Origin of the sequence: Pseudomonas sp. 7-41 (genome assembly GCF_021233075.1) — a bacterium.
Lineage (GTDB): Bacteria > Pseudomonadota > Gammaproteobacteria > Pseudomonadales > Pseudomonadaceae > Aquipseudomonas > Aquipseudomonas veronii.
The window spans coordinates 3450122-3507792 of the sequence record NZ_CP089551.1 but is presented as its reverse complement, the minus strand read 5'-3'; the positions used below and the strand labels follow the sequence as shown (position 1 = coordinate 3507792).

At 56.0% G+C, this 57671-nt stretch carries 41 protein-coding genes and 3 pseudogenes (1 of these 44 cut by a window edge); 17 read left to right on the top strand and 27 right to left on the bottom strand.

Annotated features, from left to right (window positions below):
- Nucleotides 1-364: 364 nt before the first annotated feature.
- The 4 genes from LQ249_RS15595 to LQ249_RS15580 all read right to left on the bottom strand — a co-directional run bounded on the left by LQ249_RS15595 (nt 365) and on the right by LQ249_RS15580 (nt 5251).
- Entirely contained in the window at nt 365-1267 is a 903-nt protein-coding gene (locus LQ249_RS15595; protein ID WP_232565602.1) for a tetratricopeptide repeat protein, read from the bottom strand.
- Nucleotides 1268-1901: 634 nt separating this feature from the next.
- Nucleotides 1902-4109 (bottom strand): AAA family ATPase, encoded by a 2208-nt coding sequence (locus LQ249_RS15590; RefSeq protein WP_232565601.1) that lies wholly within the window; start codon nt 4107-4109, stop codon nt 1902-1904.
- Nucleotides 4110-4277: 168 nt separating this feature from the next.
- Nucleotides 4278-4793: a hypothetical protein gene (locus LQ249_RS15585; protein WP_232565600.1), complete on the bottom strand. Its 516-nt coding sequence runs from the start codon at nt 4791-4793 to the stop codon at nt 4278-4280.
- 62 nt (nt 4794-4855) lie between these two features.
- Complete coding sequence (locus LQ249_RS15580) at nt 4856-5251, bottom strand: hypothetical protein (protein ID WP_232565599.1); 396 nt, start codon at nt 5249-5251, stop codon at nt 4856-4858.
- A gap of 357 nt (nt 5252-5608) precedes the next feature.
- Here LQ249_RS15580 and LQ249_RS15575 point away from each other — a divergent pair, with 357 nt between their 5' ends.
- A complete protein-coding gene (locus LQ249_RS15575; protein ID WP_232565598.1) occupies nt 5609-6562 on the top strand; it encodes a hypothetical protein in 954 nt (317 codons plus the stop codon).
- A 182-nt stretch (nt 6563-6744) separates the two neighbouring features.
- Here LQ249_RS15575 and LQ249_RS15570 read toward each other — a convergent pair.
- Nucleotides 6745-7895, bottom strand: a protein-coding gene (locus LQ249_RS15570; protein ID WP_169864916.1) for an IS3 family transposase whose coding sequence is annotated in 2 segments (ribosomal slippage) — nt 6745-7661 and nt 7661-7895 — 1152 coding nt in all. Because the reading frame shifts where the segments join, the coding sequence is not laid out codon by codon here.
- A gap of 323 nt (nt 7896-8218) precedes the next feature.
- Between LQ249_RS15570 and LQ249_RS31795 the strand changes: the two genes are divergently transcribed.
- On the top strand, nt 8219-8380 hold the full coding sequence (locus LQ249_RS31795; protein ID WP_442962244.1) for a DUF7693 family protein: 162 nt from the start codon (nt 8219-8221) through the stop codon (nt 8378-8380).
- Nucleotides 8381-8538: 158 nt separating this feature from the next.
- On the opposite strand, the pseudogene LQ249_RS15565 reads toward LQ249_RS31795, so the two are convergent.
- From LQ249_RS15565 to LQ249_RS15555, 3 genes and pseudogenes are all read right to left on the bottom strand, one after another.
- A pseudogene (locus LQ249_RS15565) lies at nt 8539-8868 on the bottom strand (inositol monophosphatase family protein); the annotation flags it as partial.
- Between the two features lie 44 nt (nt 8869-8912).
- A protein-coding gene (locus LQ249_RS15560) for an IS3 family transposase (RefSeq protein ID WP_442962255.1) occupies nt 8913-10132 on the bottom strand; the annotation gives its coding sequence in 2 pieces (ribosomal slippage) (nt 8913-9787 and nt 9787-10132; 1221 coding nt in all).
- Nucleotides 10133-10378: 246 nt separating this feature from the next.
- Complete coding sequence (locus LQ249_RS15555; RefSeq protein WP_232565597.1) at nt 10379-14317, bottom strand: hypothetical protein; 3939 nt, start codon at nt 14315-14317, stop codon at nt 10379-10381.
- A 415-nt stretch (nt 14318-14732) separates the two neighbouring features.
- On the opposite strand from LQ249_RS15555, the gene LQ249_RS15550 reads away from it, so the two are divergent.
- Both LQ249_RS15550 and istA read left to right on the top strand, forming a co-directional pair.
- Nucleotides 14733-15602, top strand: coding sequence for a hypothetical protein (locus LQ249_RS15550; protein ID WP_232565596.1), 870 nt, complete (start codon nt 14733-14735; stop codon nt 15600-15602).
- Nucleotides 15603-15768: 166 nt separating this feature from the next.
- A pseudogene (gene istA, locus LQ249_RS15545) lies at nt 15769-16380 on the top strand (IS21 family transposase); the annotation flags it as partial.
- Nucleotides 16381-16666: 286 nt separating this feature from the next.
- On the opposite strand, the gene LQ249_RS15540 reads toward istA, so the two are convergent.
- The 4 genes from LQ249_RS15540 to LQ249_RS15525 form a co-directional block, all read right to left on the bottom strand.
- Nucleotides 16667-17641: a hypothetical protein gene (locus LQ249_RS15540; RefSeq protein WP_232565595.1), complete on the bottom strand. Its 975-nt coding sequence runs from the start codon at nt 17639-17641 to the stop codon at nt 16667-16669.
- A 260-nt stretch (nt 17642-17901) separates the two neighbouring features.
- A complete protein-coding gene (locus LQ249_RS15535; protein ID WP_232565594.1) occupies nt 17902-18582 on the bottom strand; it encodes a hypothetical protein in 681 nt (226 codons plus the stop codon).
- Entirely contained in the window at nt 18575-19528 is a 954-nt protein-coding gene (locus LQ249_RS15530) for a hypothetical protein (protein ID WP_232565593.1), read from the bottom strand. The genes LQ249_RS15535 and LQ249_RS15530 overlap by 8 nt, the downstream gene beginning before the upstream one ends.
- Before the next feature lie 14 nt (nt 19529-19542).
- A complete protein-coding gene (locus LQ249_RS15525) occupies nt 19543-19938 on the bottom strand; it encodes a hypothetical protein (RefSeq protein ID WP_232565592.1) in 396 nt (131 codons plus the stop codon).
- Between the two features lie 288 nt (nt 19939-20226).
- On the opposite strand from LQ249_RS15525, the gene LQ249_RS15520 reads away from it, so the two are divergent.
- The 3 genes from LQ249_RS15520 (at nt 20227) to LQ249_RS15510 (ending at nt 23347) form a co-directional block, all read left to right on the top strand.
- Entirely contained in the window at nt 20227-20919 is a 693-nt protein-coding gene (locus LQ249_RS15520; protein ID WP_232565591.1) for a DUF4145 domain-containing protein, read from the top strand.
- Nucleotides 20920-21301: 382 nt separating this feature from the next.
- Nucleotides 21302-22342: a YncE family protein gene (locus LQ249_RS15515; RefSeq protein ID WP_232565590.1), complete on the top strand. Its 1041-nt coding sequence runs from the start codon at nt 21302-21304 to the stop codon at nt 22340-22342.
- 24 nt (nt 22343-22366) lie between these two features.
- Entirely contained in the window at nt 22367-23347 is a 981-nt protein-coding gene (locus tag LQ249_RS15510) for a di-heme oxidoredictase family protein (protein ID WP_232565589.1), read from the top strand.
- Between the two features lie 356 nt (nt 23348-23703).
- Here the strand turns inward: LQ249_RS15510 and LQ249_RS15505 are convergent.
- Nucleotides 23704-24422, bottom strand: a pseudogene (locus tag LQ249_RS15505) (IS3 family transposase); the annotation flags it as partial.
- Between the two features lie 119 nt (nt 24423-24541).
- On the opposite strand from LQ249_RS15505, the gene LQ249_RS15500 reads away from it, so the two are divergent.
- The 3 genes from LQ249_RS15500 (at nt 24542) to LQ249_RS15490 (ending at nt 28428) form a co-directional block, all read left to right on the top strand.
- On the top strand, nt 24542-25498 hold the full coding sequence (locus LQ249_RS15500) for an IS110 family transposase (protein WP_232565588.1): 957 nt from the start codon (nt 24542-24544) through the stop codon (nt 25496-25498).
- 480 nt (nt 25499-25978) lie between these two features.
- Complete coding sequence (locus LQ249_RS15495; protein ID WP_232565587.1) at nt 25979-27562, top strand: AAA family ATPase; 1584 nt, start codon at nt 25979-25981, stop codon at nt 27560-27562.
- A 32-nt stretch (nt 27563-27594) separates the two neighbouring features.
- Nucleotides 27595-28428: an HNH endonuclease gene (locus LQ249_RS15490; protein WP_232565586.1), complete on the top strand. Its 834-nt coding sequence runs from the start codon at nt 27595-27597 to the stop codon at nt 28426-28428.
- Nucleotides 28429-29131: 703 nt separating this feature from the next.
- Here LQ249_RS15490 and LQ249_RS15485 read toward each other — a convergent pair.
- Nucleotides 29132-29671: a hypothetical protein gene (locus LQ249_RS15485; RefSeq protein ID WP_046489498.1), complete on the bottom strand. Its 540-nt coding sequence runs from the start codon at nt 29669-29671 to the stop codon at nt 29132-29134.
- A gap of 374 nt (nt 29672-30045) precedes the next feature.
- Between LQ249_RS15485 and LQ249_RS15480 the strand changes: the two genes are divergently transcribed.
- The 7 genes from LQ249_RS15480 to copD all read left to right on the top strand — a co-directional run bounded on the left by LQ249_RS15480 (nt 30046) and on the right by copD (nt 35949).
- Complete coding sequence (locus LQ249_RS15480) at nt 30046-30441, top strand: hypothetical protein (RefSeq protein WP_232565585.1); 396 nt, start codon at nt 30046-30048, stop codon at nt 30439-30441.
- Nucleotides 30442-30542: 101 nt separating this feature from the next.
- Nucleotides 30543-30980: a hypothetical protein gene (locus LQ249_RS15475; RefSeq protein WP_046383461.1), complete on the top strand. Its 438-nt coding sequence runs from the start codon at nt 30543-30545 to the stop codon at nt 30978-30980.
- Nucleotides 30981-31244: 264 nt separating this feature from the next.
- A complete protein-coding gene (locus tag LQ249_RS15470; protein ID WP_079443823.1) occupies nt 31245-31517 on the top strand; it encodes a heavy-metal-associated domain-containing protein in 273 nt (90 codons plus the stop codon).
- A 267-nt stretch (nt 31518-31784) separates the two neighbouring features.
- A complete protein-coding gene (locus LQ249_RS15465) occupies nt 31785-33650 on the top strand; it encodes a copper resistance system multicopper oxidase (protein ID WP_057004129.1) in 1866 nt (621 codons plus the stop codon).
- A 9-nt stretch (nt 33651-33659) separates the two neighbouring features.
- Nucleotides 33660-34544: a copper resistance protein B gene (locus LQ249_RS15460; RefSeq protein ID WP_046489500.1), complete on the top strand. Its 885-nt coding sequence runs from the start codon at nt 33660-33662 to the stop codon at nt 34542-34544.
- A 70-nt stretch (nt 34545-34614) separates the two neighbouring features.
- A complete protein-coding gene (copC, locus tag LQ249_RS15455; protein WP_046489501.1) occupies nt 34615-35001 on the top strand; it encodes a copper homeostasis periplasmic binding protein CopC in 387 nt (128 codons plus the stop codon).
- Between the two features lie 3 nt (nt 35002-35004).
- Complete coding sequence (gene copD, locus LQ249_RS15450) at nt 35005-35949, top strand: copper homeostasis membrane protein CopD (protein WP_057004126.1); 945 nt, start codon at nt 35005-35007, stop codon at nt 35947-35949.
- Between the two features lie 153 nt (nt 35950-36102).
- Here copD and LQ249_RS15445 read toward each other — a convergent pair whose 3' ends face one another.
- From LQ249_RS15445 to tssH, 13 genes are all read right to left on the bottom strand, one after another.
- Entirely contained in the window at nt 36103-36975 is an 873-nt protein-coding gene (locus LQ249_RS15445) for an ADP-polyphosphate phosphotransferase (RefSeq protein ID WP_057004125.1), read from the bottom strand.
- A gap of 250 nt (nt 36976-37225) precedes the next feature.
- A complete protein-coding gene (locus tag LQ249_RS15440) occupies nt 37226-37873 on the bottom strand; it encodes a response regulator (RefSeq protein WP_057004124.1) in 648 nt (215 codons plus the stop codon).
- Nucleotides 37866-41045 carry a response regulator gene (locus LQ249_RS15435; RefSeq protein ID WP_232565584.1) on the bottom strand — a complete coding sequence of 1060 codons (3180 nt, stop codon included), beginning with the start codon at nt 41043-41045 and terminating at the stop codon, nt 37866-37868. Before LQ249_RS15435 ends, LQ249_RS15440 begins: the two co-directional genes overlap by 8 nt.
- The gene (locus tag LQ249_RS15430; RefSeq protein ID WP_232565583.1) at nt 41045-44986 is read right to left on the bottom strand and encodes a type VI secretion protein IcmF/TssM N-terminal domain-containing protein; all 3942 of its coding nucleotides are present in this window, start codon (nt 44984-44986) and stop codon (nt 41045-41047) included. The genes LQ249_RS15435 and LQ249_RS15430 overlap by 1 nt, the downstream gene beginning before the upstream one ends.
- Entirely contained in the window at nt 44986-45654 is a 669-nt protein-coding gene (locus LQ249_RS15425; protein ID WP_046383451.1) for a DotU family type IV/VI secretion system protein, read from the bottom strand. Before LQ249_RS15425 ends, LQ249_RS15430 begins: the two co-directional genes overlap by 1 nt.
- Nucleotides 45651-47033 carry a type VI secretion system baseplate subunit TssK gene (tssK, locus tag LQ249_RS15420; protein ID WP_046489506.1) on the bottom strand — a complete coding sequence of 461 codons (1383 nt, stop codon included), beginning with the start codon at nt 47031-47033 and terminating at the stop codon, nt 45651-45653. Before tssK ends, LQ249_RS15425 begins: the two co-directional genes overlap by 4 nt.
- Nucleotides 47034-47096: 63 nt before the next feature.
- Nucleotides 47097-47738, bottom strand: a complete 642-nt coding sequence (gene tssJ, locus LQ249_RS15415) for a type VI secretion system lipoprotein TssJ (RefSeq protein WP_017849109.1) — start codon at nt 47736-47738, stop codon at nt 47097-47099.
- Nucleotides 47735-48139: a DUF4150 domain-containing protein gene (locus tag LQ249_RS15410; protein ID WP_046383449.1), complete on the bottom strand. Its 405-nt coding sequence runs from the start codon at nt 48137-48139 to the stop codon at nt 47735-47737. The genes tssJ and LQ249_RS15410 overlap by 4 nt, the downstream gene beginning before the upstream one ends.
- 8 nt (nt 48140-48147) lie before the next feature.
- Nucleotides 48148-48795, bottom strand: a complete 648-nt coding sequence (locus tag LQ249_RS15405; protein ID WP_126588384.1) for a DUF3540 domain-containing protein — start codon at nt 48793-48795, stop codon at nt 48148-48150.
- The gene (locus tag LQ249_RS15400; protein WP_232565582.1) at nt 48792-49754 is read right to left on the bottom strand and encodes a pentapeptide repeat-containing protein; all 963 of its coding nucleotides are present in this window, start codon (nt 49752-49754) and stop codon (nt 48792-48794) included. Before LQ249_RS15400 ends, LQ249_RS15405 begins: the two co-directional genes overlap by 4 nt.
- Nucleotides 49747-52341 (bottom strand): DUF2169 family type VI secretion system accessory protein, encoded by a 2595-nt coding sequence (locus LQ249_RS15395; RefSeq protein WP_232565581.1) that lies wholly within the window; start codon nt 52339-52341, stop codon nt 49747-49749. The genes LQ249_RS15400 and LQ249_RS15395 overlap by 8 nt, the downstream gene beginning before the upstream one ends.
- 42 nt (nt 52342-52383) lie before the next feature.
- Nucleotides 52384-55011: a type VI secretion system Vgr family protein gene (locus tag LQ249_RS15390; protein ID WP_232565580.1), complete on the bottom strand. Its 2628-nt coding sequence runs from the start codon at nt 55009-55011 to the stop codon at nt 52384-52386.
- Nucleotides 55012-55047: 36 nt separating this feature from the next.
- On the bottom strand, nt 55048-57671 hold the 3' portion of the coding sequence (tssH, locus tag LQ249_RS15385; RefSeq protein ID WP_232565579.1) for a type VI secretion system ATPase TssH. It continues 109 nt past the right edge of the window; only the last 2624 of its 2733 coding nucleotides appear in the window; its start codon lies beyond the right edge, outside the window — the gene reads right to left on this strand; its stop codon occupies nt 55048-55050.

Here is a 57671-nt window from a genome sequence, read left to right as displayed (position 1 = left end):
TGACCATTGAGCTCAGGCAGGGTGCGAGTGAATCCTCCTTGGCTGTTAGTTTTTTGCTGGCGAGCTTTGTAAACACGTGCCGACCAGGTAGCACTTCAGACATTGAAAGTGTGGAGTGATACCGGTCAATTATTTTCCATTTCGGGCTAAGGTTCTCAGCGCTGCTGAGCAATGAGCAAGAATGTATCGAGCACTGAAAGACTTGAACTGGGTCTACCCGCTCAACTGCCCTTGAGGCCTACCAGGTGCTGAGCTCATTGCGCTTTGCACACGCACGCGACAAGTGTCAGTAGCCAGTTATGGAAAGCATTACCAGTGGGTGAACGAGCCCCATGAAAGACAAGACTAGATCAAGTCAGGGCGATTAACTGCTGAATGTGAAATTGCAGCGTGTGGCGAAATCACGATCACCACGGAGCTTTTCAACCACCTGAGGCACGATTGCAAGGCTCTTGTTGATGTACGACCGGGCGTCTTCAGTTCGTCCAAGGGAGCACAAAATTTTCGTCGCATTGATCACAATCGTCTGCACGTCGCCGCTTTCAACAGGTTGCAAGTTAATGGCCGTACTGATGCTTTTGAGCGCCGCATCATTACGTTCAGTCCGCATTTCCGCATAAGCCTTGTAGTTCCAGGCCATTGCATCTGAAGTGTTCAGCAGGGTTGCCATCTCGAAGTTGACTAAGGCCTGCGCGTAGTTACCTTTCTGGGTAAAGCGTTTACCGGTCGCAATGTACTCAGCTGCGGCTTTTAACGGTGAGGGCTTATCGGCCTCAACTTGGCGAGGTGGAGTATCGATCCTGAACGCGCTCACTTTTTCAAGAATGTCATCTAAGTCTTCTTTCGAAAACATAGCCTTCGCGAGCAATGTGACTTTCTGTACAGACTCTGGAGCGGGGTCGAAAATAAGGGCCCGATTGTTCTGTATGAATCTGGCCTTGCTTTCCATCCTATTGCGCTCGACATCGCTGCGCTTGATGAAGAGTTCTTCCTGCTTCTGGCTGAAATCTTTTTTCTGTTTATCGACTTCTAACACCATGCGTGCGTCGTTGTTACTGGAGTTCGTGCTGTAGGTCGCCGCTGCCAGAATGAGTACTGCGACTGGAATTGCGAGTTTGGCCGCCAAGTCAATCCGATAGCTTTTGATAGCTACAGCTGTCTTGGTTTCCTCAAGCTTCAGTTTTCTCTGTTCAAGCTCAAGCTTTGCCATTTCGATGGAGAGTTTTCTCTCATCTAAAGAAGTCGCAGGACTAGTTTCTTCGTGCATGTCTGTAATAATTTTTATGTTGCGAGTTAAGGCAAAGAGCTTCAGGAGCCCTGAAGCAGATATCGAGCGAACTATAATATTTTAAGTTTTAAGCTTCGGGCCTACAGCCCCAGCGAAGCGCAGTAATCAGTGATGTTCTGAAAAAGCTGAGGTATCTAAACCTTACTGAGATCGCTCGAACGTTAGATTGACTTTGCGGAAACTAGAGGTGCAGCTACCACCAAGGTTATCCATTACCGCTGAGGCAGGGAGCGATGGTGTTTGCACACCGACTCCCAACGACCAAAGCGGAAACGTTCGTATTGTCGTACAGGTACGACTTTGGCATGAATAGTCATGACGATATCTCCATTTTTTCTCAGCGTTGCCGCTGATAGCCTTTGCGCCCCATGCGCAAAGCTATGCGGGCTGGGAGGTCAGGCAGGATGGAAATGGAAATCCGTTGGTGGTAGCTGCGCGGCCATACTAACAGGACAGGTTGTAGCGGGGAAGCAGAAAATAGCTTTTAGCCATCAGTGCACGGAGCTTTTCTATGAACGAGGAAGTCATTACGTCCTCCCCCATCGCCGATGCTGAAGACCGAAGAATTTCACCTAAGGAGCACTGTCTCAGGGGCTCATACCCGGAGTCCGGTTCAAGCCTCTCCAGCATCGCCCTCCTCTGCCTCTCCCATCATCATGCTGTAGTGTTCGGGATATCCGGACTCAACGAAAACAGACTTGAATTTTTCAATGAGTTTGTTGGCCTCCCAGCCACCAAAGTCAGTGATGTTGATCGCGGTGCCGTGCGATTGACGGTTGATGTACCGATAGAGCGGCTTGAACTCTCCACTATCTTCCTTCTCCAGGGATTCCAGAGCCTTGAGTAAATCGTCCCTTTTGTGGATGAAGCCAAAATAGTGCTCCAGCACGTTACGCATCATGTTAGGGAGCACGGCGGCATGTACCTTTGCCTGGCTCGCGTCCTTGATCACCTGCCAGTACGTCTCATAATCGTTTTTGATTTCGCCATGGCCCAGCTCCGAAATATCACTGAATTCCCCTTTCACAACCCTGAAACACTTGTATTTGTTAACAATCCCAAGCGGTGCATTTTTGAGGAGCTCGTGGAAGAAAAACAGGTTATGAGTCAGAACCAGAACCTTTTTGAAGTTTGCTTCGGGCCGCAGAATGCGATGATAAATATGAGCGGCCACCTCATAGACGTAGTTGTGGGACAGACTGGAGATCGGGTCATCAATGACAACGACGCGATTTCCCAAGACCACAGGGGAGTCAGCCTTGACACTTCCTACACAGAGCTCCAGGAAGTAGAGGAACGTTACCAAGGTTTTCTCACCCTCACTCAGTGACTGAAAGACATCCTCTGTCCCGTGAGGGCGGACAAGCCGGTAGCTGGTTTGATCGCCAGGCTCTTTTTCGATCGAAAAACCGCTGAGACCTATACTGCTGAGTGCGTCGTTTATGTTTATAACCGACTCTTCAATATTCGTGATTTGCGATCGATGCGTTGATATGGACGCCTCAATAACCTTGGCTTCGTCATCGAGCTCATCTAGCTTTTCTTCGCACTCCCTAAGCTTCGCCTCAAAATCTTTATCAGCTTCCTTATGCGTCAAGATGATGGGATCAGCCTGCTTGCGCATGAGCTGCCATAGCTCCTCGTTGATCGCTTTGAGCAACTGATCTTTCTTGTTGATCCGTTCGTTGTACTCCTCAGCCTTGATCTGCTGCGCCTTGATAGCATCGTTGAGTTCTTCAATGATGTCGGTGGTCGATTGAAGCGTGACGACCTTCGAGATAGAAGCTTGCTTATCGCTGATTTTCGCGACGTTATCAGCAAAAGCTTTAATCAGGTCTGCCTTGGCCTTCACAAATGCAGGATCGCTCTGGATGGCTGAGTTCTTATAGGAATCCCCCTCCAAGGTGACCAGCAACGAATGGGTAGCCCCTTCATACGCGTTCTTGAGCAAGCGCAGTTTATCGATTTTATCGTCGTAGCTTTTATCGAAGAGCTGTTTTACATGGGCCTGGAAGTCATGGGGCATGGTTTGCTGACAAAGCGGACATTGCCCTTCGGCTTTGGCAACGAGGGGCATCGCGTTTTTAACCCAATCGGAGTTTCCGAGCTTTTCAATCAACCCGGCCAGATACGAATCCCCTGAAGGTGTAATGACCTCACCAAAAATCTCATGGGCTTCAGTTGTGGACGCACTGAAGGAAATAAGCACCAGCTCAGGCAGAAGCTCGCCGTCGGAAGACTGCAGAGTCTGTGCTGCTTCGGCCAGTTCTACCGCCGTGCGAGTCGCGCCCTTATTAAGCGCCACACTTTCGAGGTTGCCTCTGAACTTCGCCTTGTCCTTGTGAACTTTGTCAAAGCAGTAGTAAAGGCTGTCCTGATCGAGTCCTTTCTTGATATCCCATAGCAAATCCCTGTAACGGTCATCCTCCTTGACCCGCAGGTCGGCAAATTCTTGCCGGCTCTCGGCGATCCCCTTGCGTTGCAGCTGTGTATCTTCCAAGCGTTGTTCATCGTCGCGGATCGCCGCCTCCGCTTCGATGTTATCCTGGTTGAGTGTGAAGATCCCTGGTTGGGTTTCCTGATGGAAATTCTTCTCTACAAACGCCTGGTTGTAGACAAACAACTGATCCTGACCGATTGCTGGCGTAACCTGACACTGCTGATAGTCCTTATGTGCGAGGTCTTGAAGGTAGTTGGCGATTGTGGATTTTCCGCTGCCATTCAGTCCGTAGATGAGGTTGACGCGCTTGAGCGGCCCGAGTTTGACGGATGCATCTGAGGGATAGCTGGTGACACCTTTGAGAGAAACGTGTTCGATCATGAGAGCCGTCCGTGGGAAGGTGAATATTAAATTTCCGCTAACCTACCACCCTGTCGAATGTGTTGCCCATGATGCCCCCAAAAAAATAGATACACTGGATATTCGCTGCGTAAAGCAAACCCGAAGCCAGACTTTGCCCGAAGCAACGAGTGCCCTTCTCCTCCTCACTTAGTCGGAAGCATTATTGCTCTGCGATGTCATCATTTCTTCCATCACACGCCTTTGCATTTCTTCAGTCAAACCGTAAGAGCGAGCTACCGGCATAGTAATCGCATCAATCATTGCCATCGCAGTGCCGAACATCTCCTGAATAGATTCAAGTTCGGTAATCATCTCGCTACGCCCGGATTCAGTCATGAAGGCAATGGATTTTTCCGAAAAATATTTGTGCGCAAGCCGGTTCCGTTGAACCAGTACATTTGTCAAAACGACCTTGATTTCGTCGGTCGGCTGCCCCGCATCGTTGAAGGCCTGAATTAACCGCCCCATCGTCTTACCAAGCTCTTCGGATTCGTACCGGTCGAAATCTTGCTGCCAGCGCTCTTGTTCCTTGAAATTCTTGACGTTTCGAGGAAAAAAATCGAAGAACATCAAATGCACGAATATGGATTGCTCAAGGCATTGGGCCAAATACATAGCTAAGCCGAAATGGGCATATACGTCACGATGCTGCGAATCATCCATCGTAGTATCTCGTCGGTAGGACGGCCGGTTGCTTATGTAGCGGCGTCCGGCCAAAATATGCCTTAATCGGCTATGTGATAGACCCGACCTTGCATCGTATCTAGCGGCGTGAGCGTTACGTTGAACCGTTTGAAAAGAGCGAAGAAATCGACCAGCGCCATATCTATGGACACGCGACGCAATTCGAGTGGGTCATCGGTCGGAAGGGCGGCGATATGTGCCGCCACGTTGTCGAAACCGCGCGCCTCTATGATCAAAAAAGAAACGTTTACCGGATCGCGATGTACTCCGTGATTTTCACCGACGCTAAAGTCGATGCCGACCAAGAATTCGTCGTCGGTCATGTGCGCGTTTTGGCGAAGCCATTCCGAAGGGCCTCCTTTATCGGAACGGTCAGCGGCAGCGCCACCCTTCAAGTCGCTGTATTGAGTTGAAGCAAGTAGAGTCTCAACCGTCATTTACCTTTCCCTTTGCGTTGTGGTTGAACAGAGCACTGACTCTAACAGAGGGGGCCAAAAAGGAGGTCGGCCGGGTGTAAAAAAATAATCTCCGATTCACGGTATAGTCGCCATGGTCAATCATTGCCCCTTTCTGACCGAGCATCTGATTTTGATCTGACCACCCAGCAAAATAATAATGACCTGTGAAAACTGGCCCAAAGCATCGTTTGAATGTGTCTACGAAACGTGGGATGAATCAAATTTCGTCGACTTCCAAGTCAGACCGAGCCCTATAATGACGTTGGAAAGCGCTTCAGGTTATCGCTTCGTCATGTCACAGAAACGCCGAATAACATTTCCCTAAGGATCCGAATCATGCAAGGACATGAAAATACCCCTTTAATGCCCAAGTCTGCACTGGTGTATTTTCTAGATGAAAAAGCTTCTACCGTCCCCTACCACAAGGTGTCGAGTATTCGAAGCTGTCTAGAAAACATTGTCGAAACCATCTTTGTCCACATTATTGATCCAGACAAAAAATCCGACTGGCGCCGTAGCAGTTTAAGTGGACAACTGGAGCTGCTTGCGTGCTTCTTTCCAGCAGATATCAACGAACGAATCCGGGCTATAAGACTTTTAGGCAACAAGGGTGCACATCAAGACAAACACAAGCAGCTCTCAGACGATGCTATTTCCGTAAGCCTGAGCGACTTGAGCCGAATCTGCGAGTGGACGATTCTGTCCTACTTTAAGAAAAACGGATTCACTTCTCACCCTTGGATCCCCACGGTTTTCAGCACACTTCCACCCGTTTATAGGGTTCGGATCCTTGAAGAACTCATGGACTTTGACTCTGTGGACAACGTCGAAGTCAGAGCCTACTTGGACGATGTCCAAGACCATCAATATAGAGTCTTGACCGGCCAAATCTCGCCAGAAAATCACGAACCTACTGAGCAAGAAAATAAATTTGTAGGTTTCCTGCTGACCATCGACAAACTAGCGATGGCATACTTGAAAAACAAGGAACTGAATAAAGCTCTGGATTTTCTAGAGGACGTCTTCCAAAAAGGCTTCATTAACGAAACCTTCAGAAGTCAGATGCTGGAAAAACTACAGATGCTTGAGCAAAACTTCGATGAGCTCCCTATCGCGGCCTCTCTCGATCAGACTCGAAGGGCTCTGGAAAAAATACTTCCTGTAGTTAGAGAGGATGAACAATCGTTGTTCATCACGTTGTTTTCAGCCATTGTTTTGGAAAAGCCTGACGACACATTGGACTCAAAGGGTGCAGATGAAGCGCTTCTGAAACCTTCACCCCTTATATAGGACGAGGCCTAGGCTTTAATCTAAGAAATGGCCTATCCCACTTTTGTTTTTTGTGCACAGCCGATGAGCCATTTTTTGAATGTTTCTTGAGCTAAAGGTAAAAGAATCCAATACACTATGTGCCCGATCTTCACGAAAAGGATGATTGGGCACTGCAAACAACTTGAATCGCCCCGGATTCTCTAGACACCTTGCAAGCTCATTGTGTAACGTTTTTCAAACTCTACCGGTGACAGCTGATTGTTGAAACCATGGCGGCGTTTTGCGTTGTAGAACATCTCGATGTAATCAAATACATCACTACGAGCATCTTGCCGCGAGGTGTAGATTTTCCGCTTGATCCGTTCCCGTTTCAGAAGCTGGAAAAAGCTCTCGGCCACAGCGTTGTCATGACAGTTGCCTCGGCGACTCATACTGGCAACCAAATTGTTCGCTTTCAAAAAACTGCGCCAATCGGAGCTGCTGTACTGGCTGCCTTGGTCGGAGTGAACCATCACCTCCTGTTTCGGTTTTCGCCTCCAAACCGCCATCAATAACGCATCAATGGCCAAATCACTGGTCATCTGCGACTTCATTGACCAGCCAACGACCTGACGAGAAAACAGATCCAGCACCACTGCCAAATACAGCCAGCCTTCATACGTACGAATGTAAGTGATGTCGGTGACCCAAACTTTGTTGGGTTCTACGACATCAAACTGGCGCTTCAGTAAATTGGGTGAGGCGACGGCTGGCTTACCGCCGTATTTGCCAGGGCGGCGTCGATACCCTGTCTGAGAGCGCAGACCTTCAAGACGCATCAGCCTCGCCACACGATGCCGACCACAATCCTCACCGACTTCGCGCAGATCGTCATGGACTTTGCGATAGCCATAAACGCCGCCGCTCTCCAGCCAGGAATGCTTGATCAAACCCAGCAGTCGCTGGTCGTCTTTGGCGCGTACAGATTGCGGCTCAGACAGCCAGGCGTAATAACCGCTGGGATGGACTTTCAGCGTCAGGCAAAGCCGTCGAATGGAATAGTCGCCCGCTCGCTGCTTGATAAAGGCGTACTTCAACCGCACTCCTTGGCAAAGTACGCGGCGGCCTTTTTTAAGATGTCTCGCTCTTCGGTGACCCGCTTGAGTTCGGCTCGCAGACGACGCAGTTCAGCGTGCTGATCATCATCCTGCTTCCGTTCTTCTTGAGGTTTGCTGTAGCGCTTTATCCAGGCATAGAGGCTATGCGACGACACGCCAAGACGCGCCGCCACATCAGCGACAGGCAGCTTCTTTTCGGTCACTTGATTGACCGCTTGGATTTTGAATTCTTCGGGATAACGTGGGTTGCTCATGGCACCTCCTGATTGGCCTCAGTTTAAGGCATGGAGGTGTCTACGAAACCCAGGGCGATTCAACTAGATTGAAATTCCTCAAACGGGGCGACACCCCATACGTCGAATAAGCCTGATCCCGGGATCTAAAACGACTCAATGGACATCTGTCACAATGGCACAGTCTTAAGTGGGTTTCTTGTCGATAGGCTTTTTCTGCTCCTACCGATGAGTAACCCTCGGCAGGCAACCCGTTCGTGTCCCATGACTCAAACGGAGACTGATTTGAACACATCCCCTCCTCTGATTTCCCGCGAGGTCTACCAACGCTTGGCAAACGCGTCATGGTGCGAAGCTCCGTCCAGTCATGGAATGATATCTATCACGGCCTCATGCCTGTGGAGACTGATGGCTGGCGACTCACACTCTTCAATGATTGCGACACCCTCGACTACTGCGAGTACTGCAGGTCGCCTGACGACCGAATCGGAACACTTGAATCATGACAACGCAACGGAGCGGATCCTGTTGACCTATTGAGCGCCTCGGAGCGTGAACAGCTCGAACGATTGCTCGCTGTGCTCTGAGCCTGTACGCAAAAGCACGTTACCATTGCCGAATCAGAAGCTATGGAGACCACAAGTGAGAAAGCCTCCTACTCGAATCAGACAGCGTGCCTCAGCAACTTCACCAATTGGGTATGCAGTGAAGGATATGCAACGACACTCCCGCCATTCTGAGCTGTGCTGCCATCCCAGGCGGTAATCACTCCGCCCGCACCTTCAATGATCGGTATCAACACCTGTACGTCGTATGGCTGCAGACTGGCCTCGATAATCACATCAACGAAGCCCGAAGCCAGAATGCAGTACGCATAGCAGTCCCCACCGAAACGAAGCAATTGTGCCTGGCTAGCCACAAGCTTAAAGGCATCTCGCCGCGCAGGTGTATCGAACATATCAGGTGTGGTGCACATCAGTGTTGCTGAGGAGATGCCTTGGTGGATTAGCCCCTGTAAAACCGGACACCTACTCCCCGTTAAATTGATGCTGCCGCCAAGCGCCTGAACTCCCTCGGCGAGCGATAGTTCAAAGCGCTGTGCGGATGCTGCTCGTTGTAATGTTCGAAGGCAATTGCCAGGTTACGCAACGCCGTTTCCCGATCCGGTTTGGGCATGTGCGCCACGTAGTCACGCTTGATCGTCTTCACGAAGCTCTCAGCCATGCCGTTGCTCTGCGGGCTGCGAACTGGCGTGGTCACCGGCTGCAAGCCGATCTGTCGAGCAAACAGGCGTGTCTGTTCGGCGGTGTACGCCGAGCCGTTGTCGCTTAGCCATTGCACCGGCGTGGTGGGCAATTGATCACCGAAGCGCTTCTCCACGCTTTCCAGCATCAAGTCGCGGATATCATCGCCGCTGTACCCGGTCGGGCTTGCCACCCAGCCGATGGCTTCGCGATCACAGCAATCGAGGGCGAAGGTCACGCTCAGTTTGGCGCCATCCTCGCAGCGGAACTCAAAGCCGTCAAAGCACCAACGCGTATCGCTGGTTTTCACGGCAATACGGCCTTCGTGCCGACGCGGCACGCCGGGCTGTTTGAGTCGACGCTCCAGCAGCAAGTTGTGATCACGCATGACCCGGTAAACCCGCTTCACATTGATCGCCGGTAGCGAATGGGTTTCACGTTCCCGACGCAGTAATCCCCAGACACGACGGTAGCCATAGCTGGGCAACTCGCTGACCTGCTGTTGGATTTCAACCACCAACTCAGCGTCGTCCACAGGTCTGCTTCGCCGTGTCTTGGGCGATACCGATTGCTTGATTCGAACCGTTAATTGCGAGCGCGCCACACCGAGACATTCGCTGACCAGCTTCACTGGTCGTCCCCCGGCAACAAGGGTGAGTGCGCAATCCATTTTCGCGACCGGGCGATCTCCACGGCCTCTTTGAGGATTTCGGCTTCCATCGTTTTCTTGCCCAGCATCCGTTGCAGTTCACGGATCTGCTTGAGCGCATCGCTCAGTTCCGAGGCAGGCACCACGGCTTCGCCAGCACTGACCGCCGACAGGCTGCCGTCCTGATACAGCTTGCGCCACAGGAATAACTGGTTGGCATTGATGCCGTTGCGCCGAGCGACGACCGACACACTTTGCCCTGGCTCAAGGCTCTCGCGAACCATGGCCAGTTTTTGCTCCGGGCTCCAGCGGCGTCGCCGCTCCTGACCCAAAAGCTCACCACTCTTATCGTTGCTGTTAGTCATAAACATAACCGTTTGCCTATCCCTTATCGTAAGGGGAAACGGTGTCCTGTCTTTCATGGGGCTCGTTCAGGGTGGATACGGCTATCGGCACCCTGCCCCCAAAATGCAACGGCCACATCGAGTGCTGGCTCATCAGCGACCATGCATTCTAGGGTCGTGGTGTACTGATCAGGTCCTACGAACATTGTTGCTCCTTAGGTCATAAGTGGGGTCAGCGAGATGGGCAACTCTTAGGTGTCGTTGCCTTCACTTCCTTGGAGGGAGTTCTTCTGCCACAGCTTTCAATTTTTTGAGTTTTTTTGGTGCCCGTGGCTTGGCTGCTTTCGCCTTATTGAACTCGCTGTCCTTTCGCACTTTCGCTGCCTGCGCGGCATTGGAGACATCCAGTACCACCACTGACGTTGTAGCAGCTAGTTCGGCTGGCAGCAGATCTTCCAGTGCCGCCTTCAACGCTTCAGGTTTTTCGGGTTTTATGCCTGCTGGAGGCGGCGTCACACCAAGCGCATTACCGAACCAGAAGATCACATAAATGCCTTGACCTTCGGTACTGTTCGCCCATGTGTAGGTCTGAAGCTGACCGATATGCCCATACCAGAGATGTGTATGACTCGTCCGTTTTGCTTCGACCGGCACGGTAAATGGGCCGTGAGTAACAAGCAGGTCCGCCCGCGTTCCGCCGGATGACGCCGCTTCAGGGGACACCTCGAAGCTACCAAAAAAGACAAGTTTGTCTCTGAGCTTGCCGGCCAGCACGTCTCGGCAATCGTTCTCGACCTTGGGCTTGTTGTTGTCCCAAAAAAGCCTCCACAGGTTATGTGGAGAAGGCTGCAACTCGGCGGCGACTTCCTCAAGGATCAACAGCACCAAAGCCTTCAGGTCCTGCGCATTGATAGGGCCTCTGCCGCTGAGCACCTTTGCCAGATCTGTCGGGGAGAGTAGCTTCTGTGTTTGCGATCGGACATCTCGCCTGTAGAGCTCAAGCTCGTGCCTGATGGTATCAATCCAACGTGTACCTTTAGCATCCATGAGCAGTTCCAAAAGGATCGTCTCGACGCCTGGCTCATCCGACGACGAAACGGCTTTCAATACTTTCACGGTGTCCGGCCACACGCGCTCAAAGTACCCCTGCATCAAAGGGGTGCGCTGGAACAGGAGGCGGCTGACGGCCAGCGTGGACGTCGGCGTCCGCCAATAACTGCAGTTGGGGTATCCGTCGAAGATCACCCGGTGAATGGCGGCGTCCTCCGTCTCGTCCAGGGCATGTATGAAGTCATTGCTGAACACATCCGACTGCAGGCAGACGGCAAAGTATGCCCAGCGCAGACGGTCAGCGCCGCGCCGATCGCTACCAGTGATCAAAGCATCAGTACCGTCGCCCTGGTTCGACCAATGGGACAGCACATCAGTCAACAGCGGCGTCAGTGCTGTTGCTTCAACATTCAGTTCCGCCAGCCGAAGCACGCTGTCTAGAAGACTTCCACTCAGCGTATCGGGCTGCTCCAATGCCACCTGCACGGCCCACGAATGTAACGGGGACTGCGCTGGATGCTCTCGCAGCTTGTACAAAAGCGTATTCCAACTGGCGTCTCGCTTATGGGCGAGCTGACAAAAATAAGCAGGATCGTCTATGAGCGATCGATTGAGTTGATCAATGCAGCAGGCCTCTAAGCGTTCCTTTAGATAGGCATCCCGCATCGACACTGTGGCGAAAAGGACCTGGAGAATTCGTCCCGCAGGTTCCTCGGAGAAATCCTGCCCGCCCGCCAGGTGTATGGAAGCGGATGCGGCTGTGAAGGCCCCGCTAGCCCCGCGGTCATCTTCATGCTCGCCCTTCGACCACACACGGGCGAGCCCCTCAAGTATGGACTGAGCTAGCGACTCACCGAACACCTCCCGGAGCGCTTCTATCCCGCTTCCATGACGACCCGTGATCGGGCGACTACCGCAATAGACTTCTGCTCCCCAGTACAAGGCCCCGTCGACCTCGCCTGCGACCACTGAGGGTAACTGCAACTGCCATTCGGCTATTTGACGGACTAACCACTGCTCGACGCTATCCGTTTGGTGCGCTTGCCGCTCCGATTCTTCTTCGACGTGTAGCCGCACGTATTGCAGGCCGGCGTCAGCAGCAGCACCCGGGCTCTCGTGGAGTACCGGGATCAGCCAGTCCGGTACAGGCTCCCCTCGTTCCAGCGCCCAGATACCCACCTGTCTGCCGACGTATGCTGAACCGACGCTGGATATCAGTGGATCGGAGTTCAGCATCAGGCGCACCAGCGTCTCGCTAGGCTTCAAGCCAAGCGCTCGCAGTCCGAGGGCAAGCGACCCGCTATCGGCTACGTCCTGGTCCGCAATCAAAAGCAACGCGTGCAATACCTCCTCGGAGGTGGATCGAGCGATCAACCATTCTCCGGCAGCCTTCTTGAAGGTTGACTCGGCCCCAGTGATCACACCGGTAGCGACCATCATGTGCGCGAATTCTTTCGCGGTTACGCCCTCGTGCGACAAGGCCGCGATGCACAGCACCGAGGCGAATTTGTGCTCCAAGGCACCCATGCCAGCCTGTAGCCGCCAGCGCTTCGGTGTATCCAAAATCAGGGGGCGCCACAAATCTGCTGCCACATGCCAGGCGATGTCCCTGATCGCGTAGGTGCTCTCCATACGTCCATCTTCCGGCGCAGCTCGCGGAAGAAGTGCATTATTGGCTCTTTGCAGGCTAGCCAGAACCCGCTCCACGTCGCCGACCAACAACTGTTGCGCAGGGATCGCGCAAAAAAGTTGTGCGATGCTGCGCAAGTGACCGCGCGACGTCTCCCCAGAGGAACAGAGCTCGTCGATCCGCCCCCAAATGTCATCCGCTGAGGTCACTGCATTATGTAGCCAGGCATCAATAGCCTGCTCTCGGCACCATTGCACGTCACTCTGGCGTAACGCGACGCTCCAGCAGGCGTTAGCGGTGGAGGCCAGCGCCGGCCCGGTCGACAACGCCTCCAGCAATATGCTGAGTCGGTGCGTGGACGCCTCTGTTTGCAGCAGCTCAATCACCAGCGGCGCAAGGTCCGGGGTAACAAGTCCCACGGAACAGATCCGCGCCGGGCCCCACTGCTCCGGAGTCCAGCGAAAAAACGGATCGCGTGCCCCAACTTCCTGCAGTACGGTGACGCGGGACGCAACGGGAAGTGTGGCCGCATCGCCATGCAGTAACAGCGTTTCCGGGTCGCGCTGGACCAGCCGTTGGGCGTGGTGTAGTGCACCCTCGTTGACCAGGTGACAGGTGAACCAGGCATACAGCGCCTTCAGACCTTCGGATGGCAATCCATCGACCGACACCAACAGTGCAACCGCGCGTTCGATATGTAGTCTTGCGACCCCGAGGGCGCCTGTCACCAAGCGAGCCAGGTAGCGCGCGGCCAGAAACTCCTGGATGCTGCGATGAAAGGGCAGGAAGTCTTCGCCCTTCTTCATGAACAGCGCGGTGTCCAGGACGGTCTCACGAGCGATCGGGTCAAGCCCCGCGTCATGCACCGACAGCATGGTGTCTGCGACAGGAGCAGATCGCTGCAAGCCATGCTTTCCGGCCAGGAGCAGAGTCAGAAAGACGCGCCCGGCATGGTCTAGGACGACATCGGGCGCAGGTTCGCCGTCTTGCCGGTCTTCTGCCTTGGAGGGGTTGTGCTCGGTAGCGAAATGGCGTGCACCGGACTCGTACAGTTCGAAACGGGTGAGCGACGGCAACCGTTCGGGCTTTACGCTCATGAGAAACTTCAGCCCCAGCGGGGATAGCACGAAGGGCGTCGATCGCAGCGTCTGCAGTGTGGAGAGGAGCGTGATGGGCTCTGAGCAGCCAAACGCTGTGAGCACTGCGACTGCTTCCTCCTCACTGAGAGGTTGCAACTGAGCCACGACGGGGGCCTCGTCAAGGGCTGCCAGCCCCTGACCGAACGCTTTGCTGAGCTTTCCACCCTCGTTCCAGTCCTCCGCTCGACAACTCACTCGCCATCGCATCGACGGTAGCTCTTCTAAGCACTTTGCAATCTCAATGGCGTTCTGTATGGGGACTTCATCGAGAGCATCGATAAACACCGTCGTGGCATCAGAAAGATCTTTGCGGCGAAACCAAAAGGCAGAAATGCACGATTCACCCGCTCGCTCCGCAAAATGCTCGAACGCCACAGTCTTGCCCATGCCAGGCGCGCCCAACAATACAACATAGGGGGCCTCGGCCAGATCACTTAGGCGCTGGGCGTCTTTGTACTCGTCAGGGCCTGATGATATAGATATGAGCCTATCAAGCGGAGCGATTGACATTGCGAAGCGGCACCGAGCGACAAAGGTGTCGCCATCATACGGTATGCCCAGATGACTCCACTACTCTTACCGCGCGGGGGCTGCATTCTCGATCTGCGGCAGGAGCCGGTACAGTAAGTGTTCCAGGCCGATCATCCGAATGTCCTTTAATTGCAGCTCCGACATTGCATTCACGGAAATACACCGCACTGGAGATTGCTGGCCGACTCCCAGCAGTTTAAAAATTCCGCGCAGATTGGATTGGCCAAGTACCCATGGCTACAATGCGGCCCCTTCCAAATACCGGTGTACCATGTCCCCCAAAGTAACGAGAGACCTGAAATTTTCTTTTGACAATCAACGTCTCGCTTATGATGTTGGGGAGTTTTGGGATTGGGCATTTTCGAACATCACGACTCCCGTCATTCGCGGTGTCATGATTGAATTCATTCTGGCTCGACACCTGATAGATCACGTCGACGAAATAGTGTTGGACCGGGTGCTGGACTTGACGCACCAAATTCCGCGCCCAGGACAGCTAGCTAAGAGCTTGGCACCTTTCTACAGTAACCAACCCCATGGTGATGTCTTTGACTTGCAGCTGACATGGGGAGTGACGATTGAAATTAAAAGTACGAGCAATCGCGAAAACTGGAGGCTCAATAAAACGTGTAGATGGAATATGGCTAAAGACAAGAACAAAGTCGAAAAAGTCTTTCCCGCCCAATACTACATCCTCGCGGTTGTTGAAAAAGATCCCGAAGTGAGCGTGACGCACCTGAATCTTTCCGAGGCTGAATTCTACTTGTGCAGCGGCAGGACATTGGACTTCAATGTGGCGGAACCCCAGAAATCGGTGGGTTTCAAGAAGTTCTCAGAGATCTCAGTACGATGTGGCTTCAGCGAGCTGGTCCCTGTGCTCCATGAGCTCCAACGCCAAGAGCACGAGCGGGTCAGAAATCTGTTGGTTCCTAGATGGAAACAATCACGCCCTCCTTCATTTCATTCCAATTTTATGCCCTTGGCCGTCGAAGCAAATGGGAAAGTAACCGGAGCCTGGTATCAGGGAGGGAGTGGAGCATTGAGCAACCCGACCGCCATAGACGTTCGATGGGTTGACGGCGCGAATCCTGACTGGCGGGATTGGGAAGCCGTAGGCTTCAAGTATGAACCTGAAATTTAGCTGGCCATCATGCTCTCCCCAAGTGCCTTTGCGGTGAGCAATGGGCTTCACGTGATCTCGCGAAATTGGGTGGTTGCGGTGACGATGTTGCCGCTGACCGAAAACTGACCCAGGTGTTCAACTGCTTCTGCTCACTTTCCGAGCAGGAGAACACAGGGTGATCAGCATGGGAATGTTGGGAAAAATCCGGCGGATGTACTTCCGCGACAAGCTCTCGCTGCACCAGATAGCCAAGCGTACCGGGCTGTCGAGAAACACCATCCGAAAATGGGTCAGAGCGCCCGAAGCTACTCAGCCGGCGTACCAGCGGTGCGCGACCTTCAACAAACTCAACCCTTTCCACGACACGCTGGAACAGGCGCTGAAAGCCGATTCGTTCCGGGCAAAGCACAATCGCAGAAGCGCCAAAGCACTTTTCGAGCAGATCAAGGCCGAGGGTTATGACGGCGGCTACAGCCAGCTCACGGCGTTTGTACGCTCGTGGCGAGGTGAACAAGGCAAGTCTTCACGCGCTTTTGTACCGCTGACGTTTGCGCTCGGTGAAGCTTTTCAATTTGACTGGAGCGAAGAAGGGCTGCTGATCGGAGGCCAGTTTCGACGCATCCAGGTCTCTCACATGAAGCTGTGCGCCAGTCGCGCATTCTGGTTGGTTGCATCCCCTAGCCAAGGTCACGAGACGCTATTCGATGCACATACGCGCTCGTTCGGAGCGTTAGGTGGCGTGCCGCGTCGCGGCATCTACGACAACATGAAAACGGTTGTCGACAAGGTAAGAGAGAGTTCTTGTGACACAGCTGAATGGTCGCCCCCCGCTTCCAGCGGTACCAATCCGGGGTCTAGGGCGACATGGTAAGACCGGATGTATTGTACTCCGCCGGCCTCACATAATCAGCTTACGAGGTTTGGCACCCCAAGCGCGCGCTGTTGGGATTGCCGCCATTTCCCTGATAAGAGCAGGCTTCTCCTCGCTAACCGCAATCAGTCCCAATCTACGCAATTCACTAATTTACCTTCATTCTAGGCGATCGTTAAATTGCACGAGGATGAGGTGTCACGCCTTACACTCACCCAAAAATCTCTTCCACTTCATCGGAGTGCCGAACCCCCAAAACAAGCACGGATTCCAAACTCGTAGACTTGCTGATTTCACCGGCCAAAATCTCAGAATAACGCTGAAACTTATTGCTCCCTAGCGCTTTAGGAATCGCCCCAAAAATATCCTTGCAAACGGCAATAAACTCACGAGATTTCGATATGAACTCTTCATCCAAGTGCGTAACTTCTATATGGTCAACTGGCGAGCCACCCTCGCCACCCTTGAAGATTTTGTAGTTATGAGCAGAAACATTGCGTGCAAGCCGTAGTTTATCTACAGCATCACATAAGCTTAACGTAAGTATTCCATTTTCTTTAAGGTGTTCGATGTGCGTAGAGAAATTCGGTGTAATCTTACCTCTTTTGCCATTCGCTTTTTTAGGTCTCACACGCTCTCGCCAAGACTCCCTGAACTCAGGTGTCGCTAGGCTTTTCTCGCTGACGATAGTCACCATGGCTTCAATATAGGTCGAGATCGCAATCACCTGCGCCCGTTTATCAAATGTCTTAAGATCCATACTATGAAGAGTCAGTTTTTCTTGAGTTTCGAGTTCCTGATCGCTCAAGTCGAACAAGTTTGCCTCAAGCCGCAGGAAGTGTGGAACGCTATCCCTACTACCGGCCAGTTTGAACATCAGGTGGAATAATTCCCAGCCGGTGCTCTCGTCGCGTGAAAAATTCACAGTAATAAGCGGGTGCCCAAAGGCCTTGAGTAGCCCTTCAGTTATCGGAATATCAATTTTGACCTTGTCAGATTCGTAGTAGCCTTCGAGTTCGGTGGTGCAGTTTAAAGTACATATAAAAGCAATAAATCCTCCAAGAGCTTTCGCATCCAGCTCTCTCGTCTCAATCAGATTTGTCGCACCAAGTCTTTTGATCTCAAAAGATGATAGACTCGCCCCGCGCTCGATGTCTATTTTATTCCTAAGTAGATCTATGCTCATTTACTTTCCTTGTCTAGTTGTGCGCTTGAAGAAAACAAACTCCTATCAAGCTCTTGGTGTCACTCGAGAGGCAAGCTTACTTGGCTGCCTTCAAGATTACTTGGCTGCTTTACCGGAGGTCGTCCATTCAAGCTTGCTGATCATGACTGACCATAATAACAACCTACTTCTTTCCGGCCAATAAAAATATGGAACTTAAAATCTTAGAAATACTGAGATGACGCAATACGTTCAGTGATCAACTTTCCGGATTCATGAGGTCACGAATAGCACATAATCAGGGGAGTCGGGGCTGGAATCCCCAACAGCTTGATACTTTCCTCGATGACCCAGGCCCCAACCGGCCACATCATTTGGAGCACCAGCAGAATAGTGAAAGTCAAAAAGGCTCGAAGCAGATATTCATGAGTCATTTTGATGCCGGTCACCTTTTCGTTGACCAGCGTGTAGTTATGTAGAACCGCGCGGGCAAGCTGTTTGGCTAAGCCCGCTTTGGGCGAGCTTTCTTTCCAAGTATTCGCTAGCTCACGTGGGCCGAGCTGAGTGAACCCGGCGACTTTCAGCGTTCTAAATGCCCAAGCCCCGGCGCGTAGCAAGAAGGCTACTGCCAATCCAAATAGGATGAGTCCAATGCAGCCTAGCCATTTGTTCGACTTGTCGCTCCAAAGGGTTGGCAGCAGGGAAGCCAAAACGGGGATCAGCGCCGTGATAGCGGCCAGGTAAATACCCGCTTTCGCGTCTGCTCCTCTGCGGCGGTCAACTTCCGCATCGAAAATACGCCGCGACTCGTCCAGCACCACGTCGCTGTCTTTCGACCAATCCCCCTCTCGAACAGATTCAACAACCCCCTGCCTCCACTCCGCTTCCTCTGCCTGCTCACTAGGTGACAATGGTATTAGAGTCGGCCATACCCATTGGAGCCAGCCTTTAAACTTAAGCAATGATGTTCACCGTCAGCTCGTCCACAATCGCCGCAGCAATAGGATAACCTGTTAGATTCTCGATCCAGGCCCACTGCCCGTTCGGGTTGATCTCCAAGAACCACAATTTGCCGGATCTGTCGCACACCAAATCGATAGCTCCGTAACGAAGGCCTAGGCGCTGAACGAGCTTCACGCACTGACGTTGAACGCGACGCTCGAGAACAATTTTCTCGTGCCGAAGATCAGGACGACTACCTTTGCGCCAGTCGGTTTCCGTTTCTTCGTTATCTTGCGACCAGATCGCCGTCGCAAAAACCCGCTCACCCACGACAGTCACTCGCACATCGTATTGCTTCAAGATCTCTGATTGCACAATGAATGGGGTCAGCCTGATCGCTTCCGCTTGATCATCCTCAATCTCAGCGAGTCGCGAGGTGAAGATGACGCGCTCCGTCTCGCCTTCAAGCACCGCTTGACGCAGAGGCTTGCCAATGGCGTGGCCGAGGGAAGAGATGGCCCTAGCACATGAGATGTCGTTCGTGATGAATGCTTGTGGTACATGGAAGCCAATCTCCTGCGCGAGGAGGAGCTGCATCGGCTTGTCTTCAGCCATGAAGATCTTCGTAGGTGAGTTAAGCCATCGCCCATCCAAGCGGGAGTAGAGGCTTTTGAGAAAGCTGCTCCACTCCGCCTCAATATAGGCCCTCTCGCCAGGATCCGTTACCGCGTCCGGTACAACAGGAGCTCCCGGCCTACGGAAATAGGCCCCAGCTATCTGCGAACCACGGACAACCACCCCTTCCAGTGAGATAGACCAAGCGTCCCGGGGAAATCCTGCCATCGAACACATCGCTTCGGGCAATTGTTCGGTATTGAGTCGGACAAAAGGCTGGCCGCGCCGGCGGAGCTCAGCAACCACGTAGTCCATCGTGATATCACGACGATTTGTCACCAACAACAGCATGAGACGCTTCCAGATCAGTCCGAGTAATAACAGGTGTCCAAGCCGAAGGTAGGATCTCCATTGTCATCACGCTCCAGCTCAACGTTGGTCTTTGTGATCAGCTCAAGGATGTGGTTGGCATTGCACCGATCGTCGCGCTCAGTGATCGCATCGGTTTTGGTCAAGAGTTGCAGCAGATGGTTGCTCGAGTCGAACCGATGCGGCTGGCCTGAATCATCCGGTTGACCTCGATAAGGACTGGGATCGTCGTCATCGCTTTCGACCTTCTGATAGGTCTTGGTCAAAAGTTCTATCTGCCATGACGCCTCGTCATCTTGCTCTGCGTTGACCTTGGTCTTGGTCATCAGCTCACACAGCGCGCCATCGGCGATGATTGGGACTTCGCCATCCGGGGCATCGACTGCCCACATCTGGAGCTCCGGAGAATAAAAGCCCGGGATACTGTCTTCTCCTGTCCTAGGCGTCGCAAACCTAGATAGAAAGGGCGACGATTTTTGAAGGGCTCCCAAGCTGACGTCTCCTGTGCCGGCGAGTCGCGAAAGCGACAATACCATTTCGCCAGCATAACGGTAAATGACGGCGGATAGCGTGGAGATCAAAGCGCAAAGCTCAGTAAGGTGGTCTCGATACGCTCACAACCCTACCCCTCCGGCGGAAGGCAGGATATGTTTTGCACAATCCCCTAGGAAATGGGCACGATGAAGACATCGACCAAATACACCCAGCACGCCAGTGAAGGCCATGAACTTGAACTGCCTTGCGGTAAATGTTGTGCAAAGACGTTTCACCGCGTGGTCTGCTCAGCTGGTGTCGAGTCCTCTCATGAAGACCTGCATAACATCCATGAGTGGTGGGCCGAAAACCAGATAATCCAATGCCAAGGCTGCAAGACGTTTTCGTTTCGCATGGTATCTGGCGACTCAGAAGACCGTGATTACGATGATGATGGCCAACTGCAGCCTTTCGTGACTGAAAACCTGTACCCACCGCGTATGGAGGGAGTTGGCAAGTTAGGGCTTGACCTCTGGTGGCTGCCACCGCCTCTCAAAGCCATCTATGAGGAATCACTTAAGGCACTCACTGGTGGCCTGCCCGTACTAGCCGCAATCGGGATGCGTGCCCTCCTGGAAGGCGTATGCAAGGAGAAGCAGGCGAAGGGGAATAACCTCTACTATCAAATTGAAGACTTGGCGTCCCGAGGGATTCTTAACCCTCAGAACGCGAAAATCCTGCACAAGGTAAGAGCGCTGGGAAACGAGGCTGCACACGAGTTGACGGCACAGAGGACTTCGCAGCTAGGCTTGGCCATGAACATTCTTGAGCATCTCCTCAGAGACGTTTACATCAATCCGAGACTATACGAGCAGGAGTTCCCCACCGCTCAGGAGTGATGATACGCCTACTGATCAAGTGCAGGGATGGCTCAGACCAGATTACCGAACAGGAAACCTAGGATCTAAGCACGCAACGCCAGTACTGATGCCTATTGCCATAGCGCGGTTGCGATGATCGGACTTTGCTCAAATTTAAGCTCTTAATTTCGTTTTGCGATAACACCTCCTCCTAAATTTCATATTAATATCTACTAGGCATCTATTGCAGCTTTAGTTATTTGTGCTTTGCTTCAACCAACAGGCAATACAAACCATACTCTACAAACAATATACTTCAATATCGCAATCTTCCTCGATAAGAATTCACAGCAAGGGCATTAACCTTTCCGTCGGATCAATACCATTGCAAAAACCGAATAATCCAATATGAGGCTAAAGAATGAAAACCCTTCTAAGCTCTATCATTTTTTTTCTGCTTGCCATTTCACAAGCCCAAGCAGGGGGCTCAGTGGGAAAGGGCAATCGATTGATTTTGACAACATATTGGGGAGACGACGCGGTTGCATTGATAGATATCGGCGGGGAAAGTGGCAAGGAAGAAATTTGGAGAATCGACACACTGAAAGCTGCTGGCTGTGCAAAACCATATGACATCAGAGCCAGCGCCAAAGGAGATGAGGCTTACGCCAGCTGCAGCGGAACGGATATGATTGCAGTTATTGATGTTGTGGCACAACAAGTTAAATACACCATAAAGACCGGCAGCTCACCTCGCGACCTTGTTCTTTTTGACTCAGGAAAAAAACTCTTAGTCGCAAATTCAGGAAACGACACCGTATCAGTAATAGATATTTCCAAAAAAGCCAAAATATATGACTTTCCAATTACCAATCAACCGTACGGAGTGGCAGTAGCCAAGGACAATATAACAGCTATGATAACTGGTTGGGCAAGCGGTGATTTACACATTGTAAAACTTGGTGAAACATCCGCTCAACATGTTGGAAAAATTGACGTAGGTCTTCTACCTTACACGGTAGTAGCACCTGGGGATGGAGAAATTGCATACGTTGCAACAAACGCTAGTCACTCCGTAGTGGCAGTCGACTCAAAAAAAATACAAATTGTTGAGTCGGTTAAGGTCGGTAGAAACCCGTGGAGTCTAGCCGCCAGCCCTGACGGAAAAAGTCTACTTGTCACTAATAACAGATCAAACAACCTTTCGCTGCTTAAGACTGGCGCATCGATGTCAAGTACTTCCCCTCCGCAGGTATTTATCCCGGCAGGAATTCAGCAGCAAGAAAATGGTGAGAGTATAAAGCGGGCACCTAAGAATGCTTCAATTTCTGCAGATTCTAAAATTGCTGCTTTTACAGACTTGGCCAACAACCAGATTGTCATCGTCGACCTCGACACAGAAAAACTTATTAAAATTATTAACGTAGGAAAAGCCCCGTACGGAATAGAATTTATAAGATAATCACGAGCCCATGTGAAACTATAAATGAAAAAGCTATTAATAGCGGGACTTTCTATAGCTTTATCAGGGAGTATAAGTGCTCAAAATACTCCCTATGCTCAAGGGTATTTTGGCGAGCCAATTGTTGGCTTGACGAAAAAGGAGGAGCGAGCATTTGAACGCGGGCTTCAACTTTTCGTTAAGCGCTGGGAGGAAGCAGATCAGAAACCTCACAATGCCAAAAGTTGCGTATCTTGTCATAGTGTTCCGATGCCAGGTGGCAGTGGCATGAGCCTTCAAGCACTGGTAAATATTAACTCAAACAACGCTGCAGTCTTACAGAGATTAAATAGTCACGCGAATGAAAATGATAAAATAGAAGTTCGTAGAACGCCTCCATTATTTGGGCTTGGGCTAATTGAATTTGCCAAAGAAAGGAAAGTTAATGGTGTAGCTCAACCTTATTTTGGAGCCTTAGCAAAAGAAAGTAGTCTCGAGATTTTCATACTAAAAGCGTTTGAATCAGAACTAGGCCTGCACACGGAAGCTAGTTGCAAAGTGCTGCTATCAAAAACGACTACCCCTACAGACAAATGCACCCCCACATTATCCGAAGATAACATTCAAGACATCCTTTCATTTATTAGATTTACAAGCGCCCCGCCAAGACGCCAATTAAGTTACGATATAAATCAAGAAAAAACATTCGTTAATATCGGCTGCGAGCAATGCCACACTTTAGATATAACAACATCAAATGATGCCCCTTCCCCTCTTAGAAACATAACTGTTAGATCATTTACAGACTTAAAAACCCATGACCTGGGAACAGGCTTAAGGATTAGGACCACTCCACTTTGGGGGATTAACTCGTTCGGCCCTCCATATTGGCATGATGCCAGTGTAAACTCTATCGAGAATGCTATATACATGCACAAAGGTGAAGCTATAGACAGCCTCGACAAGTATTTAAGATTAACCAACGAAAACAGGAAGCAGTTTTTGAAATTTATTAGTGACCTTTAGAACCAAAAACATCGAAGGCAGCAGTCAGAAAATAGTGGATGCCAATTGAGACACGAGAAAATGTCGCCGTTCGTTTTGCCGATGTACCCGCGAGAGATTTCGATCAGTTTGAGCTGGATTATCCTGTAGCCATTGCTTCTAGCGAGTGCGGCTCACGGCAAAGTCCACCTTCTGAAGGCGTCTGCCCTGTCTCGATAATCAAACCGGTCACTTAGTTAATTAACCAGCTCAGCAAGCTGTACACTCTCATTGTAGTGATCAACTAATCCCGGACACGACGTTAGTTTTTCCTCGTCCTGAGCTGGGGCCAGTCCGTTGTTGAATTGGTGCGGTCTAATCCAGTTGTACCGATGCATCAGGTAATGCCATTTCCCCTGGGCCCAGATGTAGGTGATGTCGCCGCACCACACCTGGTTGGGTGCCAGAACATCGAACTCCCGATTCAAGATGTTCGGGATATCCAACCGTTCAACCGTCGCTCGTTTATAGGCATGTGATCCGGGCTGTTTACTGACGAGGTCAAGCTCACGCATCAGGCTGCGCACTTTGAATCGACCGAGCTGCTCACCGTCGTCACGCATCAGCGACAGGATGCTGCGGCTCCCCGCAGCACTGCGACTTTGCGAGAGCAGCTCGCTCACCCGGCTGCGCAACCGAAGCCGTTCGACATCAGGCGTTCGGCGCCTAAGGTGCTGGGCGTAGTAGCACGAACGGGGGACTTCGAACACCTTGCACAGCCAATCAATCGGGACGCTCAGCTGATTGATCAGCGCGTACGCTCGTGATCTTCCGACATCAAGAGCGCGGTAGCCATTTTTAATATCGATTTTTCCCGTTCAAGGCGGGCGATCCGGGCTTCCAGCTCCTGGATTTTCTGCTGTTCCGGGGTCAGCGCTTTGCTCTGCGGAGTGACGCCTTGGCGCTCCTGCTGAACCTGATCAACCCAGCGGCGCAGGGCCGACTCGCCGACGCCGAGTGAACGGCTGGCTTCGATGTAGCTGTAGTTTTGCTTGAGTACGAGGTCGGCAGCCTTGCGCTTGAATTCAGCAGAAAAGGAACGGCGTTGTTTGGTCATCTGACACCTCGATCTGGCGAGTATTCTCACCTAAATGGGTGTCCGGTAATGAGATGGTCACCCCCACACTCTGCGAGGGCTACGCTTTCGCAGGGTGTTTTATTTTGGAGGCCATCATCATGAGCGAATTGGCACTGGTCGGTATCGATCTCGGCAAACACACTTTCCACTTGCACGGCCAGGACGTATCGGGTCGAGAGATGTTTCGCAAGAAGCTCTCGCGCGTGCAGATGATGCGTTTTTTCGGCAACTGCCCCACTTGTACTGTCGTGATGGAAGCCTGCGCTGGTTCCCATTTCGTTGCCCGCGAACTGGCGACCATGGGACATGTAACCAAACTGATATCCCCGCAATTTGTTCGGCCTTTTGTTAAAAGTAACAAAAATGATTTCGTTGACGCCGAGGCAATCTGTGAAGCCGCCTCACGCCCTTCGATGCGATTTGTCTCGCCTAAAACCGAGGCCCAGCAAACGCTCTCAGTACTGCATCGCATGCGTGAGTTGCTGGTGCGTGACCGCACCAAAACAATCAATCAACTCCAAGGCTTCCTGCTGGAGTTCGGCATCAGCCTGCCTCTTGGGCGGACGGTCATAAAACGTCTGCCTAGCATTCTGGCTGAGCACGAGTTGCCGATACGGCTCAGCACATTGTTGCAGCGGTTGCACGCACACTTCGGCTACCTGGATGAGCAAATCACACAGCTGGATAAACAGATGGCTGGCCAACTGGCTGTCGAAATGGGAGACGGCAAGCAATTCGGATGCAGTCGTGACTTCGCCGCTTCCATAGGGTTGGTTCCTAGACAGTACAGCACGGGTGGCAGGTCTAACTTGAAGGGGATCAGCAAGCGAGGAGACAAGAGCCTCAGATGTCTGTTGGTACAGTGCGCCAGGGTTTATATGCAAAGGCTCGATAGTCAAAAAGGGGCACTGGCTGATTGGGTGCGCTCATTGCTTCAGCGACGACACTCCAATGTCGTGGCGTGCGCTCTGGCCAATAAACTGGCGCGAATTGCCTGGGCAATATCTGCTCACCATACAATGTTTGAAGCAGGGTCAGACGCCACGGCGGCCTGACCCTGCTGTTGTTGCAGTACCACGAGGCACCTTCAGGTTTGCGATAGCTGAAAAATGGATGACGTGAACGGCACACCGGCCTGGCGAAGAACCTGACTTATGAAACGGCTTTAAGAAACCGCTCCGGTTTTCAGGATTGCCAGGCGCGACTCTCATCATGGCGCGGGGCATGCCTCATACAGACGCCGGATAGATTTAAGCAAGCCAACCACTTCACCCGTTAATCAGCATTGCAAAAATGGGGGTGACCATAGATTTCATTAGACCACTACACCATGCTGAATCGGCACAGGTAACAGATCAGCCGCCGAAAGCTGCCAATTCTAATAGTCCGCCCTTTCAGACGGCGTTTTTGCTTCCACCAGTCCACTAAATCCCATCAGGTTTCTCAGACGTTATCGATCCGGTAGAATGAGGTCAAATGGCCATCGCACACCAAAAGCACGCTGCGTGTGCCCTCAGAGCAAGGACGTCATGAGTATGAAATTCATCAAGGTTCAACACCGAGGGAAGCTCCAGCAGGATGCAAGAAACTCGGGGATTTTGTATGTAGATAACTGGGACGACTACGGCTACAAAACCAAATTTGCCCTGATCATCGTTGATGGGGGTGGGGTCGAACATAGAGTTGGTGACCTGAAGATCGCTTACCAGGGGCAATCTGAAGGCTGGACAGAACATGGGATGCCTGATGAATTCACGTCGCTAGAACCCAAATTCTTCAGCCTGGGGCAGGACGTCGAATACTATCGAAAACTACTTGAGCTGTTTTCGCTGGAGGACGCTCACGCAATCCTCAACGCGTTAGGGGATGTGGCTTTCTCCAAAGAGCGTCGGGAGGCTTCCTCTTCAGAGTTAGCGTTTAGCACCTCCCTGCTTCGGGCAGTGAACCCAACAACGATTGACCACCAATTCAAGCGGATCCTCACCGGGGACGCCCCAGTGACCCCGTACGACTTCCTTTATGAAAAGGCAAGATCAGACGGTATCGCACCGCTGACTCTCGAGTTCAGTGTCGATCCTGATGTCAAACCCTCCAGTAACGTTCACATCTTGATCGGCCGAAACGGGGTGGGTAAAACAACCCTATTGAATGGCATGGTTGACTCCTTGGTCACGCCGAGTGATGAGGTGTACGCCAAAGGCTGCTTTTTCAACAAGAACATGTGGAGCTTCAGGCGACCGCTCACCAATGATGACTTTGCAGGTGTGGTGTCGGTTTCATTCAGCGCGTTCGATCCATTTGATCCCCCGCCGAACCAGGATGATCCCAGCCAGGGAATGAGATATCGATATGTAGGCCTGAAGCACAGGGTGCTAGCCGCCGAGGGAGAGAATTTTTGGGGGTTGAAGACCAAGCCCCACCTCTGCACGGATTTGGCCGATAGCCTCAAAGTCTGCCTCAGCCTAAGCGCAAAAAGAGCACGGTGGATCAAGGCAATTCACAAGCTCGAGTCTGACTTCAATTTTGAGGAAATGAATCTCCTCCAGCTGATTGAGGTTTTTGACGCCGATAGATCAGAAACCAAGGCCGAGTTCGTCCGACGTAGTACGACCATGTTCGAAGGAATGAGCTCTGGCCACGCTATTGTTCTGCTGACCATTACCCAGCTCGTCGAAACCGTTGACGAGAAAACGCTGGTGTTGATTGATGAACCAGAAAGCCATCTGCACCCTCCTCTGCTGTCTGCTTTCACCCGGGCCTTGTCCGATTTGCTCACTGCGCGAAATGCTGTAGCCATCATTGCTACCCATTCACCTGTCGTCCTGCAGGAAGTGCCAAAGTCTTGTGTGTCCATTATTAACAGGAGTGGCGAGACAGCGACAGTCGACCGTCCGGATGCCGAGACGTTTGCAGAGAACGTTGGCGTCCTAACTCGACACGTCTTTGGTCTGGAGGTGAGCAAATCAGGCTTCCATGAGCTCCTGGCCGCCGACGTCCGGACAGGTGCTGCGTTTGAGCAAATCAAGGTTGACTATGCAGGTCAGATTGGCACCGAAGGCCAGGCACTTTTGAGATCCATGACTATCGCGCGTGACAAGCAATGGGAGTCTGATCAATGAGAGCAATAGGCGCTCCCGCTCAGGATCCGCAGATGGTCTACAGCCTCTGCGTGAACAGCATTGCTGACGAGGATCTAAGAGCGCGCTTGCAAGCCATTACAGCGGAGGTGGTTGCTGCCGCGGAAGAGTACCAGCAGAAAGGCCTTATCAATCAATTCTTCGCGATCCCAGCTATCGACTGTGATAACGATGACATCGTGGTCGGCCAGGTAACCAAGAAGGAGCTGAAAGCTACCTACTCTTCTCACATGGTGGCTGACACGAAGCCTGCCAGGAGGGTGTACACCGACCTGCTCGGTCTGGCTCCGCGTAAAAAATGCCCGTTCTGCGGGTTCGGACAAGCTAGCACCCTCGACCACTACCTGCCGAAAGCTAGATTCCCGATATTATCTGTTCTGCCCTGGAACCTCGTGCCAGCGTGCAAGGACTGCAATACCGGCAAAAATGCCGCCACCGCGACCACGCAAGACCAACAAACACTCCACCCGTATTTTGAGCATCCTCGGATGGTCGGTGACCAGTGGCTACACGCGCGGGTGCTTACGGGCGCCCCGCCAGTACTGGAGTTTTTCGTGAGTCCCCCAGAGGATTGGGATCCGATCGATAAGACTAGGGTGTTGGCGCATTTCAGAGACTACAAGCTGGCCTCACGGTTCTCTATCGAGGCCAGTAACGAACTCGCCAATCTCAAGGACACGCTTGACTTGGTATGGTCGGCCTCTGCTTTAGCCGGAGTACAAGACCACCTTCGGGTCATTGCGGCCGGAAAAAAGGCTGTCCATGTGAATGCTTGGGATACCGCCATGTACCAAGCGCTTCTCAAAAGTGAGTGGTACTGCAACGAGGGCTTCCGGGCATTCGAGTAAGTATTCCGTTTCGCCTAAACAAACAAAAAGCGCGACCTTTCGGTCGCGTTTTTCTTTGCTTTTCTGCCTCGAACGAGTTAGCGTCCGCCCAACTCACCTTGCGTAAGTCAGACCGGTACCCACTGATGCGGCAGCAGTTGCCCAGTCTCACTGGCGCGCTGTGTCGGCAGCTGCGTCAGCGTGAATCGCCCCGAGCTTCGTAGAAACTTCTTTGCCTTGAACTGAGGCCAATAAAGTCAGGTTTATGAACATCATTCGATGAACGGCCGCATTCGTTTCGAGGACTTTGAGTCAGTAATCTCCGGCCCGTGAGTGGCTTATGAACATCTGACATCGCCCACTTGTATAATCCTGTGCCAGGTTAGGAAGCCGCGGATTCGCGCTGTCCATTTCCACTTACCCCTAGTCGCTTTTCCACAAAACCCCGTTTGCTGAAAAATCAGCGCTGTTGGCGCTCCATCCTCACACCCGCCCTTAGGTCGCCCTGTCACGGAATCTCCGTTTCCGTATCTGAAGCTTTGGTGACTGGTTAGCACCCAGTACGTCTGCTAAACGTAAATGCACCACGCAAAGATTCTAGCGCGGGTTCACCAATGACGCGGCCATTCATCCCATTCCCAATCTTTCCTCCCTACAGTCATTGGCGGCCTAGATGCTCAAGGATACATCGCCGATACCGGCCTCTTTCGGCTTACGGCAGAAATTATTTACCTTGCACCACTCGAACATGTGCATGGCTGATGGCTTTGTAGACACGCATCAATCTTAAAAGCGGCCACCAGTCATATAGAAAAATCTGCAGCGGTCGCCACATTGCCACCCAGCCAACGATCATCAGGCTTTCGCGCGCTGTGCCGACTACAGCGCCAGTGCCCAGTTGACCAATGACATCGACTGCAATCAGGCAAAGGGTAACAAAGGCGATGCCGATCACCAGGCTGATGCGGCCATCTCGAAGGAGGTGTTTTAACTCACTGCGCGTGAGGCCTGCCTTATGATCAAAGTAATTGTGGATTGCCTCGATCATGATCGCACTTGGATCGCCCTCTGCTGGTAGGTGCTCAAGGTGGATTGTGATACGAAGCCGGCTGTCCGACGAAAATTCCGCCGCCCAAGTCTCAATGAACGCTTCAGCTTCGCGATCTAGATCCTTGTTAAGAAAAGGTGTCGGATCCATCGAGTTAAACAACTGCCCAAGCTCGCGTACTCGAAGTTGAAGGTGATGCTCTGGTTTTTTTCTCATGGCACTTACCGATTGTTATGCATTGGCAGTTTCGAGTTGCGCGACTCGCTTTCGCTGCGCCTCAGTCCTTACGCAGCGCTCTGATCGCCGCCGGCATCACCGTCAAACCCAAGCTCCCATTTAAACAGCCTGCCGATGAACCGCCGGCGAGGATGGCCAGCCTCCAAGAAAGCTGAGTTTAGTTTTGCCGAAATAAACCGACTCGGGGAGGTTGCACTCTCGGAATCATGACCACAGCAACACCTGCTTGCCGAGCAACAGCCTTGCTGCCCAAGCGCACCCAAAAACCCACTTACCTGATTGAAGTCAACTCTGCGACTGCCTGGGTGTCTACACTGAAACAAATAGGGTCTAACAGGCCCGTGGAGCACGTCATGTATTGGTTCCGTCATCACTACCGCGATCTTTTGCGACTCACCCTAGGGGTGTGGGTGTTGGCTGTGATCGTGACGGTATTTCACGGCTGCCTGGTGCAGCCGCAGCACAGCCTGAGTGCAACGCACGAGACTCCTTCCACGCTGCAACAGGTGGATGAACATGCGCTGCATGCCAGCGGCTGCCTTAAGCATTGTGCCGATGCAGCAAAGGCGATCAGTCCCACATCGCAGATCCCGACAGTGGATCTCGCCAGTTTAGCGCTTGCCTTGCTGTTACCTGCGATGCTGCTGCTTAACCTCGCTCAAACAATAACCTTCGCTGCACTCGCACTGAAGCGCCCCGCTCCATCGGGGCCGCCAGCCCGCCTTATATTCGTCCGCTTCAACGATTAATTCGCCTTTCAGGGCGGTCACACCGTGGCCGCTCTGCTTCATTGCGCCGATTCGGCGCGGCTTAGTAGTTCCTACTTATCTCTAAATACCCGGAGTTCACCATGCAAACACAATTGAAACTGGTTCTTGCCGCCATTTTGGCCAGCAGCGTCTTCATGGCCTCTGCCGAAGATGAGCATCACCCTGTCGACGCACCTGCCAGCGCAACGGCTGCCAGCGCACCGTCCGAGTCGGTGATGAATAAAGCGATGAGCGAGCAAATGCAGAAAATGCAGGCCGCTCATGACAAAGCCGCCGCCGCGAAGACACCAGCCGAACGGCAAGCAGCCATGCAAGAGGGTATGAAAACGATGAAGGACAGCTTGGCCATGATGAGTAAGCAGCAAGGTGCTGCTGGTTGTACGGGCGTGGAGATGGGCTCAGGCATGGGAATGTCTGGCTCCAAGGACGGTATGGGTATGGGTAAAGGAATGATGGAGATGATGATGAAAATGATGGATCAGCAGTCGTCGATGATGGATATGCCAATGAAGAAGTGACGACCGCTATCCACCGAGGATTGCGGCGCTGGCAATGCAACGGCGGTGTCGCCATGGCCTGCATGGCTAGAGCGACACCGCCGTACTACTCGATAGCACTCCCTTGGAGTACAAAATCATGATGGTCTGCGCCAGGCTTCCATTGATTGAGTGATAACGACCGCTTGACCTTGCCATCGCAGCAAGGTTGAAGATAAGCCAACGTCGCAGAAAAGCCGAATGCCTCAGCCTTTGCATGATGCATTTTGTTATGAGGAGTCACCGATGAAAACCGTTGAACTGCAAGTCCAGGGCATGAGCTGTGGCTCATGTGTCAAACACGTCACCGAAGCGCTGCGCCCACTTGAAGGCGTCAGTGACATAGCAGTGGATCTACAAGCTGGCCGGGTGAAGGTCAGCGGCGATTCGGACAGCCATGCGCTGCTTTCAGCCCTGCAGGAGGCTGGCTATCCAGCACAGTTGGCGACAATGGAAAGCGTACCGAGTAAGAACGCCTCGGGTTGTGGCGGGAACGGCGGCGGTTGCTGCTGTCGGTAAGCGATATGTTTAAACGGCAATTGATGACTACGTCAGGGCTAACCTGACACGGCCTATCACAACAAGACAACTCTATCGATGCTGCCCTATCGCAGCGCAGCCAAATTGCCGCCGCCAACCTGACGGAAATGTAATCACGCGCGGGCTGATGATGTGACATCTTGCTCGCAAAATGGCGGCTGGCACCGACTCTCTGAAGCGAGCCATGGCCCTACTGTGGCAGCGCTTTCGTATCTGCCTGGACTCCGACTGACTGGATACCCCTCGATGCATTCCAGAACATCAAGACGCACTTTCGTGAAAGCCTTGGCGGCAGGCGGGGTACTCGCAGGCTTTGGGCTGTGGCGCAGCCCGGTGTGGGCAATTACCAGTCAGGGGCAGCCGAATGTGCTCGCGGGCACTCATTTCGATCTGACTATCGGTGAAATGGGGGTGAACTTCACGGGCACGCCCCGCTCCGCCATGACCATCAACGGCAGCCTCCCCGGCCCGATACTGCGCTGGCGCGAGGGCGATACGGTGACGTTGCGGGTCAGGAATCGGCTCAAGGAAAACACCTCGATCCATTGGCACGGCATCATTCTACCGGTGAACATGGACGGTGTACCGGGTCTGAGTTTTCACGGCATCGAACCGGGCGGCCTGTACGTTTATTCGTTCAAGGTCAAACAGAACGGCACCTACTGGTATCACAGTCATTCCGGGTTCCAGGAGCAGGTCGGCGTCTACGGCCCTTTGGTCATCGATGCAAAGGATCCCGAACCCTTCAGCTATGACCGCGACTATGTGGTGATGCTGTCCGACTGGACGGATGAAGACCCAGCGCGGGTCATGAAGAAACTCAAGAAACAATCCAGTTACTACAACCTGCACAAGCGCACCGTCGGCGACTTCATTGATGACGTCAGCAAGAACGGTTGGTCTGCCACCGTCGCGGATCGGAAAATGTGGGCTGAAATGAACATGAACCCCACCGATCTTGCCGACGTTAGCGGCGCCACCTACACCTACTTGCTCAACGGACAGGCTCCCGACAGCAACTGGACAGGCATTTTCAAGCCCGGCGAACGGCTGCGCCTGAGGTTCATCAACGGCTCGGCGATGAGCTACTTTGACGTGCGTATTCCTGGGCTGAAAATGACTGTCGTCGCCGCAGACGGGCAGTACGTGAAACCGGTGAGCGTCGATGAGTTCCGCATCGCCGTGGCCGAAACCTTTGATGTGATCGTCGAACCCACTGAAAATGCATACACCTTGTTCGCCCAGTCGATGGATCGCACCGGTTTCGCGAGAGGCACATTGGCTGTACATGAAGGGCTCTCGGCCCCTGTGCCGCCCCTGGATCCACGTCCGTTGATCACGATGAGCGACATGGGCATGGGGGATATGGCCGGCATGGATCATGGCGATATGACGGGTATGACCCAGGACTCGATGCAAGGCATGGAGAGTATGGATCACAGCCAAATGGCGGCCGGCGAGGACAACGGCATGCAGGGTATGACGGGCATGGACGGTGGATCGATGCAGAGCATGGATCACAGTCAGACGCCAGGCTCGGCAGACACGTCGGGGCACTCGATGCCGGGCATGAGCAGCATGGACTCGATGGAGCCCCACCCGGCCTCGGAAGCGAACAACCCGCTGGTCGACATGCAGACGATGAGCCCCACACCGAAACTCAACGATCCTGGCATGGGACTGAGAAACAACGGTCGCCGGGTACTGACCTACTCAGACCTGAAGAGCACCTTCCAGGATCCCGATGGCCGGGAACCCAGCCGCACCATCACGCTGCACCTGACCGGACACATGGAAAAGTTCTCGTGGTCTTTTGACGGCGTCAAATTCGCGGACGCCGAACCACTTCATCTCAAATATGGAGAGCGCATCCGAGTGGTTCTAGTCAACGACACCATGATGATGCATCCCATTCATCTGCATGGCATGTGGAGTGACCTGGAGGATGAAAACGGTGATTTTATGGTTCGCAAACACACCATCGACATGCCGCCCGGCACCAAACGCAGCTACCGCGTGACCGCCGACGCCCTGGGGCGATGGGCGTACCACTGCCACCTGATGTACCACATGGAAATGGGCATGTTCCGCGAAGTCCGTGTACAAGAGTAGGAGCCAGACATGAACTTCGATAGAACCGCTAAACCGCTACTCGCCGGCCTGGCCATCCTCGGGATGGGTGTCATGACGCTTGCTTATGGGCAGACCGAGCCCATGCAAGGTATGGACGGCAACCAGATGCAGGAGATGGATCACTCCCAGATGCAGGGTATGAAACCCGCAGCGCCCCAGCAAAGCCGTACACCCATTCCGGCGCTCACCGATGCCGATCGCGCGGCGGTGTTTGAAAGCCATGCCGGCCACCAGATGCACGACAGCGCCATCAACTCATTTTTCCTGATCGATCAACTCGAGTGGCAAGACGCTGACAAGGGCAGTGCATTACGTTGGGAAGCCAACGGCTGGATTGGCGGCGACACGGATCGTCTCTGGCTGCGTACCGAAGGCGAGCGAACCAATGGCGTGACCGAAAGCGCTGAGCTTCAGGCACTCTGGGGACACGCCGTCAGTCCCTGGTGGGACGTGGTCAGCGGAGTGCGACAAGACTTCAAACCTGGTGCACCGCAGACCTGGGCGGCGCTGGGACTGCAAGGCATGGCGCTCTACGACTTTGAAACTCAAGCCACCGCTTACCTGGGCGAGGCCGGCCAGACCGCGCTGCGGCTCAAGGGTGACTACGACATTTTGCTGACCAACCGTTTGATTCTACAACCCACTGCGGAAATCAACCTCTATGGCAAAAACGACCCGCAACGGGCCACAGGCTCAGGGCTGTCGGACACCGAGGTCGGCCTGAGACTGCGCTATGAAGTACGCCGCGAGTTCGCACCTTACATCGGCGTGACCTGGAACCGCGCCTACGGCAAAACGGCGGATTACCGCCTCGAAGAAGGCGAAGACCAGAGCGATACGCGCTTTGTCGTCGGTGTGCGAATGTGGTTCTAAACCTGACCGAAAGATACATCCATTCTAACAGTAACACCCCACCCACGGCCCAGGCCGTCAGGAGCCTTGCATGTCATCGTTTAAAGCCCTCGGTGCTGTCGCTGCACTCAGCATCGGTTTGTTGTTGAGCACTGCCGCCCAGGCGCATCCAAAATTACTGTCCTCCACCCCGGTCGATGGCGCCACCGTGGCTGCACCGGCAAAAATCGAACTGAGTTTCTCGGAAAAGCTCACCACCCAGTTTTCCGGCGCGAAACTGATCATGACCGAAATGCCGGGCATGTCCGCCCACTCCCCCATGGGTGTCAAAGCGAGTGTCGCGGGTAGCGACGATCCGAAAATGATGGTCATCACCCCGGCAGCGCCGCTCACACCTGGCACATACAAGGTCGAGTGGAGGGCGGTTTCTTCCGATACCCACCCGATCACAGGTACCGTGACCTTTAAAGTCAAGTGATCCATGGACGACTCCATCTACATTAGCCTTCGCTTCGCGCTCTATATCGACTTGATGCTGCTCTTCGGGCTGGCACTGTTTGGCCTGTACAGTCTCAGAGGAAAGGAACGTGCAGACGGCGCCGTGTTGAATTTTGGGTCGTTGCTGGTGGGAACTGCCCTCATCGGCATACTGCTATCGATGGTGGCCATGCTACAGATGGCCAAGACGATGAGCGGCGTGTCCAGCGTCATGGAGCTGCATCACCACATCCTGCAGATGATGTTGATGGACACTGACGTCGGGTTGACCTGGATGGTTCGAATAGCCTCATTGACCTTGGCGGTCATCGCCGCGACTCTCAATCGACGAAGCCCGGCATTGAGCCTCTGGCTGGCCACATTGTGTGGGGCCATCGCCCTCGCGACGCTCGCCTGGACGGGACATGGTGCCATGGATGAAGGCAGTCGACGCTACCTGCACTTCACCAGCGATATTGTCCATCTTCTGGGTGCAGGCAGTTGGTTGGGCGCTCTCGCTGCATTTGCGCTGTTATTGCGCTCAACCAACCTCACAGGCGATCTGCAGATACGGTTGCTGGCTCGAACGCTGACTGGTTTCGAATCAGCGGGGACGCTTATCGTCGCAACCCTGACTATCACCGGGATCGTCAACTATCTGATGGTTGTCGGGCCAGCATTCGAGACATTGACCTCCAGCACGTATGGGGCCCTGCTGTCTTTGAAGGTCTTCTTGTTCGCGGGGATGCTGGTATTTGCGGCGGTAAACCGCTTTCACCTGAGCCCGCTGCTTGAGCGATCCATTCAGGCAGATACTCACACCGTCGCGATCAACGCTTTACGGCGCAGCATGATTCTAGAGTTCTCGGTCGCGGTGATCATTATGGGCCTGGTTGCCTGGCTCGGCACACTCAGCCCAGAGATGGAGATGTCCGCTGAGTCCCCATGAAGTGAATGATGAGCGACCAGCTCCGGGACAAACCACACTGCTCAATTCTAAGCCTGCCAAGTTCTGCCAGATTTTCAACCAGGTCCCAAAGCATGTTTTTTGAACTGGCATCCATCAGCCTCTCATGCATGCTGATAAAGCGGCACCGTTCATTCATTCTTCCAGAAGCTGCTTGCGGATATCCAGCAGTTCTTGGTGACGCTCCTCACTGGTCTTGGGATATGACATTTTCAGCCCATCCAGCACATCTGAAAATATCTGAGATACGATCAGTCGGGCATTTTTCTTGTCATCGGCAGGCACAACGTACCAAGGCGTCTCAGTCGTGCTCGTTGCACTAAGGCATTTTTCGTAGGCCTGCATATAGTCTTTCCAATACTTGCGTTCCTCGATATCCGCAGCACTGAATTTCCAGTTTTTTTCCGGCTTGTCGATGCGATCCAGGAAGCGTTTTCGTTGTTCTTCTTTCGACAGATGGAGAAAAAATTTGATGATGCGCGTTCCGTTACCTGACAGGTGGCGCTCCAAATTGGAGATCGAACGATATCGCTCCCGCCAGACAGTACTATTGTTTTCAAGAGCATCCGGGAGGCCCTCGCTTCGGAGAATTTCCGGATGGACACGGGCTATCAGTACCTCCTCGTAGTACGACCGATTGAATATGCCAATCTGTCCGCGTCCCGGTAGGTTGCGTGTGGTTCGCCATAGAAAGTCGTGCTCCAACTCAGCCGCGCTGGGATGCTTGAAGCTGAATACCTGGCAACCTTGCGGATTCACACCTGACATCACATGCTTGATGGCACCGTCTTTTCCTGCGGCATCCATCGCCTGGAAAATCAGCAGAATGGCATGGCGATTGGACGCGTAAAGCAGCTGCTGCTGCGCGCTCAGTTGCGCAACATGCGTTGTCAGAAGCTGGCGATATTGCTGTTTTGACTTGTAGAAAGGTTCCACCTTGGTCGGCCACTTATGGAGATTGACCTCGTCGCCTTCCCGTACTCTAAAATCCGCCGAGTTTATTTTCATATTCCGCCTTTCGGTGCCGCTGGCGCGGTGACTGGTTGTCTTGAAGCTGCATTGGCAACTCGCCATCTGATCAATGCAACCTTCAAAGTGTCGTTCAGGATTAGACAGGAGACTAGCGCATAACCGAATAATGCGATCACCCGCCTTCCGCGCAATACGCTGGGCCTGGTGATCAACGCCCTGCCCCTTCGCAGGCCTGCCCCACCCTACCCCATCGGCCCGCGACCACTGAGCAAGAGCACAACGCCGGTTATTGATCCTCTCCAAGCAGACCTAGCCGATAAGCCCACTGGGTCATATCGGCAGCGTTGTGTGCGTCCAGTTTCTTCATCAGGTTGAGCCGATGGGTCTCTACGGTTTTGAGGCCGATACACAAGATCTCGGCAACGTCGCGATTACGCGCGCCTTCGGCGACCAGCTTCAAGACCTGGCGTTCTCGCCCGGTCAGGCCGACACCGCTGGCCGTGTGCCCAGCGCCGCGTAGTGCCATGACTTGAGCCGCATCGAGACCGGCATCGATATAGATTCTCCCCGCGCGCACCTGGGCGATCGCCTGGAGCAAATCTTCGCGGCGGCTTCGCTTGAGCACATAGCCGACCGCGCCGGCCTCCAGCGCCAGCGCGGCGTTATGCTCGGAGACCGTGGAAGTCAGGGCGATGATCAGGATGGCCGGCCAGCGCCTGGCGATCAGGGTCAGGGCCGAGACGCCATCGAGCAACGGCATATTCAGGTCCATCAACACCAGATCGGGTTGCAAGGCACGGCACATGGCGACGGCTTGCTGACCGTCTTCGGCCTCGCCAGCCACGCTCAGCTCAGGCACATCGGCCAGCAGCGCACATAACCCTTCGCGAATCATCGCGTGGTCATCCACCAGCAGTAAACGGCACTCAGGCATCGTCAGGGTTTCCAGTTTTTTCAGAGAGGCCGGGCTGACGCGCAGCCAGGGTCAGACCATGCATTTCCAGTTGCAACAGCGCAGCGACCATCGTGGCGGTATCCGCGTCAGCGGCGGCCCGCTCCATCAGCGCAGCCGACGCCTCCAACGCTGCTTCAGCGAACTGCCCGGCACTCCCCTTGAGGCTATGGGCGATACGCGCAGCTTCGGCATGATCGACCTGCGCGACCGCCTCCTTGAGCCGAACCAGCAAGGCCTGGCAGTCCGCCATGAACAAGCGCTGCAGACGAGGTGCGCGGAGTGGATCTTGTTCCTGGAGAGGCGTCAGCGGCGGCACGGTCCGCGCCAGTCTCGGTGCAGTGGGCTCTACGCTGCGCAACTCCATCCCGCGTGCCTGCTGGCGCGCAATCACCTGCGTGATCGCATCGAACAGCTGCGTCGGTAGCACGGGCTTGGCGAGATAGTCATTGGCGCCGGCTTCGATGAAACGTTCCCGGTCACCGCTCATGGCATTGGCGGTCAAGGCGATGACGTAAACATCCTCATCCAGCACTGGGCGCTGCCCCGAACGCAATTGACGAACCGCCTCCATGCCATCCATTCGCGGCATTTGCCCGTCCATCAGGACCGCATCGAAGATCTTCCGCCCGAGTATTTCCAGGGCCTCGACACCGTCGCGGGCATGAGCGACGCGATGGCCGAAACGCTCCAGGAACAACTGCGTAATCTCGCGATTGGTGGCGATGTCATCAACCACCAGGACATCCAGGCTGACGTCATGCCGCTCCAGGCTGCGCAGCGGCGAGGCTGTTTCGCAGAGCGTCGGCGTTGCGCCGCTCTGCACCTCGCACAAGGTGCGATAGAAATGCTGGCGACGCAGTGGCCTGACAACGCACGCAGCCAGGCCATGGGCGCGCAGTTCATCGGCGGACGGCAGTGATTCGACCTGCGAGGCCATCAGCACGATACGCGCGGTTGCCAACGCCGGGGCTGCACGACACAGGTCGGCGAACTCGACACCATCGACCCTGGGCAGGCGCCAATTGACCAATACCAAGTCGAACCGGACACCCAATTGCGCCTGCTCGTGCATCAGGCTCAGTGCTTCTTCGGCAGACGCCGCTTCCTGGCACAGCATCTGCCACTGGCCGAGCATCTCCATCAATGCCCCGCGTTCATCGGCGTGCTCATCCACCACCAGGGTCCGCAGCCCCCACAACCTCGGGGCGTCGGCCGCGCGCGCCGGACACTGCGGCAAGGGCAAGGTCAGTGCAAAGGTCGAACCCACTTCCGGTTGGCTGTGCAACGCGATACCGCCGCCCATCAAGCCGGCCAGACGCTGGCTGATGGACAAGCCCAACCCGGTACCGCCGTAGTTTCGGGTGGTGGAGGCATCGGCCTGCAAAAACGCCTCAAACACCGAGCGCTGTGCGGATGGCGCGATACCGATGCCGGTATCGATCACCTGAAATCCGAGCAGGTCGCCATCCCCCCGCCAGACCAGCAGGCGAATCGAGCCGCTGGCCGTGAACTTGACCGCGTTACTCAGCAGATTGAGCAGAATCTGCCGCAGTCGCCACGGATCGCCGATCACCTGCCCCGGTACATCGGTGGCGATATGGCAGATCATGCGCAGGCCCTTTTCCGCTGCGCGCGGCGCCAACAGTTCGGTGACATCTTCCAGCACTTCGGTCAGATCGAACTCGACCTGCTCGATATTCAAGTTGCCCGATTCGATTTTGGAAAAGTCCAGGATGTCGCTGATCAGCGCCAGCAAGGCTTCGGAGTGCTCACGGATGGCCGTGACAAAATGTTGTTGTTGCGCCGTGAGCAACGTATCCGCCAGCAAGTGATTCATGCCGATGACCGCGTTCATCGGGGTACGGATCTCGTGACTCATATTGGCCAGGAACTGCCCCTTGAGTTGGTTGGCCTGGTTGGCCATATCCCGGGCGCCCTGTAGTTCCTGGGTGCGGACCTCCACCAGGTGCTCCAGCCCGGCCTGCTCGGCCTGCAATGCATCGAGCAAGCGGTTGTACGCCCTGGCGAAGCGTCCCAGTTCATCGATGCGTGCCTCTGGCAAACGACGCGACAGGTCGTCGCCGCGAGCGGTCTCTTCGATTTCCCGCGCAAAACGGGCCAGCGGCTGCGCCAATTCGCGATGCAACACCCAGAGCAAACCAAGGGCCAGCAGGATAAAGCCGACAATCGCAAAAGGTACCTCGGCAAGAATCAGGCCCAACGCGCCGGCGCGCAGTTGCGCTTGCGGATACAGCGTCAACAGATACCAATCCGGTTGTGGCAGGTGAGCGACGATCATCGGCGTGTCGGCGTCGAAGCGGCCGATCTGCGGGAAGCCGACTGCGGCAGGCAAATCCGCGATCAGTTGCTTGAGCCTGTCGTGGGAAACCGCCTCCAGCGTATTGCCGGAAAGGTCGGCAATGCGCTGACCCTGTGCATCCAGCAACAGGCTGGGATAGCCATTGAGCAACTGCCCGATACGGGCCAATCGCTCATCCAGCTTCAGTTCATAGCCGGTCATGAACAATGGCTTGCCCGATGCATCCCGGGCGACCATCGCAACACTGATCAACTGGCGGCCCAGCAACGGCTCGTAATAGGGGCCGTCCCACACAACCTCGGGCCCATCTGCCGGCAGCCCCTCGAACAGCGCCCGCAAATGGGTCGCCCGGGCCTGGGCGAAGCCCGAAGGAATATCGACTTGCGTGGAAAAAGCCGCCCCCGCGTCGGGAAAATAGAAAAACGTATCGACGGTCATCGCCTGGCCGGCCGTGCCGAATGCTTCGGCTGCGGAAGCGGCGCGGGCCAACCGCTCAGTGGCGGCGGCAGTGTCCGTGGCGCCCTGCCCGGGCGGGTTGAGCACCCAATGCAGGGTGCTGCGCTGGAAAATATTGCTGCCGAACTCGTTTACCGCGCCGCCGTTCCAGCGTGACATGAGTCGTCTGGCGCCCTCCTCCGCATCGCGAAAATCGTCATTGTCGACACTGGAGAGCAGCGCCAGGCGCTGGCTGAGATCGTCCAGCGCCTTGCCTTGCAGCTGTTCATACGTACGCCAGGCGCTAAGCCCGGCGGCTACGCACCAACTCAACGCCAGCACCAGCGCCAACACACAGGTAATGCGCAGCGCCAATGACGCGCGCCACCCCTTCATCACAGGTCGACCTTACTGGCGGCGGCACTGTCGAGCGTGGCGGCCACGCCCATTTTGCGCACAATATCGCGGATCGCCCGTTGCGCAGCCGCGTCGTCACGCAGCGCCACCACCAGCAACCGCGTCACCTTGTCACCCGTTATCGCCTGCGTGGCTTCGCGCCGGCTGGTCAAGCCGAGGATACGCAGCTGCTCCTCAAGGTTCTTCAAGCGCGTCTCGTTGCCATAGGTGCCAAGATCCAAGCGCAGCCCTTCACCTGCCGACAGCCCCGTTACCACGGGCCGGGGCGTCCAGCACCAGGCAATCTGGGTCGGCGGTTGAATACTCGCGACCCCCTGTTCGACCGGTGAACCGAGGGCAGCCAGTCGCACATTCGTCGCGGCGGCCTGGGTATCCATCGCTGCCAACTGTTCGGCGGTGGCACTCAAGCGTGCATCGATGAGATTGGCCTCGCGCTGCATTTGGTCGGCCTGGTCGTACTTGTCCAGCAACACCTGTTCGCCTTCCTGGCGGTACGTCAGTTGGATGCCGATGAGATTCTCACTGCCCATCAAATTGCGCTGGCCGGGGAAATCGTCGGCGCTGAAGGTGTGTTGCCCACCGTTGAACAGCCGCAGGAAGTCCACGAACGCGCGGTCTCCGGTCCAGTGCCGGGTCAGCTTGAAGTTGGCGAAGCTGATCTCCAGGGCGACATCGGCACAGGCCCCCGGCGCCCAGACGAAGCTGGCGCTGGTGGGGAAGTTGAAGTTGTCCAGTACCGTCGAACGGCCACTGCATTGCAGCGTCAGGCGCGTCTGCTGGGGCAGCGAACGGGCACCGAGGTTGACCTGCGACGGCGCGGCGGACAATTCCACCACCGCCGCGGTGGCCTGCAGTATGGCGATGCTCTGCTTGAGCTCCGCCCGTTGCGCCACAAGGCCTTTTTGCTCGGCTTCCAGTGCCTGTCGGCTTTGCTGCTCCGTGGCCTGCTGGGCCTGACTCTGTCGCTCGGCACCGAGCAGATCGTTGCGCGCATGCTGCATGCGGCTGACATAGGCGTAGAACGCACCGGTCAGCGGAATTTGCACACCCAGCGCCTCCCGTCCGCTGTAGCGCAGCACATCGCGTTGCACGAAGGTTTTTACCGCTCCGCTCATAAAGGCCGGCAGTTGACCGCGCTCGCCGTACAGCAACTCGTTGAGCATGACCGGGTCCTGCACGCCCTGAATCGAGCTGAGCAACTGCCCGCTCCAGTCGCCTTGCAGGCGGCAGGCCGCCACTTCGGCGGCGTAATGCGAGGAGAAATCCAACTGGCCGGTGGCCAACGCCCAGACCGCATCTTCACGCGGGTCCGGTCCCTTCAGCGCCTGGATCAAGGCGCTGCGCACGCTGTCGGCTTCCCAGAGCGGTGCGGACTTCACCGAAGGATCGGCGCCGAAGCCCCACGTCTCCACGGCCACCTGGAACGCTTGTGCATCGCTTTTCTGCAGATCGGCCACCACACCTTTCATCAACTGCTGGAACCTGGCCAAGGCACGGGCTTGGGTCAACTCGTCGCGCAAGCCGTTGACGCCACTCTCGATCGAACCGCCACTGGCCACGCCCTTGAGCATATCGCCGCCCAGGGCATTGGTGATTTTCAGACTGCCCAGCGCCCCCGCTTCGGCATGCAGATCGTTGTTACTGGCCAGTTCAAGCAAACGATCGAGCGACACCGCGCGGCTCGCCCAAGGTGCCCGCTGCTCGGGCGGGATCAAGGCAAACCGTTCGGCACTGCGATGCAACAGCTTCAGGAACGGATCATTGGGCGTACCGACCACACTCAGGGCCAATTGCCAGTCACTGCGCGTCTTCAAGCGTGTCTGTGCACTGAGCAGGCTGCCCTGGATAAACCGATACCAGGCGTCCTGGGTATCGCTTTGGTACTGATCGAGGAATTTCACCCGCTGTGTCTTCCACAACGCGCTGTCACGGCTGGCGAGGCCGAGTTCATCCATGAACGCAAAAATCGCGCTGTGCCCTTGCAACGTATAGGCACCGGAAAGACTCAACCCCGGGTTATCGCTATCGCTCCAGTATTCCGTCAGCCGGATCGGTTGCAGATTGCCCTGCAGTTCCGCCCAGGCTTTCAGCCACGTCAGGGGGCGTCCTTCAAGCCCCATGCTCTCCAGTTGGCCCAGCAAGGCGGCGCGTTGGCCCTGCATCTGCGCCATATCGGTTTGCCACTCCAGATAGGAGCGATAGCTGCTCCCCAGGGTGACCAGTTGCCCGGCGCTGGTCGCTTCCTTGGAACCGTAGGTCAGGTTCAGGAAACCTACCTCGGAACCCGGCAGCGGCAAGTTATCCATCGACTGGTTATTCAGGCGGGCATCGAGCAGGTTGATCCGGCGCACGAGGAATTCGGCATACGCGGCAATCAGCCGTGGATCGCCGCTGTTCAACGCGCCGCGCAGGTTCTGCGAAATGAAACCATCGAATACCGGCGTGCGTATTTCGCTGTCGAACAACCTCACGTAGTCAGAGCGGTAGTGCTCCTGGACCTGTTCGATATGGCGTGAGAACGGCAGCAAACCATGCCATCCGCCCTGCTGCTGGTCAGATAAGCTGATCAACGCTTGGCGAAACCGACGCAGCGCATCCAGATCGCTCTCCAGCCCACCGTTGAAGTCCTCGGCCGCTGGCGGCTCGTCCAGCGCGTCGGTGAGCACGGCTTGAGTGTGGTGGTCGGCATACACCAGCAATGCGCCAAAGCCGATACACAGCCCCAGCCAGCCGATGACTGCGGCGTGGGCCAACAGCCTGCGCCAGCGATGCCAGCTATCGATGGGTTGATAGGCGTGGCGTTGCGCAGGCAAAAGCCTGCCCAGCAATTCATGACTGAACCAGCCTTCGCTTGTGCCGTCTGCCTCTTGCCCTTGCGCGGTCAGGAACAGCCCGCAGAGCAGCGGCAACTCGCTGTAGGGGTTGGCGTCAAACGCGGGTAACAGCAGATGCTGGAGACGCGAGCGCAGTTCAACGATGCGCTCCGGCAGGCTGAAAGCCTCTTCATCCGGCAGGCCACGCACGCCCAACTCGATGCGCAGGTCGAACAGACGCTGGCCAAGCCCGCTGAACATCTCTTCGAGAAACACCTGCGCCGCCCCCGTGCGCTGTTGGCTGAGCAGGCCAAACGGTTGCTCGCGTTGTGGCGGCGTGAGAGCGCAAGCCCACTGGGTGAAACCCGGCAAGGCTTCGGCACCGGTAATAATGAAATACACCGGCAGACGGGCACCAAAGACCTTCACCAGATCATCCAGGCGGCGGCGCAGATTGTGTCCCTGCTCGGCCAGGCGCGCATCGGAGTCGCTCAACAAGCGCTGGCAGTCGATCACCAGCAGTACACCGTTGAGGGGTTCGCGGCGCCGCGAACGCAACAGCCAGTACAGCAACCGTCGCCATTCCGGGCCGGCGTCGCTGTTGCCCTCCGCCATGCGGCCGGCGGGGTCAATGATCACGCCACGCTCAAGGAACCACCAATCCAGAGTGCCAGTCGAGGCCGCCGGCTTTCCACCGCGGGTCGAACGCAAGGCCGAGGTCAGCCCGCTATTGCCCAGCAACCGCCGGGTGCCGCTGCCACTCTCGCCCAGCGTCAGGAACCAAGGCAGCACATACAACGGTGAACCCAATCGACTCAGGCGCGACTGGCGCAACATCTGCACGCCGCTGTTCCAGTCCTGATCAAGCGCCGGCGCTTCATCGCGACGACTCTGGGGCAACTCGCTGTTCATCCGGCGACGCAAGCGCCAGGCGTACCAGCGTCGCCCTACCCCGCGCAGGCAAAAAACCACCAACAGCGTAACGATGCAAATCAGCGGCACGTACCACAATGGCCAGCTTTTGTAGAGCGCCAGGCCCCAGAGCAATAGCACGATGCACGCCAGCAGCAGCACCCAGAGCAACAACACCCCTGCTTTCTTCAACATCAGCGCATCTCCAGCAATTGGCTGACTTGTCGACCCAGCGAGAGATCGAAACTGATGTAAAGCACGGTCAACAGAATCAACGGCACCCCGATCAGCAACAGCAGCGAAAGACCGGGCAAGCCCCGGCGCACCACACGCAGGCGCGTTGGCAGGTGGTCCTCGGGTTGTTCGAAGAGATGGCTGTTGGCGTCCAGCGGCACCATCTGCCGATCGAGAATGATCCGCTCCAGGCAAAGCCGACGGTATTGCATCAGTTCACCACCCGGGCGGGTCGCGTAACGCCCCTGGAAACCGCCGAGCAAGGCCAGGCCGAAGACCTCGCGGGCACCGACCGCCGCCTCGGGCAAAGCCTCCAGGCGTTGGAAGAACTCGACACCGGCCCGACTGGTGGAAAAATAGTGGCGCTGCAACGGCGCCCGCCGCCATTCGGCCGCCCCGGGCCATTCGCCGGACATGGCCGCTTCGTCGATCCAGGCGACCACCGCGAACAGCGCCTCGCGCACTTCGGCTTCGGCAAAGTGCAGCTCGCGGGCCCGATTGGCGGCGCCATCGAGCTGCACGATGAGCGCCGGCGCAAGCGTCTCATAGGACTGTGCCGGATCAACGAAGCCGCGCTTGGCAGCCTCGAAACTCGACATCCAGCAGTCAGCCAGGCGGGGATTGATCATGTGCGAACCACCACCAGGTCGATACTCAGGTCAGCCGGCGGCTGGGGCAGGAAGAACGCCGCCTGACGCTCCTGCTGCAGCGTTTCCCAACCCTCGCTCAGCGTTTCCAGGCGGAAGTACAACGCGCCGGCCACCCGCGGCAAGCCCTGGGGCGGAACCTGCAGATAGATCAACTCAACCCCGGGCAACGCGCGGTTGACCAGGCCTTGCATGACGCTGAGAGCTCCCAGCTTGCCATCCAACGGCAGGCACTCGGCCAGCCACACCGGATCGACCAGACTGCGCGCCACCAGATAGTAACGATGCCGCGCGCCGAAAAACGCGTCCGGCAATGGAGCCTGATAAAACCCGTCCTGCAGTTGCAGGTGGACCAGCAACTCTGAGCCGATGCTGATCTCATTGAGCTGCTGGCCGATCAGGGCCACCAGTGCGATCGTCGCCGCGCCCGCGTCCTCATGCTTGTAGGCCGGCACCAACAGACGGCCATCCGGGGTTTCGCCGAGCATGTCGCAGACATCGGAAAACAGACTCAACTCACCAACAAGTTGGCGCAGGGTGCCGTAAAGCTGCCATGGCGACACCTGCGGGGTTTCCAGCAAATGCGTCAGCAACGGGCCATAGCGATTCAGTACCGCCAGGGCCATCAGGTGGTTGACCTGGGCCGCGTCGAGATCGCCCCGCCGCGACTCCCCCGGCTGCTTGTACACCGACAACTGCCGCGCCCGGCCGACCAGTTCGTCGCGGACTTCGCGCAAGGTTTGCAGGAGCATCGGCGATGCCGCCAGATTGACCGACGGCGGCACGTAGCGTTGGGCCGGCCGGAGGCGATCACCGTCCAGCTCAAGCCGTGCAATCGGCAGCAGCTCGTAGGCGCTCAGATGCTCCAGCTCATCGTCCCAGAACAGCCGCAACACATAGGACATGGGCCGCACCCGCGCTTCCGGGGAGTCGCCGAGACGGTCACCGATCACTTCCGGATCGGCCGCCACGATAAAGCGCGCTTCCGCCCGGGACCCGGCAGACAACGTCTCGAACACCTGCGCGTTGGCGTCCCCCGGCAGCAAGCGGCGTAGCCCCACAAACAGCGTGCGGCCGCCACTGAATTCGCCGAGGTCAAGGGTGCGCGACTCCAGCATCGCATTGCCCGGATATTCGGCCAGCGTGCCTTCGGCAAAGCGCACCGACAATTGCTCCAGCAGGCACTGTTTGGCAACCAGCGCGGGCTCGTTGATCTTCAGCGAGATCAAACCCCACGGGTACGGATGGTTCAACTCTGTGGTCCGGGTCAGACGATGCTCGATACGCGCATCGTTCTGTTGAAAATGCTGAGGCTGGAGGAACAAGCCCTGGTGCCAATACAACAACTGATCGATATTCATAGGGCTCGGTTTCAGGCAAAAAATTGAAAAAGCGTGGCCACTGCAACGCTCACGGCAAGCAGCTCAGTCCTGTGCGCCGGGCAGGCGCACCTCACCCTCTCGGGGCTGCACCGGCTTGGGCAACGCCAGGCGACTCTCCTTGCCACGCAACAGCGCATCGGGCCCGACGAGCAGGTCAATGGCGATGGGGCGCGGTGTGGCGGTCCAGGTCTTGCTGAAAAACCCTGTCGACGTCACGTCGACGCCGATCTGATAGAGCTTGACGCTGCGCGTCGGGTCCAGGTGCGCGTAACCGGCGGCGATACCGACCATCTTCGCGCCCTCCAGTCGCGGCAGGCTCAACTGGCGGGTCTGGCCCGGCTCGATAAACAGCCGCGTCAGCCCGATCATCCCAGGCGGCGCACTGTTCATCAGCAGCAGGCTGCTCAGTTGCTGGGAACTGCCGGTGTAGGCGGAAAACGCACTGATCTGATCGAACTGCGTGACCACCACCAACAGGTTATGCGCCTGGCCGTCGTACTGATTGAGGTCGTTATCGGCGGTGAAGCTCAGCTCGATGGCGTTTTCGGTGTAGTCCCATTTGAGCGCAGTGAGGGCCTTTTGCTCGGGGGTGAGGTCCTGGCTGCTGCAGGCGGCGAGCAGGATGCACAGGGCCAGTCCGCCCATGGAAAACTTGATGGAGGGCGCACGCCCCGCGCTGCTCACGCCATCACCAGCACAGCGGTCTGGCTCGGCTGCGAAACCGTCCCCATGGTGTTATTGGCGTTGTGCATGGTCTGGCAGGTGACACGCACGGCGGGCTTACCGGCGACCATCACTTTGGTGCTGCCATCGATGAAGATCATTTCACCCTTGACCTTGCCGCTGGTGACGCCACCGGCCACCCCAGCTTCATCGCCACTGGTCATCAACACCTTGCTCGACATATTCATCGCTGGCATGCCGTCCACCAGCACGTCCATCACCAACCCACCCGGGTCCGCGGCACTGGTATCGGCAGTGTTGGGATAAGGCAATGGCACTGGCCCGGCGGGCGGAACGGGCGTCTTGCAGATATCGGGCACCGTGGACAGCGCCATCGCACCGCCGTTATTGAGCATATACATAATCGATCTCACCCCAGCTTGATGCTGTCGCCATCAATGGCAACGCTACGTTGTGCATTCAGGTCCAGCGTGTCGGCCTGCACGCTCCAGTCATCGCGCACACGCTGGCGCAAGGAGCCGGAATAAAGTTCTTCATGGCCTTCGACGCGACGGCGGCTGTCAGCAAAATCCGCCTCGTGGCGCACGGCCTTTTCGCGGTGATAAACGCTGCTGTCGTGGCGCTCGACCCAGTGGTTCTGAAGATGCTCGCCACTCATGGCCAGGGTGCCGACAGTCAGATGGGCACGCTGCATCTGCACACTGCCCTGCTCGGCGCACACCCGTAATGCGAGACCGGCATCAAGGCTCACACCGTCGCGGGCCTGAATGCTCAGCGCGCCGGCGGGCAGGCTCAAATGCAGGTCACCCTCCAGATGCATACGCGCCGGTTGAGCGATGGCGCGTTCCAGCACGCTAAGGATGTAACCGCCTTGCGCGTCCAGGCTGACCAACACCTTGTCCCCCACTGCCGGACGCACCAGGCAACCGAATGCGGGTTTTAGCCAATAGCGGCGGCCATCGTTGCTGACCACGCCGAAACGCTCGCCATCCAGTGCGTTGACCTGTGCATGACGCAATTGAGCAGCGGCATCGCAGTACTGCGGGGCTTCATTCATCTCGATTTTCCTAAAGAGGCAGGCTGCCATTGCTCGGCGGCGAGGCGTTCGGTATCTACGGGCTGGATGGCCTGGGGGTTGCTCTGCTGCCAGTCGGCCTGGTTGAAATCAGCGGCATGGGCATTCATGCCGGTCACGTCGGCGGCGGCGAACGAGGCGCGTGGCGCAAGCAACGCGGTGCAGTCGGCATAACGCAACAGGGCGCGGTCAAAGCGCGCGCCTGGCATCTGGGCGTCGATCAGGATGGCCATCTCCAGAACGGCATCACTGAAATCGACCGAGTCAAAATGGCTGGCATTGAACAGAGCGCCCTTGAGATGGGCACCGGCAAACATCGGCGCGGTTCCCTTGCTACGGTAGAACGACGCGCCCTCGGCCTGCACGGCATGAAAATCGGCCCCGCTCAACGACGATTCGTCGAAGGCACACTGCTGCAACGACGCCAGACCGAAGCGCGCCTGATCGAGTTGGCAATCGATCAACCGTGCCTTCGCAAAATGCGCCGACTGGGCATCAAGGCCCGTCAGATCGCAGCGGTTCCATTGGGATTTGCTCAACTGGGCGGCTGCCAGCCTGATACGCGGTACGCGGCACTCCGCGAGTGTAAACGCCTGTAGCTGCGCGCCCGACAGATCCAGATCCTCGCCGTGGCATTGCGCCCAGCTGGTCTTGTTCCAACGCACATTCGTGAACAATGCGCCCTGCAATGAACACCCGTTCATGTACAACGAGTCCGCGGTGCTGTCGGAAAAATCGGCGCCGTCCAGGCGGCAGTCTTTCCAGTGGCTTTGGGTCAGCATGGCGCCATTGAATTGCGCACCACGCGCATCCACTTGTTCCAGCCGCGCGTTGCTCAAATCGACACCGCGATAGTCGCCACCGGCCAGATTCAACGCGCGCAAGGGCTGCCAATCAGCCAGCAATGCCCTTAGACGCTCGGCACTTAATACCTCAAGCATGAGTCAGGCTCTCCTTGAGTCGGCAGCGCGTCATCAATGCCTGCTCCAGGCGCACACCGCTGCCGTGCACAGCGTCACTGGCCAAGCCATGCAAGTTGCTGCCACTGAGGTTGGCCTGCTCCAGACATACCTTGCGCAAGCGGCCGTTAAGCAGGTTGGCGCCAGACCAATCAGCGCGACTCAAGTCACATCCCGACAGGTAGACACCTTGCGCGACCAGCCCGACACCGTCGGAATCACTCAGGTCGCAACCGCTCAGCAGCGCGTCGTTAAGCCGTGCGCCGCGCAGGCTGGCGTGATTCAGATCGGCGTCTTGAAAACTGGCAGCGGTCAGGTCGGCATCGTCCAGGCGCACACCCGGCAAAACGCAGTGAGCGGCCAGGCGCAGGTTCTGCAGGTTGCACTCGCGCAAGTCCAGGTCGCGGCCCACCACCTTGGCGAAATCGGCTTTGCTGAGGTTGGCGCGGCGCATGTCCGTCGCGTCCAGTGTGCAGTCGTAGAGCTTGGCTTTGTGCAGGTTGCTGTCGGTGAGTCGTGCGCCGCTCAGGTCGCATTTATTGAGGCGTAGTTTGCTTAGATTGGCGTTGCTCAGTTGAGCCTTGTCGAGGCTGCATTCGTTGAGTTGGGCTTGTTGCAGGTTGGCTTCGGTGAAATCAGCAGCGGAGAAATCACAGTTCTGAGCGCGGATATCGATCAAGCTGGTGCCGCAGAACGAAGCGCCTTGGCATAGAACCCTATGAAACATTGCGTCCTGCAAGCGCGCCTTGCTCAGATCCGAAGCACCCAAGTCGCAGTCGATGAACTGACAGTGGCTCAGATCGGCGTTCTGCAGTCGAGTGCCATTGAGCTTGCAGCTCATAAAAGTGGTATTTCTCAGGTCAGCGCTGCTCAGATCGATTTCGCAAAGATCAAGGCTCTCCAAACTGAGGTCTTGCAGCGTCTTACCTGCCGCGTGCAATGCCAGCAGCCGCTCACGGGTCAGACTGCAGTATTCAGGAAGCGGGAGAATGGAGGCGAATTGGATTCGATCAGCCGCCAGCGCTTTGTTCATGGCGCTTAAAACACGGTCTATCTCAGCTTCCACGGCTTGAGACTCTGCTATGGCGGCAGTCAGTTTTTCCTTGGCTTGCGCCTGCTGGTCTGGAGGCAGCTCCAGGCGCTCAAGCATGTCCATGATATCGACCTTCGGTGCTGGCTGTTTAGCACGCGCCAACGCTTGCTCTGCATCTATGCCCAGCCGGGTCATCATCTGCTGGGCATACTCCATGCCTTGGGCCTTAGCCTTGGCGATTTCCGAATCAATTTCCAGCGCCAATGCCTCGGGGTCAAAGGGCTTGAGGGGGTGCATCGGTTCGCGCATCAGAACCGTAAAGTCCGTTTTCGCTGGTGGTGGGTAATCGGTGGGGTTGAAAGGCAGGTTCATGCGAGTCGCCATCATCTGAGCGTATTGCATGCACTGCTCATGAGTTGCGCTTAACGCTGCATATTGCGCATCCGCAACGGCCTGCAAACTGGCGATTATCGGCCCGGAGTCGAACGGGGTTGGTTCGACAGGCGCAACCTTGACCGGCTCGACGGGAGGGCGTGGCCAAAGCCGCTCAATCCAGACTTGCGCGTCCAGCACGGGATCACCCGCTCGCTCGAGGGCCATAGCCAATTTGACGATATCTTGCGCATCTATATCGAGTACCGGTACTTCGACGCGGTACAGCAGAAGAGCACTTTGCGCATCAGGGAACAGCCATACCGTATCCAGGTCCATCGACATTTCGGTAACGGGTACACGCTTATCCGCACGCTCAATAAACAGCCGTGGCCGCAGGCCCGGCAATCGCCCGGCGACCCTGGCCTCGGTAGGGTGCATGCCTGAGATCGACCAGGCTTCGTCGCCACGCCAAAAACCGGCGTTGCATTGGTCCTGCGCCACTTCATCGAACCAGCGCGCATCAGTATCCGTAGGTAAGAATGGGGCGCGATAAGCAGTCCAATGCTCGTCAAGGGTGCCCATATACTGGCGGCGTTCAGCGCTTTGTACTGGCAATGGCAAAAAACTCGCCAGGGCTGGCCGATCATCGGGGTCAACAACTGTGGCATTCGCCACTTCCAGTTGTGCCAACGGCATTCCTTGCGCGGCGTCCACCTCGGGATAATGGCCTTTGCCTGTCGGATTATCTGGCCACTTATTACCGCCATAAGCGCTTTCAAAGTCCAACGGCAGGTTATCCAGTTGACCGCTCACAACGGACGTCCAACCCAGAGGTCCTTTGCGCCATTGCCGCGGCGCGAGTACATGCAATGTTTTTTCCATATCTCCCAGACGCACCCGCACCGCCATGCCACCCCGTTGCACATCGGTCAACGGATAAGCCTTACCTTGTACGGCAAATGTGCCTCGACTTTTCTTTAAACCCCGATCAAGCATCTGCTTGCCAAGTCGCTCGGTTAACCAGGCCCAAGTTTCCCCAGCGGCCATTACCTGATCTTCAGCGTCCACCAGCAGACCCAGGGTGACGACCACGCAATGAAGGTCCAGTGGTTTGGCATTGGCGAGCAATAAAAGGCTGGCCTGTTCACATTTGAGCTGCATCGGACTCTCCGAATAGGAAACTTACGCCTCTTTTTTTCCGTATCACGGCGCGGCAGCGGGCGGCGCAGCAGCATCGCCCGCTGCCGCGACCGCATCGGCGGCGCCATCAAGCAGGTCAACGGCGCCGTTTACAACCGCATTGGCTCCGCCCGCGGCCACTTTCACCGCAGCAAGACTTGGGCGTGATGCTAGCTTCAGACTTAACAGGCTGGGGCTGGGGGCTAGTTCAAAACACGGAAATTCCTGTACTTGATCCGAAGTGATCGTTGCACCCACTATAGTGCCGCTGACTCTCATGAACTTATTAAAAAAGGCGTTACCGCAAACTTCTAAGTCCCCATCCACAAGAACATCACCAGTAACATGCACCTGGCCTTCAAGATGTATAATCTTGTCCGACTTTATGACAATCCCTGCCGCATTGATAAGTATGCTATTCCCACCCAGCTTGATCTCATATGAAGTTACATTTTCATGGCAGTAAATATCTGTATTCTTCAACTCCATCTTTGAGTTGGACGCTCGAACTATATGCATTCCTTTCAGATATTCTGAATTTTTAATACTCGCCTTATGATACTCCCAGGCACTGTTGCCAACGCTTTTCTTATACAGACTGTAATCAGCCGAAAGCGAAACCAATCCAAGTTTCACTGACACGCCAACCCCGTAGAGAGAGAGACTTCCGCTGGCTATATTTACGTCACCCTTCAATTGAAGCATTGAAGTTGTAACGTCTAATTTTGTGCTCAGTTTTGGGTTGGTTATTGCGTCTTTGAAATTATCAAATCCGCTTTTCTCTGATGCGCTATTTGTTGTGCTTGGCGCGGAGGCAAGCTTGCTGCTACTTGCGGGAGTGGCAAGCCGATCTTTAAAGTTGGCACCCATCAAACTCTCTGAAGAGCTCGTCCCCGCCACCGGGGCCGGCGCATGCCCTCCCCCTATGGATTGCCAATAAACACCTGGCACCTGATGCTTATACGAACTGGACGCCAGCTGCATATGCTTGTCCGTGCGCAAATGCGCCCCACTGACATCGCCCTCACCCAAGGTAAAACTACAACCGGTGGACGCCCCCATCTTCATCATCGGCCCGGACGGGCTGTCTTCCATCGCAAACAAATGCCCACCGGGAGTGCTCAAGCCACTTTGGGTCGCGTTTTCGCCGGTGACCACATTGGGATTCTCGGAGTTGGGCACACTACCGGTGATCACCGGACGGTCCGGGTCGCCGCCCAAGAACGAAACCAGCACTTCCGTGCCTTTGAGCAGCGGGAAATTCATGCCGTGGCTCGAACCACTGGACAGCGTGGCCATACGCAACCAGGCCGAACCACGCGTCGCATTCTTCTCACCGCGAATGAACGGGAAACTCACCCTGTAGCAACCATGCTCATTGAGCAGCGGCCGACCGGTATCTTCATCACCATCCACCACCGCACTGAGCACGCCCTGCACATAAGGCCGCGGTGTCACACAGGGTGCGCGGAACTGCACGTCGCCGGGCAAGGCGATAAACCGCGTGTTGATCCCCTGCCCCGGCCCTTCCCCCTCCGACCCCAGGCCCGGCAACGGCTGATAACCGTCGTGGTGAACTTCAATTACCTGATAACCGGCATTGAACAGCGGACGCGGGTGGCCGACTAACAGCATCGGATAACCGGCGCGCAACCCCGTGGCTCGACCGCTGCCATGAAACTCCCGTTGACGGCAACCGATGGCCTGGGCGCGGCGATTGGCCAACCATTGCCCCTGTTCGAGCGAACCGAAGTGTTCGCCATACAACCCTTGCCCGCCGATAAATACAGACGAACCAGAGACGGCCTCTCGTTGTGCGGTTGAGGCATCTGCGCCAAGGCTGGCAGCTGCCACCGAAGCATTGACCTCTAACTTCAACTGCGCGTTGCTCGCGGAAAAGTCCTGGAGCGTGACCCCCGCCGCTTGCCGCACGAGTTTGCGCTCGAAGGTCCGCGCCACCGCCAGGACCCGGCCTACATCCAGTTCCGAATCTTGGCGGCGATAGGTCAGCAGGCTGGGGAGTTGCGGCTGGTACAGTCGGTCGCCACAGAACACCAGCGCCTCGCCGTCAGGCCCCTGCTCAAAGAAGTAATACACGCCGAAATATTCAAGAAGACGTGAAATAAAGGCGAAACTCGTTTCTTCGAACTGGCAGGTAAACGTCGCCTGAGTCAGCGGATCATCGGCCAGCGGCAGGCGGATATCGAAGTCATACGCCGCCCCGGGCAAACCGTTCATACCCGGCCCTTCGACAGTCAGGTCGGCCAACTTGAGCACGTCGCGAATCAGCTCCGGCAGACTTTTGTCCAGCCAGATTTCCGAAAAGCGGAAATGCCGCAACTGCACGAAGCGCGGTTCCAGCACCACGCGGTAGTAGTAATACAAGGAGTCGGCGTCGAGATAATCCACCTCCGTGACCACGCCCTGATAGGGATGCGGCTGCCCCAACGCATCGCTCAGGGTCAATACCGCCCGGTTGCCCAGCAGCGCTTCGTCGTCGAACAATGGATTGATCGTGGCCAGCCGAACCTCGAAGCGATAGGGCTGAGAGAGCTTTTCCTCGCCCTGCCACTGCTGCACCCATAATGTTTCGAGCAGCAGCGAGGGGGCCAGGCTGGCGAAAGTGCAGAGCGCATGATCATTGAGAGCCATCAATCAATCCTTGTTCTTCAGTCGGTAAACGAGCGGTCACTCTAGGGGTTCAAGCAGCGCTTCACGCTCGGGTAAAGACCTGATCGCATCGACGTCTTGCGTGGTAATGACCCACTCGCCGCGCGCATCCACCGCCACATGCAAGCCGGCCAGGGGCCGCTGATCGGCAATCGCCCCGAGCAAGACGTCAGACAGGCGCGGTGTCAGGCTCTTACGCAATATGAAGTCGATATTGCGCGCCCCGCTCTCCACTTCCGTGCAGCGCGCGGCGATGGCGTCGGCGACCTCTTCTGCAAACGTCAGACGGACTTTCGACGAAGCCAACAGACGCTCGCTGAGCCGGCCCAGCTTGAGGCGCACGATGCCCGCCAGTTGCGCGCCACCCAGGGTGAAGAACGGCACGATGGTCATGCGCGCCAGCAGCGCCGGTTTGAAATGCCGGGACAGAGTCGGGCGGATTTTTTCCGCGAGGGTGTCCGGGTCGGGCCGCCCGTCGACGCACAGGTTCTGGATTTCTTCGGTGGCCAGGTTGCTGGTCAGCAGCACCACAGTGTTGGAGAAATCGATCTGCCGCCCTTCGCCGTCGGACAGGCTGCCCTTGTCGAAGACCTGATAGAAAATGTTCACCACGTCCAGGTGGGCTTTTTCCACTTCATCGAGCAGCACCACCGAATACGGACGCTTGCGCACCGCCTCGGTCAACATGCCGCCCTCGCCGAAGCCGACATAGCCGGCGGGCGAACCCACCAAGCGGCTGACGGTGTGCTTCTCCTGGTACTCGCTCATGTTCACCGAGATCATCGCCTGTTCGCCGCCGAACAGATGTTCGGCCACAGCCAGAGCGGTTTCGGTCTTGCCGACCCCCGACGGCCCGACCAGCAGGAACACACCCAACGGCTGTTGCGGATCGCGCAGGCCGGATTGCGCGGCCTTGAGGATTTCCGCGATCTGCTCGACGGCGGTGTCCTGACCGCGAATGCGCGTCTTGAGGTTGTCGGCCAGGGCCAATACGCCGCCCGCCGCATCGCGCAGCACTTTGCCCAGCGGCACGCCGGTCCAGTCGGAAACCACCTGGGCAATCGCATCGGGGCTGACTTCGGTGAACAGCAACGGCGCGTCGCCTTGCAGTGCAGCCAGGGTTTCACGGGCCTGATCCAGCTCGGCCTGACGTTCCTCCAGCGAGGCCAGTACCTGCACAACCTCGCCTTCGGCCGGAACCGGCAGGTCCTGTGCTTGCAGGGTCAGTTGCTTGCGTGCTTCAAGGACGCGCAACGCCGCGTCGCGCTCGGCCAGCCAGCGGACTTCCAGCGCAACCCGACGCTCGTCAATCTCAGCCTGTTCGTCGGCGATATCCGTCAGGCGCTGGTCTTCTACGGGGAAACCATTGCCACGGTCGCGCTCCAGCGCGCTCTGTTCACGCGCCAGACCGGACAACTGCCGCTCCATGCGCTCCAACTCGGCAGGCTTGATGCCCAGGCCGATGCGTACCCGGGCGCTGGCGGTGTCGAGCAAGTCGACGGCCTTGTCCGGCAGCAAGCGCCCGGTGATGTAGCGATCCGACAATTCGGCGGCGGCGACGATGGCGTCGTCACGCACGCTGACCCCGTGAACTTTTTCGTAGTGCCCCTTGAGCCCGCGCAGGATCAACACTGCGGTTTTGACACTCGGCTCGTCCAGCTTGACCAGTTGGAAACGACGCGCCAGGGCCGGGTCTTTCTCGAAGTACTTCTTGTACTCCGACCAGGTCGTGGCGGCGATGGTGCGCAACTCGCCACGGGCCAATGCGGGTTTGAGCAGGTTGGCCGCATCCGAGCCACCCGCCGCGCCGCCGGCGCCGATCAGCATGTGCGCTTCGTCGATGAACAGGATCACCGGCGTGGCGGAGGCCTTGATCTCTTCGATGACGCCACGCAGGCGGTTTTCGAACTCGCCCTTGACGCTGGCGCCCGCTTCCAGCGCACCGAGATCCAGGCTGAGCAAACGTGTGTTTTTGAGGAAGTCGGGGACTTCGTCCTGGCTGATCAACAACGCCAGGCCCTCCACCACGGCGGACTTGCCCACACCTGGCTCGCCCACGGCGATGGGGTTGTTTTTACGCCGCCGGGCGAGGATGTCGATCATCTGGCGAATCTCATCATCGCGCCCGAAAATCGGGTCGATGCGCCCCGCCGCTGCCTTGGCGGTCAGGTCTTCGCAAAAGCGCGCGATATTGTCTTCGGCTGCGGGCGTATTGCCGCCGGCGCCGGCCAACGAAGCAGAGGCCGTGCCGGTCTGCAGGCTGTCCAGCGGACCTTCGCTGGAACCGCCCAACAGTTGAGCGAACTCTGCGGTCAGGGCATCGGTGGAAATCGGCTTGAGCAGTTCGCCGTAACGCGTGCCAGCGCTGTAGTAGCCCAGGCGTGATACCAGCGCCAGCAGCAGCGAACCGCCACGGATCCGCCCGCTGCCGACCACCAGCGAGGCAATCAGCCAGGCGTCCTGAATCCATTCGGTGAGCAGGCCAGCGAACACCGGACGTCCCGGGTTGCCGTTTTTCAACTGCGCCAGGCCCTCATCCAGCAGCGCACGCAAGCGCATCGGATCGATCTCGAAGCGCGCGAGAATGCGCGTCGTATCGGCATCCGGATCTTCCAGCAACTGGCGCAGCAGGTGCTCCAGGG

Excerpts from the sequence above, each read along its gene's own strand:
- LQ249_RS15595 (WP_232565602.1), bottom strand. The coding sequence starts at position 1,267 with ATGCACGAAGAAACTAGTCCTGCGACTTCTTTAGATGAGAGAAAACTC.
- LQ249_RS15590 (WP_232565601.1), bottom strand. The coding sequence starts at position 4,109 with ATGATCGAACACGTTTCTCTCAAAGGTGTCACCAGCTATCCCTCAGAT.
- LQ249_RS15585 (WP_232565600.1), bottom strand. The coding sequence starts at position 4,793 with ATGGATGATTCGCAGCATCGTGACGTATATGCCCATTTCGGCTTAGCT.
- LQ249_RS15580 (WP_232565599.1), bottom strand. The coding sequence starts at position 5,251 with ATGACGGTTGAGACTCTACTTGCTTCAACTCAATACAGCGACTTGAAG.
- LQ249_RS15575 (WP_232565598.1), top strand. The coding sequence starts at position 5,609 with ATGCAAGGACATGAAAATACCCCTTTAATGCCCAAGTCTGCACTGGTG.
- LQ249_RS31795 (WP_442962244.1), top strand. The coding sequence starts at position 8,219 with ATGGTGCGAAGCTCCGTCCAGTCATGGAATGATATCTATCACGGCCTC.
- LQ249_RS15555 (WP_232565597.1), bottom strand. The coding sequence starts at position 14,317 with ATGGGCAAGACTGTGGCGTTCGAGCATTTTGCGGAGCGAGCGGGTGAA.
- LQ249_RS15550 (WP_232565596.1), top strand. The coding sequence starts at position 14,733 with ATGTCCCCCAAAGTAACGAGAGACCTGAAATTTTCTTTTGACAATCAA.
- LQ249_RS15540 (WP_232565595.1), bottom strand. The coding sequence starts at position 17,641 with ATGAGCATAGATCTACTTAGGAATAAAATAGACATCGAGCGCGGGGCG.
- LQ249_RS15530 (WP_232565593.1), bottom strand. The coding sequence starts at position 19,528 with ATGCTGTTGTTGGTGACAAATCGTCGTGATATCACGATGGACTACGTG.
- LQ249_RS15525 (WP_232565592.1), bottom strand. The coding sequence starts at position 19,938 with ATGTGGGCAGTCGATGCCCCGGATGGCGAAGTCCCAATCATCGCCGAT.
- LQ249_RS15520 (WP_232565591.1), top strand. The coding sequence starts at position 20,227 with ATGAAGACATCGACCAAATACACCCAGCACGCCAGTGAAGGCCATGAA.
- LQ249_RS15515 (WP_232565590.1), top strand. The coding sequence starts at position 21,302 with ATGAAAACCCTTCTAAGCTCTATCATTTTTTTTCTGCTTGCCATTTCA.
- LQ249_RS15510 (WP_232565589.1), top strand. The coding sequence starts at position 22,367 with ATGAAAAAGCTATTAATAGCGGGACTTTCTATAGCTTTATCAGGGAGT.
- LQ249_RS15500 (WP_232565588.1), top strand. The coding sequence starts at position 24,542 with ATGAGCGAATTGGCACTGGTCGGTATCGATCTCGGCAAACACACTTTC.
- LQ249_RS15495 (WP_232565587.1), top strand. The coding sequence starts at position 25,979 with ATGAAATTCATCAAGGTTCAACACCGAGGGAAGCTCCAGCAGGATGCA.
- LQ249_RS15490 (WP_232565586.1), top strand. The coding sequence starts at position 27,595 with ATGGTCTACAGCCTCTGCGTGAACAGCATTGCTGACGAGGATCTAAGA.
- LQ249_RS15485 (WP_046489498.1), bottom strand. The coding sequence starts at position 29,671 with ATGAGAAAAAAACCAGAGCATCACCTTCAACTTCGAGTACGCGAGCTT.
- LQ249_RS15480 (WP_232565585.1), top strand. The coding sequence starts at position 30,046 with ATGTATTGGTTCCGTCATCACTACCGCGATCTTTTGCGACTCACCCTA.
- LQ249_RS15475 (WP_046383461.1), top strand. The coding sequence starts at position 30,543 with ATGCAAACACAATTGAAACTGGTTCTTGCCGCCATTTTGGCCAGCAGC.
- LQ249_RS15470 (WP_079443823.1), top strand. The coding sequence starts at position 31,245 with ATGAAAACCGTTGAACTGCAAGTCCAGGGCATGAGCTGTGGCTCATGT.
- LQ249_RS15465 (WP_057004129.1), top strand. The coding sequence starts at position 31,785 with ATGCATTCCAGAACATCAAGACGCACTTTCGTGAAAGCCTTGGCGGCA.
- LQ249_RS15460 (WP_046489500.1), top strand. The coding sequence starts at position 33,660 with ATGAACTTCGATAGAACCGCTAAACCGCTACTCGCCGGCCTGGCCATC.
- copC (WP_046489501.1), top strand. The coding sequence starts at position 34,615 with ATGTCATCGTTTAAAGCCCTCGGTGCTGTCGCTGCACTCAGCATCGGT.
- copD (WP_057004126.1), top strand. The coding sequence starts at position 35,005 with ATGGACGACTCCATCTACATTAGCCTTCGCTTCGCGCTCTATATCGAC.
- LQ249_RS15445 (WP_057004125.1), bottom strand. The coding sequence starts at position 36,975 with ATGAAAATAAACTCGGCGGATTTTAGAGTACGGGAAGGCGACGAGGTC.
- LQ249_RS15440 (WP_057004124.1), bottom strand. The coding sequence starts at position 37,873 with ATGCCTGAGTGCCGTTTACTGCTGGTGGATGACCACGCGATGATTCGC.
- LQ249_RS15435 (WP_232565584.1), bottom strand. The coding sequence starts at position 41,045 with ATGAAGGGGTGGCGCGCGTCATTGGCGCTGCGCATTACCTGTGTGTTG.
- LQ249_RS15430 (WP_232565583.1), bottom strand. The coding sequence starts at position 44,986 with ATGTTGAAGAAAGCAGGGGTGTTGTTGCTCTGGGTGCTGCTGCTGGCG.
- LQ249_RS15425 (WP_046383451.1), bottom strand. The coding sequence starts at position 45,654 with ATGATCAATCCCCGCCTGGCTGACTGCTGGATGTCGAGTTTCGAGGCT.
- tssK (WP_046489506.1), bottom strand. The coding sequence starts at position 47,033 with ATGAATATCGATCAGTTGTTGTATTGGCACCAGGGCTTGTTCCTCCAG.
- LQ249_RS15410 (WP_046383449.1), bottom strand. The coding sequence starts at position 48,139 with ATGTATATGCTCAATAACGGCGGTGCGATGGCGCTGTCCACGGTGCCC.
- LQ249_RS15405 (WP_126588384.1), bottom strand. The coding sequence starts at position 48,795 with ATGAATGAAGCCCCGCAGTACTGCGATGCCGCTGCTCAATTGCGTCAT.
- LQ249_RS15400 (WP_232565582.1), bottom strand. The coding sequence starts at position 49,754 with ATGCTTGAGGTATTAAGTGCCGAGCGTCTAAGGGCATTGCTGGCTGAT.
- LQ249_RS15395 (WP_232565581.1), bottom strand. The coding sequence starts at position 52,341 with ATGCAGCTCAAATGTGAACAGGCCAGCCTTTTATTGCTCGCCAATGCC.
- LQ249_RS15390 (WP_232565580.1), bottom strand. The coding sequence starts at position 55,011 with ATGGCTCTCAATGATCATGCGCTCTGCACTTTCGCCAGCCTGGCCCCC.